This is a genomic window from Paraburkholderia piptadeniae (genome assembly GCF_900007165.1).
Classification (GTDB): Bacteria; Pseudomonadota; Gammaproteobacteria; order Burkholderiales; family Burkholderiaceae; genus Paraburkholderia; species Paraburkholderia piptadeniae.
In genome coordinates, this window is the sequence record NZ_CYGY02000115.1 from 1 (window position 1) to 57671 (window position 57671).

The 57671-nt window shown below is 59.7% G+C and carries 49 protein-coding genes and 2 tRNA genes (1 of these 51 running past the window's edge); 36 read left to right on the plus strand and 15 right to left on the minus strand.

Annotation, left to right across the window (positions count from 1 at the left end; genetic code table 11):
• Nucleotides 1-25: 25 nt before the first annotated feature.
• Together BN2476_RS40630 and BN2476_RS40635 are read right to left on the minus strand one after the other, a co-directional pair.
• Nucleotides 26-1030 (minus strand): ABC transporter substrate-binding protein, encoded by a 1005-nt coding sequence (locus BN2476_RS40630; RefSeq protein ID WP_087739793.1) that lies wholly within the window; start codon nt 1028-1030, stop codon nt 26-28.
• A gap of 113 nt (nt 1031-1143) precedes the next feature.
• Nucleotides 1144-2196: a LacI family DNA-binding transcriptional regulator gene (locus BN2476_RS40635; RefSeq protein WP_087739794.1), complete on the minus strand. Its 1053-nt coding sequence runs from the start codon at nt 2194-2196 to the stop codon at nt 1144-1146.
• 298 nt (nt 2197-2494) lie between these two features.
• On the opposite strand from BN2476_RS40635, the gene BN2476_RS40640 reads away from it, so the two are divergent.
• Nucleotides 2495-3481, plus strand: a complete 987-nt coding sequence (locus BN2476_RS40640) for an aldose 1-epimerase (RefSeq protein WP_173819722.1) — start codon at nt 2495-2497, stop codon at nt 3479-3481.
• 28 nt (nt 3482-3509) lie between these two features.
• On the opposite strand, the gene BN2476_RS40645 is transcribed toward BN2476_RS40640, so the two are convergent.
• Both BN2476_RS40645 and BN2476_RS40650 read right to left on the minus strand, forming a co-directional pair.
• Nucleotides 3510-4307 (minus strand): endonuclease/exonuclease/phosphatase family protein, encoded by a 798-nt coding sequence (locus BN2476_RS40645; RefSeq protein WP_087739795.1) that lies wholly within the window; start codon nt 4305-4307, stop codon nt 3510-3512.
• A gap of 28 nt (nt 4308-4335) precedes the next feature.
• Nucleotides 4336-4842, minus strand: coding sequence for a hypothetical protein (locus tag BN2476_RS40650; protein ID WP_087739796.1), 507 nt, complete (start codon nt 4840-4842; stop codon nt 4336-4338).
• 326 nt (nt 4843-5168) lie between these two features.
• Between BN2476_RS40650 and BN2476_RS40655 the strand changes: the two genes are divergently transcribed.
• The 5 genes from BN2476_RS40655 (at nt 5169) to BN2476_RS40675 (ending at nt 10204) form a co-directional block, all read left to right on the plus strand.
• Nucleotides 5169-6146: an AAA family ATPase gene (locus tag BN2476_RS40655; RefSeq protein ID WP_087739797.1), complete on the plus strand. Its 978-nt coding sequence runs from the start codon at nt 5169-5171 to the stop codon at nt 6144-6146.
• A gap of 224 nt (nt 6147-6370) precedes the next feature.
• Complete coding sequence (locus BN2476_RS40660; RefSeq protein ID WP_087739838.1) at nt 6371-6658, plus strand: DUF4148 domain-containing protein; 288 nt, start codon at nt 6371-6373, stop codon at nt 6656-6658.
• A gap of 291 nt (nt 6659-6949) precedes the next feature.
• Nucleotides 6950-8056: an NAD(P)/FAD-dependent oxidoreductase gene (locus BN2476_RS40665; RefSeq protein WP_087739798.1), complete on the plus strand. Its 1107-nt coding sequence runs from the start codon at nt 6950-6952 to the stop codon at nt 8054-8056.
• A gap of 266 nt (nt 8057-8322) precedes the next feature.
• Complete coding sequence (locus tag BN2476_RS40670) at nt 8323-8634, plus strand: high-potential iron-sulfur protein (RefSeq protein ID WP_087739799.1); 312 nt, start codon at nt 8323-8325, stop codon at nt 8632-8634.
• Nucleotides 8635-8899: 265 nt separating this feature from the next.
• The gene (locus tag BN2476_RS40675) at nt 8900-10204 is read left to right on the plus strand and encodes an MFS transporter (RefSeq protein WP_087739800.1); all 1305 of its coding nucleotides are present in this window, start codon (nt 8900-8902) and stop codon (nt 10202-10204) included.
• 28 nt (nt 10205-10232) lie between these two features.
• Here BN2476_RS40675 and BN2476_RS40680 read toward each other — a convergent pair whose 3' ends face one another.
• Together BN2476_RS40680 and BN2476_RS40685 are read right to left on the minus strand one after the other, a co-directional pair.
• Nucleotides 10233-11747 (minus strand): amidase, encoded by a 1515-nt coding sequence (locus BN2476_RS40680; RefSeq protein WP_173819720.1) that lies wholly within the window; start codon nt 11745-11747, stop codon nt 10233-10235.
• 111 nt (nt 11748-11858) lie between these two features.
• Nucleotides 11859-12557 carry a dienelactone hydrolase family protein gene (locus tag BN2476_RS40685; protein ID WP_087739802.1) on the minus strand — a complete coding sequence of 233 codons (699 nt, stop codon included), beginning with the start codon at nt 12555-12557 and terminating at the stop codon, nt 11859-11861.
• Between the two features lie 940 nt (nt 12558-13497).
• Between BN2476_RS40685 and BN2476_RS40690 the strand changes: the two genes are divergently transcribed.
• Nucleotides 13498-14643, plus strand: a complete 1146-nt coding sequence (locus BN2476_RS40690; protein ID WP_087739803.1) for a branched-chain amino acid ABC transporter substrate-binding protein — start codon at nt 13498-13500, stop codon at nt 14641-14643.
• 228 nt (nt 14644-14871) lie between these two features.
• Entirely contained in the window at nt 14872-15870 is a 999-nt protein-coding gene (locus tag BN2476_RS40695) for a cupin-like domain-containing protein (protein WP_087739839.1), read from the plus strand.
• A 373-nt stretch (nt 15871-16243) separates the two neighbouring features.
• On the opposite strand, the gene BN2476_RS40700 is transcribed toward BN2476_RS40695, so the two are convergent.
• Entirely contained in the window at nt 16244-17455 is a 1212-nt protein-coding gene (locus tag BN2476_RS40700; RefSeq protein WP_087739804.1) for an MFS transporter, read from the minus strand.
• Between the two features lie 198 nt (nt 17456-17653).
• Between BN2476_RS40700 and BN2476_RS40705 the strand changes: the two genes are divergently transcribed.
• From BN2476_RS40705 to BN2476_RS40715, 3 genes are all read left to right on the plus strand, one after another.
• A complete protein-coding gene (locus BN2476_RS40705; protein ID WP_087739805.1) occupies nt 17654-18319 on the plus strand; it encodes a HugZ family pyridoxamine 5'-phosphate oxidase in 666 nt (221 codons plus the stop codon).
• Between the two features lie 357 nt (nt 18320-18676).
• Nucleotides 18677-18979, plus strand: coding sequence for an H-NS histone family protein (locus tag BN2476_RS40710; RefSeq protein WP_087739806.1), 303 nt, complete (start codon nt 18677-18679; stop codon nt 18977-18979).
• A gap of 249 nt (nt 18980-19228) precedes the next feature.
• Nucleotides 19229-20431 carry a cation diffusion facilitator family transporter gene (locus BN2476_RS40715; protein WP_087739807.1) on the plus strand — a complete coding sequence of 401 codons (1203 nt, stop codon included), beginning with the start codon at nt 19229-19231 and terminating at the stop codon, nt 20429-20431.
• Nucleotides 20432-20452: 21 nt separating this feature from the next.
• On the opposite strand, the gene BN2476_RS40720 is transcribed toward BN2476_RS40715, so the two are convergent.
• From BN2476_RS40720 to BN2476_RS40730, 3 genes are all read right to left on the minus strand, one after another.
• Entirely contained in the window at nt 20453-20911 is a 459-nt protein-coding gene (locus BN2476_RS40720) for an Lrp/AsnC family transcriptional regulator (RefSeq protein WP_012399541.1), read from the minus strand.
• 91 nt (nt 20912-21002) lie between these two features.
• Nucleotides 21003-21629, minus strand: coding sequence for a 3'-5' exonuclease family protein (locus tag BN2476_RS40725; protein ID WP_087739808.1), 627 nt, complete (start codon nt 21627-21629; stop codon nt 21003-21005).
• On the minus strand, nt 21626-22270 hold the full coding sequence (locus BN2476_RS40730; RefSeq protein WP_087739809.1) for an MBL fold metallo-hydrolase: 645 nt from the start codon (nt 22268-22270) through the stop codon (nt 21626-21628). Before BN2476_RS40730 ends, BN2476_RS40725 begins: the two co-directional genes overlap by 4 nt.
• A gap of 646 nt (nt 22271-22916) precedes the next feature.
• Between BN2476_RS40730 and BN2476_RS40735 the strand changes: the two genes are divergently transcribed.
• Nucleotides 22917-23516: a septal ring lytic transglycosylase RlpA family protein gene (locus BN2476_RS40735; protein ID WP_143811173.1), complete on the plus strand. Its 600-nt coding sequence runs from the start codon at nt 22917-22919 to the stop codon at nt 23514-23516.
• 94 nt (nt 23517-23610) lie between these two features.
• On the opposite strand, the gene rsmI is transcribed toward BN2476_RS40735, so the two are convergent.
• On the minus strand, nt 23611-24486 hold the full coding sequence (rsmI, locus tag BN2476_RS40740; RefSeq protein ID WP_087739811.1) for a 16S rRNA (cytidine(1402)-2'-O)-methyltransferase: 876 nt from the start codon (nt 24484-24486) through the stop codon (nt 23611-23613).
• On the opposite strand from rsmI, the gene BN2476_RS40745 reads away from it, so the two are divergent.
• The 5 genes from BN2476_RS40745 to BN2476_RS40765 all read left to right on the plus strand — a co-directional run bounded on the left by BN2476_RS40745 (nt 24485) and on the right by BN2476_RS40765 (nt 27038).
• A complete protein-coding gene (locus BN2476_RS40745) occupies nt 24485-24967 on the plus strand; it encodes a YraN family protein (protein ID WP_087739812.1) in 483 nt (160 codons plus the stop codon). The genes rsmI and BN2476_RS40745 overlap by 2 nt on opposite strands.
• 175 nt (nt 24968-25142) lie before the next feature.
• Complete coding sequence (locus BN2476_RS40750; RefSeq protein ID WP_087739813.1) at nt 25143-25730, plus strand: phosphoheptose isomerase; 588 nt, start codon at nt 25143-25145, stop codon at nt 25728-25730.
• A 20-nt stretch (nt 25731-25750) separates the two neighbouring features.
• The gene (locus BN2476_RS40755; RefSeq protein WP_087739840.1) at nt 25751-26554 is read left to right on the plus strand and encodes a BON domain-containing protein; all 804 of its coding nucleotides are present in this window, start codon (nt 25751-25753) and stop codon (nt 26552-26554) included.
• The gene (locus tag BN2476_RS40760; protein ID WP_087739814.1) at nt 26551-26907 is read left to right on the plus strand and encodes a c-type cytochrome; all 357 of its coding nucleotides are present in this window, start codon (nt 26551-26553) and stop codon (nt 26905-26907) included. Before BN2476_RS40755 ends, BN2476_RS40760 begins: the two co-directional genes overlap by 4 nt.
• 55 nt (nt 26908-26962) lie before the next feature.
• Nucleotides 26963-27038: transfer RNA gene (locus BN2476_RS40765), tRNA-Ala, on the plus strand.
• Nucleotides 27039-27233: 195 nt separating this feature from the next.
• Here the strand turns inward: BN2476_RS40765 and BN2476_RS48900 are convergent.
• Nucleotides 27234-28076 (minus strand): DUF4145 domain-containing protein, encoded by an 843-nt coding sequence (locus BN2476_RS48900; protein ID WP_235851190.1) that lies wholly within the window; start codon nt 28074-28076, stop codon nt 27234-27236.
• On the opposite strand from BN2476_RS48900, the gene BN2476_RS40775 reads away from it, so the two are divergent.
• From BN2476_RS40775 to BN2476_RS40800, 6 genes are all read left to right on the plus strand, one after another.
• Nucleotides 28075-33057, plus strand: coding sequence for a DEAD/DEAH box helicase (locus BN2476_RS40775; RefSeq protein ID WP_087739816.1), 4983 nt, complete (start codon nt 28075-28077; stop codon nt 33055-33057). The two genes, BN2476_RS48900 and BN2476_RS40775, sit on opposite strands and share 2 nt — an antisense overlap.
• The gene (locus BN2476_RS40780; protein WP_235851191.1) at nt 33054-33656 is read left to right on the plus strand and encodes a hypothetical protein; all 603 of its coding nucleotides are present in this window, start codon (nt 33054-33056) and stop codon (nt 33654-33656) included. The genes BN2476_RS40775 and BN2476_RS40780 overlap by 4 nt, the downstream gene beginning before the upstream one ends.
• Before the next feature lie 220 nt (nt 33657-33876).
• Nucleotides 33877-34563, plus strand: coding sequence for a GIY-YIG nuclease family protein (locus BN2476_RS40785; protein ID WP_143811174.1), 687 nt, complete (start codon nt 33877-33879; stop codon nt 34561-34563).
• Nucleotides 34560-35483 (plus strand): restriction endonuclease, encoded by a 924-nt coding sequence (locus tag BN2476_RS40790; protein ID WP_087739818.1) that lies wholly within the window; start codon nt 34560-34562, stop codon nt 35481-35483. The genes BN2476_RS40785 and BN2476_RS40790 overlap by 4 nt, the downstream gene beginning before the upstream one ends.
• A 21-nt stretch (nt 35484-35504) precedes the next feature.
• On the plus strand, nt 35505-36206 hold the full coding sequence (locus BN2476_RS40795) for a hypothetical protein (RefSeq protein ID WP_087739819.1): 702 nt from the start codon (nt 35505-35507) through the stop codon (nt 36204-36206).
• An 84-nt stretch (nt 36207-36290) separates the two neighbouring features.
• Nucleotides 36291-36884: a uracil-DNA glycosylase family protein gene (locus BN2476_RS40800; protein WP_087739820.1), complete on the plus strand. Its 594-nt coding sequence runs from the start codon at nt 36291-36293 to the stop codon at nt 36882-36884.
• Nucleotides 36885-37788: 904 nt separating this feature from the next.
• On the opposite strand, the gene BN2476_RS40805 is transcribed toward BN2476_RS40800, so the two are convergent.
• The gene (locus BN2476_RS40805; protein WP_087739821.1) at nt 37789-40698 is read right to left on the minus strand and encodes a DEAD/DEAH box helicase family protein; all 2910 of its coding nucleotides are present in this window, start codon (nt 40696-40698) and stop codon (nt 37789-37791) included.
• A 542-nt stretch (nt 40699-41240) separates the two neighbouring features.
• Here BN2476_RS40805 and BN2476_RS40810 point away from each other — a divergent pair.
• On the plus strand, nt 41241-41906 hold the full coding sequence (locus tag BN2476_RS40810) for a recombinase family protein (RefSeq protein WP_173819721.1): 666 nt from the start codon (nt 41241-41243) through the stop codon (nt 41904-41906).
• Between the two features lie 62 nt (nt 41907-41968).
• Here BN2476_RS40810 and BN2476_RS40815 read toward each other — a convergent pair whose 3' ends face one another.
• Entirely contained in the window at nt 41969-42211 is a 243-nt protein-coding gene (locus BN2476_RS40815; RefSeq protein ID WP_087739822.1) for a helix-turn-helix domain-containing protein, read from the minus strand.
• Between the two features lie 41 nt (nt 42212-42252).
• Between BN2476_RS40815 and BN2476_RS40820 the strand changes: the two genes are divergently transcribed.
• The 6 genes from BN2476_RS40820 to BN2476_RS40850 all read left to right on the plus strand — a co-directional run bounded on the left by BN2476_RS40820 (nt 42253) and on the right by BN2476_RS40850 (nt 47205).
• A complete protein-coding gene (locus tag BN2476_RS40820) occupies nt 42253-43332 on the plus strand; it encodes a lysozyme inhibitor LprI family protein (protein WP_087739823.1) in 1080 nt (359 codons plus the stop codon).
• Nucleotides 43333-43443: 111 nt separating this feature from the next.
• Nucleotides 43444-43935, plus strand: a complete 492-nt coding sequence (locus tag BN2476_RS40825; protein WP_143811175.1) for a YbjN domain-containing protein — start codon at nt 43444-43446, stop codon at nt 43933-43935.
• 70 nt (nt 43936-44005) lie between these two features.
• Nucleotides 44006-44509: a hypothetical protein gene (locus BN2476_RS40830; protein WP_235851192.1), complete on the plus strand. Its 504-nt coding sequence runs from the start codon at nt 44006-44008 to the stop codon at nt 44507-44509.
• Nucleotides 44487-45500 (plus strand): ComEC/Rec2 family competence protein, encoded by a 1014-nt coding sequence (locus tag BN2476_RS40835; protein WP_143811176.1) that lies wholly within the window; start codon nt 44487-44489, stop codon nt 45498-45500. The genes BN2476_RS40830 and BN2476_RS40835 overlap by 23 nt, the downstream gene beginning before the upstream one ends.
• 39 nt (nt 45501-45539) lie before the next feature.
• Nucleotides 45540-46391: a ComEC/Rec2 family competence protein gene (locus tag BN2476_RS40840; RefSeq protein ID WP_143811177.1), complete on the plus strand. Its 852-nt coding sequence runs from the start codon at nt 45540-45542 to the stop codon at nt 46389-46391.
• A 370-nt stretch (nt 46392-46761) separates the two neighbouring features.
• Nucleotides 46762-47205: a hypothetical protein gene (locus BN2476_RS40850; RefSeq protein WP_235851193.1), complete on the plus strand. Its 444-nt coding sequence runs from the start codon at nt 46762-46764 to the stop codon at nt 47203-47205.
• 72 nt (nt 47206-47277) lie between these two features.
• Here the strand turns inward: BN2476_RS40850 and BN2476_RS40855 are convergent, their stop codons facing one another.
• Nucleotides 47278-48258, minus strand: coding sequence for an integrase (locus BN2476_RS40855; protein ID WP_160111849.1), 981 nt, complete (start codon nt 48256-48258; stop codon nt 47278-47280).
• 96 nt (nt 48259-48354) lie between these two features.
• On the opposite strand from BN2476_RS40855, the gene BN2476_RS46845 reads away from it, so the two are divergent.
• The 6 genes from BN2476_RS46845 to BN2476_RS40880 form a co-directional block, all read left to right on the plus strand.
• Nucleotides 48355-48420: transfer RNA gene (locus BN2476_RS46845), tRNA-Ala, on the plus strand.
• Nucleotides 48421-48596: 176 nt separating this feature from the next.
• Complete coding sequence (locus BN2476_RS40860) at nt 48597-49808, plus strand: tyrosine-type recombinase/integrase (RefSeq protein WP_087739843.1); 1212 nt, start codon at nt 48597-48599, stop codon at nt 49806-49808.
• Nucleotides 49809-50130: 322 nt separating this feature from the next.
• Complete coding sequence (locus tag BN2476_RS40865) at nt 50131-53235, plus strand: DUF499 family protein (protein ID WP_160111850.1); 3105 nt, start codon at nt 50131-50133, stop codon at nt 53233-53235.
• 38 nt (nt 53236-53273) lie between these two features.
• Entirely contained in the window at nt 53274-53855 is a 582-nt protein-coding gene (locus tag BN2476_RS40870; RefSeq protein WP_218274596.1) for a DUF3780 domain-containing protein, read from the plus strand.
• Nucleotides 53856-53870: 15 nt separating this feature from the next.
• Nucleotides 53871-56771 carry an anti-phage-associated DUF1156 domain-containing protein gene (locus BN2476_RS40875; RefSeq protein WP_087739832.1) on the plus strand — a complete coding sequence of 967 codons (2901 nt, stop codon included), beginning with the start codon at nt 53871-53873 and terminating at the stop codon, nt 56769-56771.
• Nucleotides 56772-56789: 18 nt separating this feature from the next.
• Nucleotides 56790-57671, plus strand: partial view of a phospholipase D-like domain-containing anti-phage protein gene (locus BN2476_RS40880; protein ID WP_087739833.1) — the 5' end (the start) only. 1866 nt of this gene lie beyond the right edge of the window; 882 of the gene's 2748 nt are visible here — the first part of the coding sequence; the start codon lies at nt 56790-56792; the stop codon falls past the right edge of the window.

A 57671-nucleotide genomic window follows, 5' to 3' on the forward strand; every position in this document is an offset into this window, starting at 1 on the left:
CTACTGGAACTTCGGATTAACCCGCTCAGTAACCGTACTGCATGCTTTCCTGAACGTTGCTCTTGTCGTAGAAGCGGTCCGACACCTTGACCCACGTCGGAATCTTTTCACCCTTCGCGAAGCGCTGCGCGACATCGCACGCGAGCGGGCCGAAGAACGGGCTCGACTGCACGCTCGCGCCGAGTTCGCCCGAGGCGATCGCGTCGAGGCCGCCCTTCGTGCCGTCGATGGTCACGATCTGGATGTCCTTGCCCGGCTGCTTGCCGGCCGCCTTGATCGCGGCGATCGCGCCGAGCGCCATTTCGTCGTTGTGCGCGTAGACGGCCGTCACGTCCGGGTGCGCCTGCAACAGCGTTTCCATCACCTGGCGCCCCTTGTCGCGCGCGAAGTCGCCGCTTTGCGACGCGATGATCGACATGCCCGATTGCTTCGCGATCACTTCATCGAAGCCCTTCTTGCGGTCGTTCGCGGCGGAGGCGCCCGTCGTGCCTTCCAGCTCGATGATCTTCGCCTTGCCGCCCGTCGCCTTGATGAGCCAGTCGGCGGCGCGGTGGCCCTGGTCGATGAAGTCGGAGCCGATGAACGTGATGTAGTCGCGGCCCGCCTTCGCGACCGACTGATCGACGTTGCGGTCGACCAGAATCACGGGAATGCCCGCCTTCTTGGCCTGCAGCACGACGGGTGCGAGCGGCTTTTCTTCGCGCGGCGGGAACACGAGCAAATCGACGTGCTGCGCGATCATGCTCTGAATGTCGGAGACCTGCTTCGAGTTCGACCCGTTTGCATCGGTCATCACGAGTTGCCAGCCACACTTCGCGGCGATTTCCTTGAAGCTTTTCGTTTCGGCGAGACGCCACGGATTGTTGCTCTCCGTCTGCGCGAAGCCGACTTTCAGCGGCGTTTTGGTGACGAGCTTCGGCAGATCGTCGGCCTGTGCCGACGCGACGCCGAAACCCAGAGCGACTGCCACGAGCGATGCGGCGAGCGGCTGAAGCCGTTGCCGGCGCGAATCCCGATTGAGCGACGCCATGTCTTCCTCCAGGTACCAGTTGGGTATGTTGTGCTTTTTGCTTCAACTGCCGCCGGCACTCCGGTGATGACGTGACCGGTCGCGCCGATTATTTCATCGCGAATTATTATCGGTCAATCACTAATAATATTAATTGCTGGCGCTTTTGCCTCGGTAATTACCCTGACCGATCCGCGCTCGATCAACGGACCGTCGAGCTTCACCATCCGATGACGGACGGGCGCGCCCGCCGCCTGGTTCTGCACTTCCTGAAGCAGCGTTTCGACGGCCCAGCGGCCCAGCTCGTAGTTCGGCAACACGACGGTCGAAAGCGGCGGATGTGTGTGGCGCGCGATCTCCTGATCGTCGTAGCCGAGCACGGAGACGTCGTCGGGGACGCGATAGCCGAGTTGCTTCAGCGCCTCGATCGCGCCGAGCGCCATCAGGTCGTTCGCGCAGAAGATCGCGGTAGGCGGATGCGGCTCGCGCATCAGCGAAAGCGTGTGCTCGAAGCCCGTGCCCGAGCTCCAGTCGCCGTCGCGCACCATCTCCGGCGCGAACGGCAGGTCGGCCGTGGCGAGCGCGGTGCGGTAGCCCTTCAGGCGGTCCTTCGCGGCGTCCTGCCAGTGCTCGCCGTTGATGTAGCCAATCCGCCTATGGCCCGCGCGCAGCAGGTATTCCGTCGCGACATGGCCGCCCGCGACCTCGGCGGGCACGATCGACGACTGGCCTCCCTCGCTCGTGTAGCAGTTCAGCAGCACGGTCGGTACGCGCGACAGCGCGCCGGGCAGCGACACCTTGCGCGTGTAGACGGTTGCGTAGATCACGCCGAATACGGTCGGGCTGGCGAGCACGGCATCGAGCACCTGCTGTTCGATGTCCACGTTGCCGTGCGTCGAGTAGACGGCGAGCAGCTTGCCGCTTGCATACGCGGCGTCGCGCGCGCCGTCGACGTTCACCACGGGGTGCGGGCTCGTCGAGATTTCATCGGCGAGATAGATGATCAGGTTGCGTTCGTCGGAAGACCGCGGCAGCGGTTCGCGCGGGGCGAGCCGGTAGCCGAGTTCCTGCGCCGTTTTCAGTACCTTGTTGCGCGTGGCTTCGGAAAACTTCGCGCTGGTCGCGTTGTTGAGGACGAGGGAAACAGTCGATTGCGATACGCCGGTGAGCTTGGCGATATCGGTCATCGTCGGGCGGCGCTGGGTCGATTTTTTCATTGATCTGACCGCGCGAGGCGGCTTGTAGACGGGGGATGCCGCAGGCATCGTCGTGCTGACGGTAACACTAATAATATGCGCCGGACAACACGCGCAAACCCGCTTTTCCCGGCTTGCGTTCGTCGTCTGATGAACCGCCTTTCCGGATAAATTATTACTAATAATATTGACCTGGGCGCTTCTGCATGCGATTCTCGGTCGCGCGAGCCGCTTCGGCATGATGGGACGCCGCCTTGCGCCGCAACCGTCCACGCCAACTCAAACGATCATGCGCGAAGCCTTCTTCAAACCACCTGCGGCCGACGCGGCCACCGATTTGCGCATCGACGATCCTTCGCTCGTCGTGCTGTCGAGCGGCGATACGACGCTCGTGGTCGCGCCGCACGTCGGCGGATCGATAGCCGCGTACTACGAGACGGTGCGTGAACGAGCATCGCAACGCGTGCTGCACTGGCTGCGCCCCGCGACGCATGCGGCCATCGCCGGATGCGATCCCCTGCGGATGGCGAGCTTTCCGCTCTTTCCATACTGCAACCGCATTCGAGACGGGCGATTCGAGTTCGACGGCCGCACGATCGATCTGGTCTCCGATGACGACGCGTTCGGGCACGCGCTGCACGGTCACGCGTGGAAGAGGCCGTGGCGAGTCGGTGCGCGCACGGCGGCATCCGTCGAACTGCAATTCGAGCATGTGCCCGATCCCGCCGTGCGCGGCGACTGGCCGTTCCGTTATCGCGCGAGCCAGCGCATCGAGTTGCTGGGTGACGCGCTGCGCATCACGCTTGCAGCGCGGAATGTGTCGAGCGGTCCGATGCCGTTCGGCATGGGCCATCATCCGTATTACCCGCGCACGGCGAACACCACGATCACCGCGAATGTCGAGCAGATGTGGCACACGAACGAAGACGTGCTGCCGACTCGCCTCGGGCCGCATCCCGCCGTCGACGCGCTGAAGCACGGCATGAGCGCTGATGCGTTCGATCTCGACAACAACTTCAGCGGCTGGTCGCGCGAAGCGACGGTTGCGTGGCGGGACGAGCGTCGCCAGTTGACGTTGACAGCCGACGCGCCGTTCGATCATCTGGTGGTGTTTGCGCCCGCGAACGAGGCGCAGTTGTGCGTCGAGCCCGTCACGAACACGACCGACTGCTTCAACGCGCAAGACATGCAGATGCGCGAGCGCGCGGGCTACCGGGTGCTAAGGCCCGGCGAAACGATCAGCGCGCAACTCGTCTGGACGCCACGGCGCGACTGACCACGAAGTCCGCGTCACAAGTTCGCGTCTATTCGACGCGCAGCCGCGCCATATACGGCAGGTGATCCGACAGCCACGCGGTTTCCTGCGCGGGCTGGATCCATTCGATGGGCTTCATGCCGCGCACGAACATCTTGTCGAGCGCGAGCGCAGGCGAGAACGCGGGGAACGTGCGGCCCGGCTCACCGAGCAGCGTCGCCACTTCTTCGAGGCCGTGTTCACGAAAGAGCGGCACCGAATCGTTGCGCCAGTCGTTGAAGTCGCCCGCGAGCACGAGCGGACCATCCGGCGCTTCCTTCGAGATCCAGTGCGCGATCCAGTGCATCTGTCGCAGCCGGGCCTGGCGCGTGAGGGCGAGGTGCGCGCACAGCAGCGTTACCGAATGCCCGCCGAACGTCGCGCGCGCGACGAGCAGCCCGCGCCGCTCGAAACGGTGCGCGGAGATGTCCCAGCGTCCGCCGAGATCGAGCGGATGCGGCGACAGGATCGCATTGCCATGCCGCCACGACGGCTTGAACACGTTCGGTCCGAGCGCGATCTGCAAATCCAGCGACTCGGCGATTTCGGTTGCCTGGCAATGCCATACGTCGTTGTCGAAATCGCTCATGCGCGCGCCGAACGCGCTGGCCAGCACGGGCGTGGGCATCCGGCGAGCCATTGCTTCCTGCAGGAAATACGCATCGGCATGGACGGACTGCACCCAGCGCTGCATCGCCTGCCATGCCTGGAAGCCGAGCGGCGAACGGCCCTTGTGCAGATTCCAGCTCACGGCGATGAAGTCTTTCGGGTCGATGTTTTCGCGTATCAGTTCTTCGGGGTTTCGCATGCCGCGTTATCCACGTCGTTCGTTGAGTTCACGGATTGTTTGCGACGCTTGCACGCAACCGATAGACGAGATTCGGGTCCTTGTCGACGATCGTCCATGTGGTCCAGTCGCCCGGCGGCACCTTCAGCGCCGGATGATTCGCGCTCACCTGGCGCGGCTGTGGCGGCAGTTTGCAGCCGGTGTCCGTGGTGCGCATGCCCGGCTCTTCGAGCGTTTCCTGCGCGTCGATCGAGAACGTGACGCCGGTCGTATCCACCTGTGTCGGCGAGACGGTCAGCGTGCGCGCGAGATCGATGCTGCCCGCCGGCACGTCCTTGCAGCCGACGCTGTTCTGCACCACGTGATGATGCGTGTCGGTGCGCGCCTGGCCGACAGTCGTCGTGCCGTCGAACGTATCGATCTGCTGGCCGTCGCGGATCACCTGCAATTCCCATTTGACGACGGGCGCCGCGGGGCGCTGTTGCGCTTGAGCCATCGGGGCCTGCGCGATCAGCGCGGTGCCAAGCAGGAAGGCGGCGAAGCTGGTTTTCAACATGAAAAGAGAGTCTCCGGAATCGCTGCGTTTCGCCAAAGCGTGCGGTATCCGCGCGTTCTTTCTCGCGAGCGCCGACCATCTTACGCTTTATCGGGATAACGGTTTTCTGACATCCGATCTGGAACCAAGGTTCAGCTTCCGGCGGTAACCGTGCATTGCAGATAAGGGCGCGGACGTGGCGATTCAAGCAAGCGCCTCGTCCGCTGAGGCGTTAGCAGCACACCCGCGTGGCTGCTGGCTTGCATGGGATTGCGGCGTCGTTACACTGAAACGGGAGCGGCGTCCGGGACGCTGCGGCTGCAAGTCCGGCACGACGGGGTGAAGCGATGACAACGGCAATGGTGAAACAGGAAATCGCGGTTGCGTCGTTCAGCAAGGTCTACGACCTCGATCAGGTGGAGACCGCGCTGAACGAACTGAGCGAAGGCGCCAGCGACGCACTGCGTTCCACGTACGAGAAGATGCTGAAGGTCGGCAATCTGCGGTTTTGCGTGAAGCCGAACCGGATGCCGTCCATCGACGATCTGATCGGCGCGCTGCCCAACTTCACGGAACCGCTCGACGATATCCGCAAGCAGGTCGCGCTGTGCCTCGAAACGGACGACCGGCTGGAGCTGATGCCGATCCTGCTGCTCGGCGATCCCGGCATCGGCAAGACGCACTTCGCGAAGCAGCTCGCGCGCATGCTCGGCACGTCGTATCACTATGTCGCGATGAGTTCGCTGACGGCGGGCTGGATTCTGTCGGGTGCGTCGTCGCAATGGAAGAACGCGAAGCCGGGCAAGGTGTTCGACGCGCTCGTGCACGGCAGCTATGCGAACCCGGTGATCGCCGTCGATGAAATCGACAAGGCCACGGGCGATTCGCAATACGATCCGCTCGGCGCGCTCTACGCATTGCTCGAACACGACACCGCGCAGACGTTCATCGACGAGTTCGCGGAGATCCCGATCAACGCCGGCCATGTGATCTGGATCGCGACCGCAAACGACGAGCGCGCGATTCCCGAACCGATCCTCAACCGGATGAACGTCTACGAGATTCCGCCGCCGGATCATGCGGGCTCGCGGCGCATCGCGCAGTCGATCTACGACGAGATCCGCTCGGCGCATGGCTGGGGGCAGCGCTTTCCGGCGGAAATGGGCGAAGAAGCGCTCGACGCGCTGGCGCAGGCGTCGCCGCGCGAAATGCGGCGCGCGATCCTGAACGGCTTCGGCTCGGCGCGCATCGCGGGTCGCGACCACATAAGCGCCGACGATATCCGCCTCGACTACAACTCGCGCCGCAAACCGATCGGTTTCTAGCGGCGCCGGCGCCAGATATGCGAAAGGGCCGCGTTTGCGCGGCCTTTTTATTGTTCCCAATGGTGCGGGTTTTCCACGCTGTATAAAGGGCGATTCGCGTCGAATCTGGATGAATCCGGCAACAGTCAATTCCATTAATCAGGGTCGGCAACATGATAGGCGAGGACTAGACTGCGTTCATCGAAATGCGAACCGCGTTTCCAACGTCACGTCAGGAACCGATCATGAAAAAGTCTTCGCTTGCAGCGCTGTTGATTTCCGCAGTGGTCGCCGTGCCGGCTTTCGCGAGCGGCTATAGTCCCGCTCCGACGCAAACGCCGTCCGCGCAGAACGGCCCGAAGACGCGCGCCGAAGTGAGGGCGGAACTGGTGCAAGCGCGCGCAAACGGCGAACTGAGCCTGAATCCGAATGCCCCCGCGTACCCGCAGCAGTTCGCGATGGGCGGCTATACGGTGCCCGTCGCGCAAGTGAATCTGCACCATCTTTTCAAACGCACAACTGCCACGGATTGATCAACCCTGTTGTGGCGCGCGCGGAACGCCAGCCCGCGAGAGTGCGCCCGAATTTACCAGGAATGCGCGTCGTCGGCGTACACTGAGTCAAACGCGCCAGCGTTCCCACATATCGATGCCCGCAGCCGGATAAGGTTGCGGGCATTTGTGTCTGTGGCGCGCTGTGCGATTTCGCATTGTGCATGCGAAGCGTTCGACAGCGCGCGGCCCGGTTCACACGGTGCCGCACGCTTTCGATATCCAGGTGGATGACGAGACAGAACGCGGCGCACCGAGCCGCGTCCAACGGACATGGATCAGATCGAATGTGTGGTGATCGGCGCTGGCGTCGTCGGTCTTGCCGTCGCGCGCGCTCTGGCTGCGCGCGGGCGTGAAGTGATCGTGCTCGAAGCGGCCGAAGCCATCGGTGTCGGCACGAGTTCGCGCAATAGCGAAGTCATACACGCGGGCATCTACTATTCGCGTGGCTCGCTCAAGGCGACGCTGTGCGTGCGCGGCCGCGAAATGCTCTACGACTACTGCGCGGAACGCGGCGTGCCGCATCAGCGCTGCGGCAAACTGCTGGTCGCGACCGCGCGCAACCAGATTCCTCAACTCGAAAGCATCATGGCGCGCGGCAAGGAAAACGGCGTGCTCGACCTGATGCGCATCTCCGGCGAGGAAGCGCAGGAACTGGAGCCGTCGCTGCGATGCGTCGAAGCGGTGTTCTCGCCGCAGACGGGCATCGTCGACAGCCATCAGTTGATGCTGGCGCTGCTCGGCGACGCCGAACGCGACGGCGCGATCTGCGCGTTTCATGCGCCCGTCGAAGCGGTCGAAGCGATCAACGGACGCTTTGTCGTGAAGGTCGGCGGCAGTTCGCCGACCACGATCGGCGCCGCGTGCGTGATCAACAGCGCCGGCCTGCATGCGAACGCGCTCGCGCGCAAAATTCGCGGACTCGACGCGCGCCACGTGCCGCCGCTCTATCTCGCGCGCGGCAACTATTTCAGCATTTCAGGCCGCGCGCCGTTTAGCCGCCTGATCTATCCGATGCCGAACGAAGCGGGGCTCGGCGTGCATCTGACGATCGATCTCGGCGGGCAGACGCGTTTCGGGCCCGACGTCGAATGGGTCGATTCGATCGGCTACGACGTCGATCCGCGTCGCGCGGACTCGTTCTATGCGGCGATTCGCGCGTACTGGCCCGGACTTCCCGACGAAGCGCTGCAGCCGGCGTATGCGGGCATCCGTCCGAAGCTGTCGGGGCCCGGCGAGCCAGCCGCCGACTTCCTGATTCAAGGCCCCGCCGCGCATGGCGTGCGCGGGCTCGTGAACCTGTTCGGCATCGAGTCGCCGGGGCTGACGGCATCGCTTGCGATCGCGCAGCGCGTATGCGAAGTGAGCGGTCGCGCGTAGCTGCGAGCGGTTCGCAAAGACCAACGGCGGGTTCGCAAAAGCCAACGGCGCGAACGCGCAAGCGCCGACATGTAGCGAGAGGGCGACGACGCCGTGACACGCATCGGATCTCCATAAGCCGACCTTGCGATTCAGCGTTCACGCTACGGATTTGCTTATGACGGGCATTTCGAGCATCACGCGCGTCGGCTTCATTGCTATGCTTGGGGACGGCTGTCGTCAGAACGGCTTGATCAATACCCACAAGAGAAATGGAGTGAGTCCCCATGAAGAATTCCCGTCGTACGTTTTTGATCACGAGCATCGGCGTTGCATCTTCGCTCGCGCTGTCCCGCCAGGCATTCGCCGATGCGCCGAAGGTCGCCGAATCCGATCCGACCGCGCAGGCACTCGGCTACAAAGAAGACGCGACGAAAGTCGACAAGGCCAAGTACGCGAAATACGCCGCTGGCCAGGACTGCGGCAACTGCAGTTTCTTCCAGGGCAAGCCCACCGACGCCTATGCGCCGTGCCCGATGTTCGCCGGCAAGCAGGTGGCGAACAAAGGCTGGTGCAGCGCATATAACAAGAAGGCCTGAGCGAAGTTCCACGGGGCGCGTGATGGGCGATGCATCGCAGCATCGCTCGACGCGCCTTTCCCGGCAGCCGAAGAGAGCGCCCGCCGCGCAATGCGGCGTGGCGCTCTCTTGTCTTGTGAACGCGCTTTTGCCTTATGAATGTGGTTGAAACGGGATGTCGTGCTCTTATACACTCGCAAGGCGTGCGCGCGGGGCCTCGCCGCCCCCCATTCGAATCAACTTCAATCCAACGCACCCGACGCCTTGACGAAGGCGGGAGACACCGATGTCGACAGCATCGAGGAGCGCATCCAGGAGCCTCAATACCCGTGCGGTCACGGCGGCCGTCATCGGTAACGCGCTCGAATGGTATGACTTCACCGTCTTCGGTTTTCTCACCGTCGTCATCGCGGAACTCTTCTTTCCCACCCGCAGCGACTACTCATCGATTCTCCTCACGACAGCGAGCCTCGGCGTTGCGTTCGTGATGCGGCCTGTCGGCGGCATCGTGCTCGGCCTGTATGCGGACCGCGCGGGACGCAAGGCCGCGCTCTCGCTCGTGATCGCGCTGATGACGCTCGGCATTCTGCTGCTCGCGATCGCACCGCCGTACTCGGCGATCGGCATCGGCGCGCCGATCGTCATCGTGATCGGCCGTTTGCTGCAAGGCTTCTCCGCGGGCGGCGAGTTCGGCAGTTCGACCGCGCTGCTGATCGAAGCGGCGCCGTTCTCGAAACGCGGCTTCTACGGCAGTTGGCAGATGGCGAGCCAGGCGGCGGCGCTGCTGCTCGGCGCCGTCGTCGGCGCGCTGGTGACGCGCGGGTTGTCGCCGGACGCGCTCAAGTCCTGGGGCTGGCGCGTGCCGTTCATCATCGGGCTCGTGATCGGGCCGACTGGCTACTACATCCGCCGGCATCTCGGGGATTCCGAAGCATTTCTGCACGCGAAGCAGACCGCGCGCCGCGCGACGCTCCGTGAGCTTTTCACCCACCATAGCCGCGACGTGCTGTGCGGACTCGGCTCGGTGATTGCGCTCACGGTTTCGATCTACGTGTTGATCAGCTATCTGCCGACCTTCGCGGTCACGCAACTGAAGCTGCCCTACGCCGATTCGTTCACGGCGGTGATAGTCGGCAATCTGCTGCTCGTGGTGCTGTCGCCCGTGATGGGCGCCTGGTCGGACCGCATGGGGCGCAAGGGCATTTCCCTGTGGTCGCTGATCCTCACGCTGGTGCTGATCTATCCGCTCTTCGCGTGGCTCGAAGCGGCGCCGAGCGTATCGAAGCTGATTCTCGTGCAGGCGATCCTGTCGGTCACGCTTTCCGGCTACTACGGCCCGTTCGGCGCGCTGATGGCCGAACTCTTTCCCGCGAACGTGCGCTCGATCGGCCTTTCGCTCGCGTACAACCTCGCGGTGATGCTGTTCGGCGGCTTCGGCCAGTTCATCGTCGCGTGGCTCATCAAGACGACGGGTTCTCCGCTCGCGCCGACGTACTACGTGATGTGCGGGCTCGCGCTGTCGATCGTCGCCGTCGCGTGCGTGCCCGCCCAGCGTCACGCCGATCTCGACGCGATGCGCAAGCCCGCCTGAGTGTTTTCGTCGCGCTCTTCGCGACGGCCTAGATTCGCGCGGGCATCAGCGGCGGCCGCCTGTCGAACCACGGACGCGCCGTCTCCAGTTGAGCCGCGAGCCGCAGCAACGTCGCCTCGCCGCCTTCGCGCGTCGCGAACTGCACGCCGATCGGCAGGCCGCGCGCATTCCAGTAGAGCGGCACGGACATCGCCGGCTGTCCCGTCAGATTGAAAAGCTCCGTGCAGCCGGCCCACGCGAACGCCTTGTTCGAGACATCCGTCAGCAGCTTGCGCATCAGCGGTTCGACGGGGACGGTCGTGATCGCGCGCATCTGCATTTTCTCGGCGGCAGTCGGCTGCATCTCGCCGATCTTGATCGGTGCGGACGCAAGCGTCGCGCACAGGATCACGTCGTAACGCGTCATCAGATCGGCGAGTTTCGCGCTGACGCCGCGCTGCACCTCGAGCGCCTCGGGCAGCTCGCGCTCGCCGAGCTTGCGGCCAATGTGGCCCATCGTCCACGTCGCGATTTCGAATTCGTCGCGGTTTGGCTTGCGGCCCGTGATCTGATCGGCCTTTAGCACGAGATTCTCGGCGCTGATCGACCAGATCATCAGAAACGCTTCGCGAAGACTCGCGAAGTCGATGCCGAGCGAGACGGGTTCGATGCGATGGCCCAGCGACGCCGCGAGCTGCGCGGCATCGTCGAGCGCGGCGCGGGCGTCGGGGGACAGCGCGGGCGCGAACATCGGGTCCGTCACGAATGCGATGTGCAGCGGCTTGCACGGTTCGCGCGTCGCGGCGAGGAAAGTGCCGGGCGCGCCCATTGGCTGCTCCGCGTTGCCGGAGGTGAGATCGAGCAGCAACGCGCTGTCGCGCACGCTGCGCGAGACGGCGTGATCGATGCCGAGGTCGCCGGGCGCTGGCACGGCATTCGTCGGCTGGCGTCCGCGCGACGGCTTGAGTCCGAAGAGTCCGCAGCACGACGCGGGAATGCGGATCGAACCGCCGCCGTCCGACGCATGCGCGAGCGGCACGATGCCCGCCGCGACGGCCGAGGCCGAACCGCCGCTCGAGCCGCCCGGCGTGTGATCGAGACTCCACGGATTGCGGCACGGGCCAAAAAGTTCGGGCTCCGTAAAAGGCATCTGGCCCATCTCCGACGTGCTCGTCTTGCCGAAAATGTTGAGGCCGGCGGCGCGGGTCAATGTGACGAGCGGGGCGTCTTCGGTGGGAACGTAGTGCCGGTAGTGGCGGCTGCCCATCGACATGCGCAGCCCTTTAACGGGTAGCCCCAGGTCCTTGATCAGATACGGCACACCTGCAAGCGGTCCGTCGCCGAGATCGTCGGCGCCCGAAGCAAACGCGCTGCCGTTCACGCGCTCGCGCGACGCGCGCTGGCGAGCGGCGTCGTAATCCTTCAGAACGATCGCGTTGATTGCGGGATTGGCGGCCTCGGCGCGCGCGATCGCTGTTTCGAGCAGCTCGCGCGCGCTCACCTTGCGTTTGCGCACGAGATCGGCGAGGCCGATCGCATCATGGTCGAGATAATCGGCTTGCACGACGAAGGCCCCCGCCCGGATTGGTATGTTGTTGACGACACGCGCGGGCTGCCGGTGACGTGACGTACAGAGGTCAGGAGCGACGCAGCCACGTCACGCCTCTAGCGTAACTTACGCGTGGGTGGCGAGGAAAGTCAGCGTGCGGCCGTGCGCGAGCGCTGCCGAGTGCTGGTGATAGCTCGCGCGCTCGGAGCAGTTGAAGCCGTGATCGGCGTTCGGGTAGATGTACAGCTCGGCGTCGTCGCGGCCCGCGAAGCGCTCCTTCACTTCGCCGACGGCCGACAGCGGAATGCCGTGGTCCAGCTCGCCGTAGTGGAACTGCATCGGCACCTTGATCTGCGGCGCCTTGTCGAGCTGGTTCTGGATGCCGCCGCCGTAATACGACACGGCGATATCGAGCGTACCTTCCGCTGCTGCCAGGTACGCGAGACGTCCGCCGAAGCAGTAGCCGATGCCCGCGACCTTGCCCGTCACTTCGGGCATCGCGCGCAGCGCGGCCGCCGTTGCGCCGATGTCCGCGACAGCGAGCTCGACGTTGGTCTTTTGCAGAATCTCGATGCCCTTGTCGCGATCCGCGCCCACGTACGCGAGTTCGACGCGCGGCTGCGTGCGCCAGAAAATGTCCGGTGCGATTGCGATATAGCCGTCCTGCGCATATTGATCGACGACGTCGCGAATGTGGCCGTTCACGCCGAAGATCTCCTGAATGATGATGACGGCGGGACCCTTGCCGCTTTTCGGCGTCGACATGTACGCGCCAAACGAGTCATTGCCGGTCGGAATGTCGATCCATCGGGAAGTCACGCTCACGTTGTTTCTCCTTGCATAAACGGGGATGCCGCGGTCGGCTGCTGCTGTTTGCTGTTTGCTGTTTGCTGTTTGCTGTTTGCTGTTTGCTGTTGCACTGCTGTGGGCAGACAATCGTTTGCGCGCGCCTCGCCCGCGGCGGGCGCTCAGTGTGCCATCAAAAGAAAGCGGCTGCAGCGGGCGCTCGCGCGCGCTGACGGCTGACTGACGCGCTTCGCTGGCGGCGTCGCCCCGTAAGCGGATTGAAACGATCGCGATGGTTCGCCGGTCCTGCTGCACAGGCTTCGCAGAAGTCGGCGCATGAGTTGCGCGCGTGTCCACGCACTCGTCTGAGGAACGCAATCCCGAATGCGCCGAATCGACGCAAGCGCTGAGAGAGCGTGAGTGCAGTGATACTGATCGGGGCGCTCTACTGGGAGTTTCGTGTGGGAGCCATGGGCATGCGCGTGCGTCGAAAACAGAAGGTGGCGCTTTCACCTACTCCCATATATGCGAGTGGCGTATCAGAAAAGTCGAGAGCGTTCTCAGTGCGGCGTTATCACCTTTGCGTTTACGCGTTATGACGGGATCGGCGCATATCCGCCTCATTAACGGACGATGCCGGCAAAGCTTGAGGCACGCGCTATAGAAGAAAGCTTCGTGTTCCCGAGAGCCGCATGGATGGCGCTTCCGGGACACCGTTGTGGCCCGATTCACGACTAAATGGGACAAACGCTATTGGTAGTGTTCCCACTTACTCAAAAAAACCCCACAAATTAATTTGATGGCCTACACTTGCGCGCAAGCGCGGGGCGCCACCTGCCACAAACAGGCTGGTACGCGTGCTTGCCAAGTGCATGAACGATGCATCCGGCGGAGTCGTCCACGGGATTTGAGCGACACGTGAAGGAAGCGGGGCACAAGGGCGATTACGTTGTTTTTGGGACCGAAATCGGAGACTTACATGAACATCAAAATTCAAAAGCTGTTGCCGATCAGCGCTGCGGCGATGCTGTTTGCAACGATGGCGACGACGGCTTCGGCCGACACCGTTGTCAAGATCGGCCATGTTGCACCCTTGACTGGGGGCATCGCTCACCTGGGCAAGGACAACGAGAACGGCGCACGTCTCGCAGTCGAGGAAATCAACGCGAAGGGCCTGATGGTCGGCGGCCAGAAGGTCACGCTGCAACTGGACGCACAGGACGACGCAGCCGACCCGCGTACGGCTACGCAGGTCGCGCAGAAGCTGGTCGACGACAAGGTTGTCGCCGTGGTCGGCCACCTGAACTCGGGCACGTCGATCCCGGCTTCGAAGATCTATAGCGATGCAGGCATCGTCCAGATCTCGCCGTCGGCAACGAACCCGGCATACACGCAACAGGGCTTCAAGACGACGTACCGCGTCGTGGCGACCGACGCGCAGCAAGGTCCGGCACTGGCTAACTACGCAGGCAAGGTCCTGAAGGTGAAGAGCGTTGCGATCGTCGACGACTCGACGGCTTACGGCCAGGGTCTCGCGAACGAATTCGAGAAGACGGCCAAGTCGCTGGGTCTGAACGTGCTGTCGCATGACGCGACGAACGACAAGGCCGTCGACTTCCGCGCCATTCTGACGAAGATCAAGGGCGAAAACCCGGACGCGATCATGTACGGCGGCATGGACGCAACGGGCGGCCCGTTCGCGAAGCAGGCGAAGCAGCTTGGCCTGCGCGCGAAGGTGCTGGCTGGCGACGGCGTGTGTACCGACAAACTGTCTGACCTGGCAGGCGACGCAACCGACAATATCGTCTGCTCGGAAGCCGGCATGGCGCTCGAGAAGATGGAAGGCGGCGCGGCGTTCCAGGCGAAGTATCAGAAGCGCTTCGGCCAGCCGATCCAGATCTACGCTCCGTTCACGTATGACGCTGTGTACATCGTCGTCGACGCAATGAAGCGTTCGAACTCGACCGATCCGGCGAAGATTCTCGCAGCGATGCCGAACACCGACTACAAGGGTGTGATCGGCGAAACCACGTTCGACTCGAAGGGCGACCTGAAGCACGGCGTGATCTCGCTGTACAACTACAAGGCAGGCAAGAAGACGCTGCTCGACGTCGTCAAGATGTAAGAGCGGTTGTCGCGGGCGGATGAGCGGCTCGCCGCTTTCCGTCTGACGCGAACCGGCCGGAAGGCCATAAGGAGGCACGCGGGTTTCGACCCGCGTGCCTTTTGTTTTTCATGCGTGTCGGGCTTGCTTCGCGGGCGCGCGCCTTGCGCATCGCGTTGCACGTTCGCGCGCAATGCCGGAGATACCGTCGAACGGGACATCAACGTTTTGGGGGCTGTCGTGACACGTCTGATCGATGACGAATGGCGTCGCTGGATCGCCGAAAACCTGTTGCTCGACGCAGCGCCCGAAACCGTGCATGCCGTACTCGTTCAACACGGGTTCGAGCACGATCACGCGATATGCGAAATCGATAGCACGCTGAGAAGCCCTTATTTTCGAGCCGGTTCGCGCTTGCGCAATCGTTTGCGAAAGCGCGAATGGATGCTTTCCGTGTACGGCGACCTGAATCGCATGCGCGCCGGAGCGGATTCCATCGAACGATGCGCGCGTTTGCCGCGCGATGCGTTTTACGAGCAGTTCTATTTCCAGAACCGGCCTGTGATCATCACGGGCATGTTCGATTCGTGGCCCGCGCGCGAGCGATGGAATTTCGACTACTTCCGCGCGCGCTGCGGCGACGCCGTAGTCGAGGTGCAGTTTGGGCGCGATGCGGATGCGGACTATGAGATCAACCAGCCCGCGTTGAAGCACACGATGCGTTTTCGCGACTACGTCGATCTCGTCGAGCAGAGCGGCGTGACGAACGACTTCTACATGACGGCGAATAACGCATCGCGCAACCGTGGGGCGCTCGCGGCGTTATGGGCCGATGCGCCGCCGATTCGCGAGTATCTGGATGCGAGCGCCGTCGACGCGGGCTTTTTCTGGTTCGGACCGGCCGGCACGAAGACGCCGTTCCACCACGATCTGACCAACAACGTGATGGCGCAGGTGGTCGGACGCAAGCGCGTGCTGCTCGTGCCGTTCACCGATACCGTGCACATGTACAACCATCTGCATTGCTACTCGCTGATCGACGGCGGCGCGATCGACGTCAAGCACTTTCCTTCCGTCCGGCAGACGCGAATGATCGAGTGCACGCTCGAACCGGGCGAACTGCTGTTTCTGCCGATCGGCTGGTGGCATTACGTCGAAGCGCTCGACGCGTCGGTGACGATGACCTACACGAATTTTCTCGAACGCAACGATTTCGGGCAGACGTACAGCACGTTTCAAGAGCTTTGACCGATCGAGACGACGCGGCTTATGCGACGCCAGACAACGACGCGGCGATAAATACGGCGGACCGATGTTCCGGTCCGCCGTCCTCCCTGACGCTTCAATTGCCGTCGTTATGTGTTCGGTGGGGCGCTGAGCATGTCAGCGTTGTGCATTGTCTGATGTTTGAGCAAAGCCTATGCCATTGCGCGCACGGCCTTTGCCATCACTTGGCATCGTCTGGAACCCTAACAAAATCAATGGGTTCAGTGCGATCGGCGGAATGCGTGGAGATTTGGCAGGGGGTGACGCGCGGTGAAATGTCCGCGCACGTCACGTAGCACGTTACGTGACGTAGCGCCGCGCGATGCGCCGGCGAGTCCGATGCGAGCGGAAGTGCTCAGATGCCGAGCCGGCGCAACACCCTCGGCCCGATGAACGCGACGAGCGCCGCGCACAGCGCGACGACGGACAGGCCGATCGGCAGATTCGTCACCTGCGCGACGCCGCCGATGATGACGGGCCCGAGCAGCAGGCCGAAGTACGCGAGGCCCGCGACATGCGCGAGACCCTCGGCGGCGTGAATGCCTTTCACGCGCGCGGCTGCCGCGAACAGCACGGGCATCATGTTGGCGAGGCCGAGGCCCATCATCGTGAAGCCCGTCAGCGCGGCGACGGCGTTCGGCAGGAGCAGCGCGCCGATCATGCCCGCGCACGCGAGCGACGCGCTCGCGGCGGTCAGCTGCGGCGCGCCGAAGCGCGCGCGCACGGCGTCGCCGGCGAAGCGCGCGGCCGCCATTCCGCCGGAGAAGGCCGCATAGGCGGCGCTGGCGACGGCGGGCGTCGACGCGACGACGTCGCGCATATAGACGGTCGCCCAGTCGTACATCGCGCCTTCGGCGATCAGCGCAATCAGCGCGATCGCGCCGAGCGCCCACAGCGCCGGCGAGCGCCAGCGGTTCGCGCGCGGCGTGTGCGCATCGGGATGCTCGGCGTGCGGCACGTGCGGCAACACGGAGGGACACGCGGCGACCAGCACGCCCGCGCTGACGAGCGATGCGAGCAGCAGATGCAGCGCGGGCGCCATGCCGTGCGCGAGCGCCGCGCCGCCGACGGCCGCGCCCGCCATCCCGCCGGCGCTGAACATCCCGTGCAGCGACGACATGATGGGCCGGCCCAGCGCCTCTTCGACGGCGCTGGCCTCGGCGTTCATCGCGACGTCGAGTGTCGCCATGCCGGCGCCGAAGAACGCGAGCACGACGAGCAGCATCCAGTACCACGGGACGACGAGAATCAACGCGCCGCAAGCCGACATCGCGAGTCCGCCCGCGAGACACGCGCGGCGCGTGCCGACGCGCGCAATCCACGGCGCATTCGTCACCATCGCGCCGATCGAGCCGCCCGCGACCGCGAAAAGCGCGAGTGACAGCATCGCGGGATTCAGATGGAAGCGGTCGCGCACCGTCGGCACATGGACGCCCCACGACGCATACATCATCCCCGCGATGAGAAAGAGCGCCATCGTTGCGTAGCGGGCGCGGTTGCGCGCGCCGACAGGCAGATTGCGGTGCGCGGCGGGCAGGGAGGCGGAATCGGACGGACGATCGGACACGGAGATCTCGGCGAATGGGAAGACAGCAGGAGGGAAGGCGCGCTGAAAGCGATTTTGGATTCTAGCGAAGCATCCCGCGTCGTGCCGGCAAGCCCTTGAACTAATATTGACTTTCCACGCGCGGCGCGTCTGCATCGCATCGGCTCACCCATTGGATTTTTCGCCCGCCGCGGCACCCATTCCACCGAGGACGCGCACTTGAACATCCCTGCTCACGCTCCGCTGCATCTGCTGCATCAGGCTTCGATTGGCACGCTCGCGACGCACGCGCGTCAGCCGCAAGGCTTTCCGTATCCGACCGTGCTGCCGTTCGCGCCCGATGCGCGCCACCGCCCGACCATACTCGTGAGCCGGCTTGCCGAACACACGCGCAATCTGCATTCCGACCCGCGCGCCGGCTTCCTGATCGTCCATGCGCCCGACGGCGATGTGCTCAACGGCCAGCGGATCACGCTGATCGGCACGTTCGAGCACGTCGAACCGTCGCCGCCCGTGATCCACCGCTACCTCCGCTATCACCCGGACGCCGAACGCTATCTCGTGCTGGGCGATTTCTCGTTCTGGGTGATGTCGGTCGAACGCATGCGCTACATCGGCGGCTTTGGCGCGATGGGCTGGCTGACGGCGGATGAACTCGATCCGCTCGGCCCGGTTTCGTTCGACGAAGAAGAGGCGCTGGTCGAATTCTTCGTGCGCCATCCGCGCCGGCCGCCACATGCGCGATTGGCGGGAGTGGACCGCTACGGCGTCGACCTCGAACTGGCGGGCGCACGCAGCCGTGTTCCGTTCGAGACGCCTGCACCCGATGAGAATGCCCTGCGCGCTGCTTTGGAGGATTGCATTGAGCGGCTGACGGGTGCGTGAATCCCGTTCGATCGTCGGGTTTTAACCTCGCTGTAAAAGATGATTTTGCATTTCATGGTCCAAGTTCGCATGGCATGAAATGTTCCCGAGTAAATTAACTTTTGTGTTTCATGTTTTGCCAGTTAAATAGAGCTTTATTACCTCGGCCGAGTTTTTCAGGGAAAGAGTAATAGAGCGGTGAGAGCTGACAATTGCGACCGTGGTGAAAGTTTATGAAATTGAGATTAATTAATTTCGCTTGGAGTCTTTTCTACGGTTTCTATTTTGTGTTAATCTCGCCAGCAAAATCCGAGGCATGATCACTTTCCGGACTAATCGGCGCAGACCGTCGTCCATTTATCGAACCACAAGGGAACTATGTCCTCCTACAGGGAACTGCTCGCGCAGCGCGAAAAGCTCGAAAAGCAGATTGAAGAGGCGAAAGCGCGCGAATATGCGGAAGTGCTAAACGAAATCAAGCAGAAAATGGCTGATTACGGCATTACTTTGGCTGAACTCGGCGGTAGCCGCGCAAAGGCGGTAAAGGCGGCATCTCGTCCGCGCGCCGGAGTTGCGCCGAAATATCGCGATCCCGCCAGTGGAAGCACGTGGTCGGGCCGCGGTAAACCGCCGCGTTGGATCGCAGGTCAGGATCGTGAAAAATTTCTCATCGAGAAATAATATGACTTAATGCTCCTCTCGCGAGCAATGTATTAAACAAAACCGCAGCGCTTTTCAGACTGCGGTTTTTTTTATTGGCCTATGATTGCCCGACCGCGCTATTGAACTTCATACACAACCCATCTGCGCACAATGAGAATGCTTCGCGTTTTGATAAGCATATGATTTGAAAGATGTTTTTTCATCGCTTAACAGCGGTTTCATCAAGCAACGCGTAGAATTAAAAGTATCCAACCTGCTTTCTTTCACATGCCTTCCAACGTGGCCGAGCAATCGGCGGAAAAACAACGCGTCGCGCGCAAAAGCACTTACGTCAGCATCGGACTCAATACGGTGTTGATGTCGGTGCAGATTGTCGTTGGAGTAATTGCGCATTCCCAGGCGCTCGTAGCGGACGGCGTGCATTCGCTTGCCGATCTTATTTCGGATTTTGTCGTATTGGTCGCCAATCGCCATAGCGGCGCGGAACCGGACGCCGATCACAATTACGGACATAGTCGCTACGAAACAGTCGCTTCGCTTTTTCTGGGCGGACTGCTGATCTCGGTCGGCGTCGGCATGTTGTGGCGCGCGGGCACGCGGCTCACCGATCTCCAACACATCCCGGCCGTGCATATGAGTGCGCTGGGCGTGGCCGCGGTCGTGCTGCTGTCGAAGGAAGGGCTCTTTCGCTACATGCTGCACGAGGCGCAGCGCGTGCGTTCCGCAATGCTGATCGCGAACGCGTGGCATGCGCGGTCGGACGCGGCGTCATCGCTGGTGGTTGCGCTCGGCATTCTCGGGAGCCTTGCCGGCGTGAGGCTGCTCGATCCCATCGCCGCGGCAATCGTCGGCTTCATGGTCGCGCGCATGGGCTGGATGTTCGGCTGGGACGCGCTACAGGATCTTTCCGATCGCGCGCTCGACGAATCGGCCACGGCCGATCTGCGCACGCGGCTGATGTCGACGCCCGGAGTGCGCGACGTGCACGAGCTGCGTACGCGCAAGATGGGCGACTTCGCGCTCGTCGACGCGCACATTCTGGTCGATCCGATGATCTCGGTTTCCGAAGGCCACTACATCGCGGAGACGGCGCGCTCGCGCGTGCTGGCCGACAGCCGCGTGCTCGACGCGCTGATTCACGTGGACCCGGAAAACGACGCAATCGCGCGGCCGCCCGTCAATTTGCCGCCGCGTGCAAAGATCGCCGCCGAAGTCGAATCCGCGCTCGCCGCGCAAGGGCTCACGGCGGCCACGGTGAACCTGCACTATCTCAGCACGGGCCTCGACGTCGAGGTCACGTTGCAGCCGTCGAGGCTCGGCGCGCTGGAAAGCGAAGCGCAGCAACTGGCGCGGGTCGATCTCGATGCGCTCAAGCGCAAGCTGGGCGCGCGCAAGCTGAGCGTCACGCACGCGGTCGATGTGTCGACGGCAGGCGAGGAACTCGCGCGCGAGCCGCACGGCGACGCGTGAGCCGTCGTCTGCGCGGCGGCGTCAGAGCGGCAACTGCGTATCGAACTTGATCTCGCGCAGCACGACGCTCGTGCGCACCTGTGCGACGGCGGGAATCTTGAAGATGCGGTCGTGCAGGAATGTGTCGTACGCCTTGATGTCGGGCGCGACGATCTTCAGGATGTAATCCGATTCGCCCGTCGTGCTGTAGCACTCGGTCACTTCCGGGCAAGTGGCGATTTCCCGCTCGAACTGTTCGACGCCGCCTTCCGTGTGACGCGTGAGGTGAATATGCGCAAGCGCGCAGACGTGGAGGCCGAGTTTTTCGCGGTCGAGCAGCGCCGTGTAGCGCTGGATGATGCCCGATTGCTCCATGTCCTTGATGCGGCGCCAGCACGGCGTGCTGGAGAGCCCGACCTGATCGGATATTTCCTGCACCGAACGGCGCGCGTCGAGCTGCAAAAGACGCAGGATCTTTTGAGAGAACGTATCGAGTGTCAACTGCGCCTCCGTTTTCGCGTCGCCTTTTCGTCAATGTTAGAGGCACGGAAAACGAAACGCAACCGAAGCTGCCCTTGGTGAGGGAGATTCCCTAATTTCGCGCCGGGTCGTTGGCGTTTTCTGCTGAGTCGTCCCCTTCTGCATCGGACAAAATCAAGCTCTGACGCGCCCGCAGGTCGGCGAGCATGTTGCAAAAGAGCGCGCCTTGCTCGATGGCGTCGTCGAGCGCGACGTGCGTGTGCGGATGATCGTCGAACCAGTGCTTCGGAAAACGCGGCTTGATGCACTTGCGATATGGCAGCCCCGTCATCGCGAACGCGAGCGTCTTGATGTCGAGCGCGGACCACGAGAACGGGCAGCGGCCGGCAAAACGCATCATGTACCAGAACATGAACGTGAAATCGAAGCCTGCCGGCATCGCCACGAACACCGGCTTGCCCGGCAACGCCTCGACCCACTCGACATACGCGACGAGCGCCGCTTCCGGCTGCTGCAAATCCTTGCGGCACGCGGCCCATGCTTCGGGCTGCGTCTTCCACCACGCTTCCTGGACGGGATGCGGCGCCGCGCCTTCGAGCAATTCGAGATTCGCCGAGAACGTGCCGATCAGCTGCTTGTCCGCCGTATAAGCCGCCGATGCGAAGCTCAACATCGAATGTGGGCCGGGAATCGGGCCGTCCGCTTCGACGTCGGTGCTCACATAGATTTCCACAGTCATGCGCCCACTCCGTCCGCGACGTACGAATTTGTGCGCCGCTCGTCACCGAATGTCGAGGTCGGGCCGTGGCCCGGGACGAAGGTGACGTCGTCGCCGAGCGGCCAGAGCTTTTCGCGGATCGAGCGGATCAGGTCGTCGTGATTGCCGCGCGGAAAGTCCGTGCGTCCGATCGAGCCCGCGAACAGCACGTCGCCGACCAGCGCGAGACGATGCGCGCGGCTGAAGAAGATCACGTGACCCGGCGTGTGGCCCGGGCAGTGATAGGCCTCGAGCGTTTCGTTGCCGAACGTCACTGTGTCGTGGTCGTCGAGCCAGCGGTCCGGCTCGAACGCATCGGCAGCGGGAAAGCCGAAGCGCGTGCTTTGCTCGGGCAGCTTGTCGAGCCAGAAACGCTCGTCGACATGCGGACCTTCGATTGACACGCCGTAGTGCGCGGCGAGCGTCTTCGCGCCGGCGCAGTGATCGATGTGGCCGTGCGTCAGCAGCACCTTTTCGACCGACACTTTCTGGCGCTCCACCTCACCCTTGATGATCTCGAGATCGCCGCCCGGATCGACGACGGCCGCGCGCCCGGTCTGCTCGCAGACGAGCAGCGAACTGTTCTGCTGGAAAGGCGTGACGGGGATCAGAGTGACTTTCATGAGTGGCGGCGCGATGCGTGAAAAGCTCGATTGTACCGACCGTCACGCGACGTGCCATTGGCCGGAAAGCCGAGTGGCGAATGCCCATTTTTACAGTAATAGTGAGAATTCATCGATGGAATCGAGAGGTAGGGAACACGGAATTGTGTTTTTGCTATAATGCGCGTAGTGAGCGTGGGAGACCGCACTGTCTTTTGGGTGAGCAGCTGCCGTTTCATCATATGAAACGGGAATGAGCGGTGCTGATTCACCATCAAGCAAGTGCTGTCGGATGTATCCGATGGCAAATCCAGCATCGATCGCTTTTATCGATGCGCACGTCCTGTCCAGCCAGGTGCCACGCGCCTGCCACGGCCTCGCTGCCGTAACGCCGGATGGGGCCTACGCCGCCTTCCTGAGCGCTGTGTGTTTCCGGCGCTGAGCGTGTGAACGTTCGATGGCGGCTTGTGGGGTCTGGCGAATCTGCGGGGACAGGTTGCGTCAGACGTGAAAACTAACCGTGCGGTTGCGGCTGAATGTGCCGCGTCCGGGCTTTTGTCGTTCTGCGCCAGCGTTGCGCAGCGCGCGCTGGACCCTTGCCGCCGGAGTCGCAAGCAAACACGCAGCCATTCGCGTGATGCGGCTCGCATTTGTATCAATTCGTATTATGAAAACTCGGTTACCCCGACGCGTTGGGAGCGTTTTTGCCTTTTTGGCACTCGCCGGTTGTGCGGTGCCTCCGGGCGCGAACACCCAGGTCAGCGGTGTGTCCGCGGCAACGAAGGACGCGCAGACCGCGCTCGCCCCGCTGTCGTATGGTTCAGGTTTGAAAGAACTGCCGGATGCGGCAGGTCAGAAGGGCAAGCTCGCGGACGCTGAGCCGCTGACCGACGGTCCCAATATTGCCGACTTCCATCAACTGGGTCGCGCGTCCTGGTACGGGCGCGGCTTCCACGGACGCAAGACGGCGAACGGCGAGCGCTTCGACATGCACGCGCTGACGGCGGCTCATCGCACGCTGCCGCTCGGCTCGTACGTGCGCGTGACCAATCCGGCGACCAACGACGCCGTCGTCGTGCGGATCAACGACCGCGGCCCGTATGCGCGCGGCCGGGTGATCGATCTGTCGTATGCGGCTGCGAAAGTCCTGCACCTTGCTCGCATTGGCACGGCGCGCGTGAAGATCGAAGGGCTGACGCAGCGTGAGGCGAAGGCCGAGATGAACCAGATCCTGGCTTCGAACCAGAGCAATTCGACCGACAAATAAGGTCGTCTGGTCATCGACAGGATGGCTGCGGAGGCGCGATCTCCGCAAAGAGAAGGGCTGCAAAAAGGGCTGCGTCAGGCAGCCCTTTTTGCTTTCAGACGTCCTTTTTCAGCGCGAGCGCGCGTGTGTACAACGCGTTGCGCGATGCGCCCGTGAGCGCCGCCGCGATCCTCGCCGTGCTGCTCACCGACAACTCCTCCAGCAACAAACCGAGCATCGCGTCATGATCGTGCTCGCCTTCGGCGTCGACGTGCGCGCCTTCTACGACCAGCACGAATTCTCCACGCTGCCGGTTCGCATCTTCTTCGAGCCACTTAGGCCCTTCGGCCAGGGTGCAGCGATGCAGTCCCTCATGTAATTTCGTCAACTCGCGGCCAATCAGCAGACGCCGTTCGCCGCCAAAGGCATCGGCGAGCGCCTGCACCGTTTCGACGATGCGATGCGGCGCTTCGTAGAACACCATCGCGTGCGGATGCTTCGCGAGCGGCGCGAGAGCTGCGGCGCGCTGTTTGGCTTTGGGCGGCAAAAAGCCGATAAACGTGAACGTCGCGACCCAGTCACCCGACACGCTGAGCGCGGTCGCAAGCGCACTTGCGCCGGGCAGCGGCACGACGGCGAAGCCGGCTTCGCGTACGGCATCGACGAGTTTTGCGCCCGGATCGGAAATGCCGGGCGTGCCCGCATCGGAGACATATGCGATGCGCTCGCCTGCTTGCAGATAGTCGACGATGCGCTGCGCGGCCTCGCGTTCATTGTGCTGATGCACGGCGACGAGCGGCTTCGCGATGCCGTAGCGCGACAGCAGTTGCCCTGTGTTGCGCGTGTCCTCGGCGGCGATGCGATCGACGAGGCCGAGCACGTGCAGCGCGCGCAACGTGATGTCGGCGATGTTGCCGATCGGCGTGGCCACGACATAGAGCGCGGAAGCGGGATAGTGCTGCCCTTGCGCGAGTTCGGAAAGAGGAGTCATGACACGGAAGACGCAGACACACAAAACAAGGCCGACATTGTGCCACGCAGCCGTGCGTGCGCGAGAGCGCAGGCGTGATGGCGCGAGCCGCGCGAACAACTTTTCCGATGGTGCCTGGTCCAAAACCGTCGGAGCAGCATTCGAAACGCGCGCGATGACATTCCTTCAGCGGCAACGCTTGCGGTTCGTCGCGCGCAATGTCGTTTGCCGTGGCGGCGAAATCGATCTCGTGATGAAGGAGCCGGACGGCGTGCTGGTGTTCGTCGAAGTGCGGGCGCGTTCGCAAAGCCGATATGGCGGCGCGGCGGCCAGCGTCGCGTGGCGCAAGCAGCAACGCATCGTGCGCGCCGCGCAGCATTTTTTGTCCGCGCATGATGGCGCGATGCCCGCGTGCCGCTTCGATGTGATCGCGTTCGAGCGCGGACGTCTGCTGTGGCTGCGCGATGCTTTTCGCGCGGACGACTGCGCTGGCGACTGTTGATGCGCCGGATTCGCAGCGTGAGTACGATAAACTTGCGGACGCGCACGGGGCGGCGCGCTATCGTATCTGAGCGCGCCGATTGGAGCGGCCGTATGCAGTCGCGCAGGGAAGGACAACACGTCTTATGAACCAGCGTCGCCGGCGGGTGGCGCATGCAGTACACGATAGAGAGTCGATGTCAGTCGAACGCATTCAACAACACTTCCGCGACAGCGCGGCAGTCACACTCGCAGCATTAGAAAGCCTGTCGATGCCGATCGCGGCGGCCGTCGACACGATGTTTGCCGCGCTCGCGAACGGCAACAAGATTCTGGCGTGCGGCAACGGCGGGTCCGCTGCCGGCGCGCAATACTTCGCCGCTGAACTGATCGGCGGCTTCGAGCGCGAACGGCCGGCGTTGCCCGCCATTGCGCTGACGACGAATTCGTCGGTCCTCACCGGCATTGCCAACGACGCCTCGCTCGATCAGATCTTCGCGACGCAGATTCGCGCGCTCGGACAGCCGGGCGACGTGCTGTTCGCCATCTCGACATCCGGCAATCCTGCGAATATCCTCGCCGCCATCGAAGACGCGCACGACCGCGAGATGATCGTCGTCGCGCTGTCGGGCAAGGGCGGCGGCAAGATCAATGAAGTGCTGCACGATACCGACATCCATCTTTGCGCGCCGTCCGATCGGACGGCACGCGTGCAGGAAGTGCATCTGTTGACGATCCATAGTCTGTGCGACGGCATCGATGCCATGTTGCTCGGCGAAGAATGATTCCGAAGGAGAGCGAGTTGATGAGCGCATATCGCGTGAAGAGTACGTTTGTGAGGACCACGCTGGTGGTTGGGCTCGTCGCCGGATTGGCCGCGACGCTGCAGGGGTGCGTGCTGGCTCTCGGCGCGGCGGCGGGCGGCAGCGCGCTCGTCGCGACCGATCGGCGCACGCTCGGCGCGCAGACGGAAGACCGCGAGATCCAGGTCAAGGCGATGTCGCTGATCAGCCAGAACCTGCCGGACAATGCGCACGTCAACGTGACGGTATTCAACCGGCGCGTGCTGCTGACGGGCGAAGTGGCCGGCGAGGTGTCGAAGGCGCGCGCGGAAAGCGTCGTGCGCAGCCTCAACAATGTGAATGCGATCGTCAACGAGCTGGTTATTGCGCCGGCGAGTGATTTCTCATCGCGCAGCAACGACACGTATCTCGAGGGACGCGTGAAGACGGCGCTGATCGCCGAGAAGAACATTTCGGCGAACAACTACAAGGTGGTTTGCGAGCGTGGGACGCTGTATCTGATGGGCCTAGTGACCGCCGATGAAGGCAATCGGGGCGCGGATGTCGCGAGCCGGGTGCCGGGCGTCGTGCAGGTTGTGAAGGTGTTCCAGTACATCCAGCCACAGGAGGCTGTGGCGACATCAGCGGCGGCTGCTTCGGCTGCTTCCGGTGCGCCGGCAGCCGCCGCGCAACCGGAATCCGCGGATGTGACGTCGGGGGCGGTGCCGGATTCGTCGGTGACTTCGCGCCCGTTGGAACAGCAGTCGCCTGCGCCTGTCAGCAATTCGACGGCGGTCCATCCGGGGAGTCCTAAGGCGGTGCAATGAGATTGGGATTCTTTGTCGGGCGCGTGCTGGGCGGAGTGCTGCTTGGTTTGGCTGCGGGGGCGTTTGCGTTGCCCGCTTCCGCTGCCGATACGCCGCGCGGGCTCGCGATTGCGCGAAGCAACGCGTGCATGGGATGTCATGCTGTCGATCGGAAACTCGTTGGACCTTCGTTCCAGCAGGTGGCGGAGAAGTACAAGGGCAATGCCGGGGCTCCGGCGATGCTTGCGCGCAAGGTGAAGGATGGCGGGTCGGGCGTGTGGGGCGCGATTCCGATGCCTGCCCATCCGGCTATGAGCGATGCGGATATCCGCATCGTCGTCGATTGGGTGCTGGCTGGGGCGCCGGCTAAATGACGCGGGTTGCTCGCTGGTGCATTAAGAATGCGCTGTGCTAGAATCGCGTGATCGTGGGGCGGTAGCTCAGCTGGGAGAGCGTCGCGTTCGCAATGCGAAGGTCGTGGGTTCGATCCCCATTCGCTCCACCAAGAAATCCCTTTAAAAACCGGCACTTATGCCGGTTTTTTCTTTTGTGCGTTGCGTCCGTTGTCGTTGGCTCGACACCCCGCAGGGTGACATCAGGGTGACAGACAGTTGTCTGTCGGCGGACAGGATGGCATGCGCTCGGATACAAGGTCAACAGTCACGATAGGGGCGTAACCGCTGGCGACCGGGCTTGTCCGTCATTGCTCATCGTCTGATGTGCGGTCTTCGTCAGCGATGCGGTTCTTCTCTCGAAGCAATCCCAGCACCGTTTCACGATCATCGTAGAAGTCGTGCAACAGGTAGGCCGCGTATTCCTTGGCTACCTTCACTTCCGATGGCGTCACTTGTCGCCATTCTTCGTGCAGCACGTAGTTTCCCAAGGTGCGAATCTCGTCATGGGCGCGTTTCCGACGTGACGCGGTGATAACGCCATCTGCCGCTGCCAGATCAATCTGCTGTTCGAGTGACGTACCCTTCTTTAGTTTGTAGCCGTTGGCGCGAAGCGTCTTGTCCAGCACGGACCGAAACAAGGCGGCAGCCGCCCGGTAGCACCCGGCTTCCGCGCACACTTCGCCTTCCCGGAACTCCTTGACGATTCCTTCAGGAACCGCTTCGGGCAAGACTTGACGAACTTCTGCTTCCGGGTAAAAGTCGGTCAATTCCATCTGACCACCGCCGTTCGCGTTGGTCACCAAGAGCGTAATCAACGCACCTGCGCCGCAGCCCGTGCACCGAGCCAGTCGGTATATCTCGGTCTGACTCGGGTCGATTGGTCGATATACCTGTCCGTACTGCCCCTGTTGCGGGTCGCCGAGAAGAAATGAAGTCAGTGCGCCGCTACAGGTGGGGCAGTTCGCAAAGACGTGCCCGTGTTCATTCATTGTCGCCATGGCTAGTTTTGATCTGAATCGAGTCAACCGGCATTCTGCGGGTATTTCCTGCATTGTGGAAAGTCGAAAAGAAGCCGATGTACCGGACCGGGGCGGCATAATGTCGTCCTTGCGGCCAGCTTGGCCTGATTCCTGAATTACAAAGAACATGACCGCTCTCGAAAAGCTGCTCGATACCTTCCGCCACGCCGCCGTTACTGAACGAGAGAAGGGGACCTACTTCGAAGAGTTGATCGTCTGCTATCTGCGGAACGAAGCCGACTATCGCGACCGGTACAGCGATGTGTGGACCTATGCGGAATGGGCCGACCTGCAAGGGGTGGACAAGCGGGACACGGGCATCGACCTTGTGGCGAAGACACAGGGCACCGGCGAGTACCACGCGATCCAGTGCAAGCTATTTGCGCCTGACCATAAGGTCCAGAAGGGCGACATCGACAGCTTCTTCACGGCATCGGGCAAGAAGCCGTTCACGCGCCGGATCATCGTCGCCACGACGAACCATTGGAGCGAACACGCCGAAGACGCCCTGCTGGATCAGCAGCCGCCAGTCAGCAAGATCGACCTGACCGCCCTTGAAGAGAGCCAGATCGATTGGGGCCAGTACCAGCCGAAGGCTGCGCCGGTCATCAAGGCGAAGAAGGAACTGCGCCCGCACCAGACCAATGCACTGAACGCCGTTGTTCATGGACTGGCGGAAGCCGACCGTGGCAAGCTGATTATGGCTTGCGGGACCGGGAAGACGTTCACCAGCTTGAAGCTCGCCGAAACGTTGGCCGGTGCGGGCAAGCGGGTTCTGTTCCTTGTACCGAGTTTGTCGCTGTTGAGCCAGACTTTGACGGAGTGGTCGCAGGAGAGTGAGACGCCACTTCATAGCTTCGCGGTTTGCTCGGACAGCGACGTTGGCAAGAAGCGCAAGAAAGAAGACGACATGGTTCAGACCTTCGTCCATGAACTGCGCTATCCAGCCACGACGGATTCGGCCCGATTGGCGGCAGAGATGGCGAAGCGGCACGACGCGTCGCACATGAGCGTCGTCTTCTCGACATATCACTCCATCGACGTAATCAGCCGTGCGCAGAAGCAGTTCGCGCTGGCCGACTTCGACCTGATCGTTTGCGACGAAGCACACCGCACGACCGGCGCGACCTTCGGCGACGATGACGAAAGCACCTTCGTTAGGGTCCACGACGCCGATTACATCAGCGCCGCCAAGCGCCTGTACATGACGGCGACGCCACGTATCTATGGGGATTCAGCCAAGGCCACGGCTGAACGGGACAACGTGGCGCTTTGCTCGATGGACGACAAGGCCCTGTACGGTGATGAACTTTTCGTCATCACGTTCTCGGAAGCCGTTAAGCGCGGGCTGCTGGTCGATTACAAGGTGATCGTGCTGGCGGTCGAAGAGACGCACGTCAACCGGCGTCTGCAAGACCTGTTGAAGGACGAGAACAACCAGTTGAAGGTGGACGACGCGGCCAAGATTGTTGGCTGCTGGAAGGCCCTGTCGAAGCAGGGATTGACTGACGACTTGGTTGGCGATGGCGATCCCATGAGTCGTGCGGTGGCCTTCTGTCAGGTCATCGAAGTCTCGAAAGGGGCCAAGACCCACAAGGTCAGTTCGAAACAGATCGCCGGAATGTTCCAAGCGGTCGTCGAAGCCTATCAGGAATCTGAAGAGACGGAAGAGTTCGAACAGGCGGCCCGACTCCACTGCGAAGCCGAACACGTTGACGGTGGCATGAACGCTAGTGAGAAGGAAGCGAAGCTGGCTTGGCTGAAAGCTGAGACGCCAGAGAACACCTGCCGCATTCTCAGCAACGTCCGCTGCCTGTCTGAAGGTGTGGACGTTCCGGCACTGGATGCCGTGCTGTTCCTGACGCCGCGTAACTCACAGGTAGACGTGGTTCAGTCGGTCGGTCGTGTCATGCGCAACGCACCGGGCAAGAAGCGCGGTTATGTGGTCTTGCCGGTGGTGATCCCTGCTGGCGTTGAACCGCACGAAGCCCTGAACGACAACAAGACCTATGCCGTGGTCTGGCAAGTGCTGCAAGCACTGCGTTCCCACGATGACCGCTTCGATGCGATGGTGAACAAGCTCGAACTGAACGGGCCGAACACCAGCAAGATGGAAGTCATCGCGATCACCGACAAAATCGAGAAAAAGCAGCAGAAAGGCAAGGGGCCGAAGAACAAGGACGCCGGTAAGGGCGGGTTCACCATCGGCGAAGCGGTCCAGAAGCGCACGACGCAAGAACAGCACGAACTACAGTTCGAGATCGGCGAGATCGAGAAGGCCATCTACGCCAAGTTGGTCCAGAAGGTCGGCAACCGACACCATTGGGAAGATTGGGCGAACGACATCGCGAAGATCGCCCGGACGCACATCGACCGCATCACCGGCATCGTCGAGAACCCAGCGAACGTAAAGGAACGGCAAGCGTTTCATGCGTTCGCAGCCGAACTGCGTGATGACCTGAACGGCAGCATCACGGATGGCGAAATCATCGAGATGCTGGCACAGCATCTCATCACGAAGCCGGTGTTCGATGCGTTGTTCGCAGACTATAGTTTCGCGAAGCACAACCCGATGTCGCTCGCGATGCAGCACGTATTGGACGTGCTGGAAGAGCACCGACTAGACAAGGAAGCCGACACGCTCGAAAGGTTCTATGAGAGCGTGAAGCTGCGGGCCGAAGGCATCGACAACGCTGCGGGCAAGCAGAAGATCGTCGTCGAACTTTACGATAAGTTCTTCCGCAACGCCTTCCCGAAGATGACCGAGCGGTTGGGAATCGTCTATACGCCGGTTGAAGTCGTGGACTTCATCATCCATAGCGTCGCGCATGTGTTGCAGACCGAGTTCGGCCAGACTTTGGGAAGCAAGGGTGTTCACATCATCGATCCGTTCGTGGGCACCGGCACGTTCGTGACGCGTCTGTTGCAAAGTGGTCTTATCAAGCCCGAAGAACTGCCGCACAAGTACAAGCACGAAATTCATGCGAACGAGATCGTGCTACTTGCTTACTATATCAGCGCCGTGAATATTGAAGCGGTGTATCACAACATCGTCGGTGGTAAATACCAGCCGTTCGAAGGCATCTGTCTTGCAGATACCTTTCAGCTTTACGAGAAGGAAGACTTGGTTGACGCGGTGATGGCGCAGAACAGCGCACGTCGCAAGCGTCAGAAGAAGCTGGACATCCGCGTCATCATGGCGAATCCGCCCTATTCAGTCGGACAGGAGACGGCCAACGACAATAACCAGAACGTCGAATATCCACATTTGGATGACCGCGTCCGTAATACCTACGCGGAACGCTCCAAGGCTACAAATAAGAACGCGTTGTATGACAGCTATATTCGTGCGATCCGGTGGGCCAGCGACCGGATTGGGAAGAGCGGCGTGATCGGTTTTGTCACCAACGCGAACTTCTTGGAGACGGGCACCTTCGGCGGTCTACGCCAGTGTCTGGCTGACGAGTTCAGCAGCATCTATGTGTTCCACCTACGTGGCAATGCACGCACGTCGGGTGAATTGCGCCGCAAAGAGAAAGATAATGTGTTTGGTATCGGAAGTCGCGCTCCTGTCGCAATTTCGATACTTGTGAAAAACCCGGTTGCCGCGCAGCACGGTCAGATTTATTTTCACGACATCGGTGACTACCTGACCCGAGAAGAGAAACTGAACAAGGTCGGTGCGTTTGGCAGCATCGCAGGAATCGCGCAAGGCGGTGGCTGGCAAGTCATCACCCCTGATACGCATGGCGACTGGCTTAAACAACGGGATGATCGCTTTGGCGATTACATAGTGCTCGGCGACAAGGGGGATGGCGACGAAAAGACTCTGTTCGAGAACTATTCGAGCGGCGTCAAGACGCAGCGCGATGCGTGGTGCTACAACGCGTCGCGGGCCGGGGCCGAATCGAATATGGCGCGGATGATCGATTTTTATAACAACGAAGTCAAACGGTTCAACAAGGCGCATGTCGGACTCGACAAGAAGGCCCGAGAAGCTAAGGTAGACGGATTTATTAACACGGACCCGTCGAAGATCAGTTGGACGCGAGCCTTGAAACAGGAATTGGCGAAGGACCGGAGCTTTAAGTTCGACACGGACCGGCTTACTCCGAGCATGTACCGACCCTTCACGAAGCAGTGGCTGTATTTCGACCGTCGATTCAACGAAATGGTCTATCAAATGCCACGCATGTTCCCAGATGTGATGGCGCAGAATCGCGTCATCTGCATTAATGGCGTTGGGGCGCAGAAGGAATTTTCGGCCTTGATGACGGATTACCTTCCTGACCTTCACTTGCTACAGACCGGTCAGTGTTTTCCGCTGTACCTATATGATGTCGCCAGACTCGATAACGACGATGAAGGACCGCAAACCGGGCTGTTTGCTGCTGATGGTCATGAGAAGGCAAGTCACCGATATGCTCTGACCGACGTAGGGCTGGTGCACTTCCGGGCAGCTTATCCCAGCGAACAGATCAGCAAGGAAGACATCTTTTACTACGTCTACGGCTTGCTGCATTCGCCGGACTACCGTGAACGCTATGCCGACAATCTCAGCAAGGAACTGCCGCGCATTCCGTGTGTGAAGACTGCGGCTGACTTCCGGGCGTTCTCGAAGGCTGGCCGTAAGCTGGCCGACTTGCATATCAACTACGAGACGGTCGAGATGTACCCCTTGCAGATTGAAGGCGGCGGACTGTTGCTGACCGATGCGGAATACCGCGTCGAGAAGATGCGGTATGGCAAGAACGGCAAGGACAAGGACCTTACCACGCTGATCTATAACGACAAAATCACGATCAAGGGTATCCCGCTGGGAGCCTACGAATATGTGATCAACGGTAAGCCCGCGCTGGATTGGGTGGTCGAGCGCCAGTGCGTGAAGACCGAAAAGGATAGTGGCATTGTCAACGACGCGAACGACTATGCGGTCGAGACGATGAGCAATCCGCGCTACCCCTTGGAACTGTTCCAGCGGGTCATAACGGTCAGTCTCGAAACGATGAAGATCGTGAAATCATTGCCGCGTCTCGACATTCAGCAGCCGGGACCGACAGTCGGACAGTTGTTGGAAGCGAAGGACACGCCGGACGCGTTGGCAATATGAATCAGTCGCAGCGATCAGCCGTGCCGGATCAGGTCCAGTCCGAACTATTGTCCACCGTCAAGGACGTAGACGTTTTCCGCGTCTTGCTTGCGGACCTGCACGACGATCTGGCGGGCAAGGTCGCTCGGTTCCGGCAGCTTGCCGACCTTTCCGCAGCACTCGGTTCGTCAGGAACAATGATGCCGGGTGGCGAGACGGCCTTGGCTGCGTGGACGGAAGCGCGTTCCAGTTTCGTTCACGGCAATTTCGTGGCGACGGTGTTGCTATGCCAAGGTCTTGCTGAACATATGCTCGCGGCACACCTGACCCTTGGGCTTGATGCCGACAAGTTGCCGGATCGAGTGTCCTTCAGCGAGACGTTGCAGCGATGCGTCTCGCGTGATGTCATCACGCAGCGGGACGCAGACGATCTACGTCGTCTCATGAACCTGCGTAATCCGCTCACGCACTACCGTTCCATCGATGACCCTTCGAATCTCTCTCGTCGCGTCGTGGATACCCGGCTTCCAGCAGAGACTCATCTGCTTACCGATGCCACTTTCGCGATGAGTATGGCGATTCGGTTATTCGTGCTACCGGTATTCCGACTAGGAGACTAACCGGAGCACTGCTCGGGACATTGTCGTGGGCGGATGGGCCAAAGCCGGTGCGCGATCAAGGTTTGATGCCATGACGGTACGTTCGTGCGGCAACAAGTGTAATCGACCCACCATGCGAGAGCATAATACCGATCCAGCAGGCTACCGGAAACGATCTCACGCCAAAAGCTAAATGCCGGATGCCGACGCCTGACACTAGGATTTCATAACGGGGACGCACGTGGAGATTCCTTTCGAACCTACAAGATCGTTTTGCTATCACTTCTCGCGTTATCAGGCGCTCCCCGAGATTCTTGGCAGCCCAGAAGTGTTAAGTGGATCACCGTTCCGGCTTATTGACGTATTGAAACCCATCATCGACAAGCACCTGACGCCCGAACAGCAATCGGTTACGGTAAGGCGGGCGGAATCCGAGCAACAAGAACCAGTGCGTCGGATTATCAAGGGCTTCATTCGCATCTTGGCGGTGAGAACCGGGCAATTGATGCCTTTGGGCGACGGCATGTTTCGACTGCCGACCGTAGATGACATCAGCGAAGAAGAACTAGAAGACGCGGCGTTCAGGGATGAATCGATGGACGCAACCGACACTGACGGGAGCATCTATGCTTACAGCTTCCCTTCATTAGTGAACGATAGCGGGCCCTTTCCCATCAAGGTTGGCAGGACGGGAAGTGATGTTGCGGCTCGGATTCAACAGCAGTGCAGGAACGCGGCCACATTTGACAACCCAGTCACCTTGGGGCACTGGCAAGTCAAGCGGGTTCGCTTCGTCGAATCGGCAGTTCACGGCGTGCTACGGTCGCGCGGCAAGTGGCGCGAGAACGTGCCGGGGAACGAGTGGTTCGACACGACTATGCGTGAAATTGAATCGATCATTACCTTCATCGTGAATTCGCCGTCATGAAGCGATCCAAACCTGCGGGTGACCAACCGGGAATCAACTTCGAAAAGGTGGTTGCCGCGATCCAGTCGCAAATCGATCCACAAGCCACGGTGACGCACAGCGAATTTCTGATCGACCGTCTCGGTCAAAGGCGGCAGTTTGATGTGGTTGTGCGGGGAACGTTCGCTGGTCAGCTAATGTTGGGGATCATCGAGTGCAAGGACTTGGGCGGAAAGGTCGGAACACCGGAAGTTGACGCATTCGTCACCAAGGCGCAGGACATCAATGCCAACTTCAAGGTGCTGGTGTCGCGTCGGGGCTTTACCAAACCCGCGCTTGCAAAATGTGCACATTATGGCGTGCAGGCGCTTTCGCTGATTGACAACGATCCCGCAAACAGAAATTTCTTTATCGGTACCCGGTGGGAAGCAGATGTCATTCGATGGGGACGGATCGCGGTAACGCTCCACTACGTTAGCGAGCCAATGCAACCAGTCCACTTCGATGCGGGAGAGATCACAATTTCTGGCAAGAAGGTGATCGACTGGTTCACGAACTATCTCCTTGACAACACGGCAGACGTTACGGGCTTAGGGTGGGTGGTGAACTTTCGGGGAGTGTTCAATGAACCCCAAACCGTCAGGGTGCGAGAAGGCGAAGAATATCAATGTTCCGCGATCTCGTTTGCGGCGGAGCGCGTTTGCCAACAGCTTGAACGATACGTTGGCATTAGCGGAACCGGCTTCTATAGCTGGCTTGAACAAAAGGCTACGTTTCCGCCCGGTACGCAAATTCTGATGGATGCTGTCCCGATGGATTTCGCGCAGTGGCAACCGCGTGGTAGTGAGCAAAGGCCAACGACCGGGTTCTTGGAAGTTAAACTGGAAGCCCATTCCATGTTTGATCGCGTTGCTGACGTGATTCAACTGGATGCGCTATAGACGCGCGTTAAGGATCGAATTATGGCCGCAGGCAAGCTTCGGCACTTCGTCTGGCAGTGGTTCCAGTACACGATCCGTGATACTTCTGCGCAGGCATTCGGATGGCCGACCTTGTTCGGCGGGTGGGTCGGTGGCTTCTTTCTCGTAAAGTTTGGAGTCAAGGCGATTTCCGGTCAGGTTGCGAACAACATCGTCTCAGCGGTGGGTGGCTTGGTCATTGGCTTTGCAGTCTATTTGGTGGCGGGCTTCTTTAAGGCCCGTCGCCATATGGACCCGCTTACCCTGTCGATCACGGACGACGTGCGGTCGCCAGACTTCACCTTCAACGATCAGTTTCGTGGCTACAGTGTGGCGACTATCGTGCAGAACCGTTCGGACGTGCACTGGAAGGACTGCACCGCCCACGTGATGAACGCCCCGCTCTACGATGGATCGACCGGCCCGCGTTTCGTGGAGAAGTTCGATCTTCCGCCGAAGTCGAAGAAGACGGTCTTCATCGCCTATTGGTTCTCGCGCGAACCGCCTAACCCCGATGACCAAGACATCGGATTAACGGGTCCCATTGCCGCTTGTTGGGGCGGCAACGTATGCCGGGTTCCGGGTACTGGGGCGAATCTTCACATTCGGATTCGTCCACAAGACGCGGACAGCAAGGACGTGCACTGCCGCGTGTGGATCGACACGGTTGCCCGCAGACTCAGGGCAGAACAGGTATCGGACTGATGTTGCGCAAGCATCAGGGCAAAGCGTCATCCCTAAGTTTCGTGTTTTTTGGGGTGTCGCTGTCCCGTTGGCAAGGAACCCACCATGTCGTCTTCTCCACCGCCGACCATTGGCAACCGCGTGACAATGACTGTCGGCGGGCAGGACGTTCAAACGCTTCGCGACATTCTTCCGACGCGTCCCGGACTTGAAGTTCTGTTCGTCGCCAAGACGCCAGCGCCCGTAAGCGTTGCCACGGGCCACTACTTTCAAGGCGCTCAGGGCAAGATGTTCTGGAATCGATTGAAGGAGTACGGCCTTTTCAAACCTACTACCCAGTTCGAAGATGATTCACTGCTTGACCACAGCTTTGGTATCACTGACATCGTCAAGGTTCCGAGAGCATATGGAAACGAACCATCGCCAGACGAGTATGCAGCAGGCATGGATCGCATTCTCGAACTGATACGCGTGCATCATCCGCGTGTGGTTGTCTTCGTTTATAAGCGCGTTCTCGACAACTTGCTTCGGTGCCGGTTTGGGGTGCGAGAGAAGTCGGTATACGGTTTCAACGCAGGTCTTACCGTCCATTTTTCCGGTGCAGGAGTGTTCGCCTTTCCACTTCCCGGAACGCCATGCAACGCGGCGCAGGCCGTTGTAGCGATGCGTGCACTTGCCGAAGCCGTGGGACGCCGATGATTGCGTATTCATCCCGCACCGTCCGGTATGCGTTCGGCAACGTGATCGACGTTGCCCGCGACTGTTCGCAACGGTGCATGGGTGGGGCCTACACTCGCAACGGTCCGTTCAGTGATGCAGGGCAACGGTGAGAACAGTGATCGGACCTGTACCACTGGTTGTTACAGTCGATCAACGGTCGTGCCAATGGTGCGGTGTCAGCACCATTGAGCGTGAAGCACTGTTGCCGCCAATGGTGGCGATGTTGCACTGTCGCCGCCGAGTGTTGCACTGGACTGTTGCAGGGGATCGGACCGATGCAACAGTGTTACAGTGGCTGCGCAATGGTACGCCGTATTGATTGCGTCACTGGCCCGCGATGGTCCACCATCACCATTGCGGACGGTGGCCGTTGTACAGCGGTACGTAGCATCGGTGTCGTCGTCACCATCGGGATTGATGGACGGATGGTAGTCGGAATCCAGTGTCACCACTGACGATGGTGTTACCAGCCATGCCGATGGGTGTTGCACCTACAACCGGTGTTCGACGTTGCTGGTACGACCGTGGCATTCGCCGTGATGGTCGGCAACACCCCATTCGTGGTGACACCCGTCTACCATGTCAGTACCGTCACCGTCACGTTGCACCACTGACACTGGTACTGCCCGATCCAGTGTAGCTGGTTGTATGGTGCCGGACGATGAGTATGGTGTACGGTTGCTGTCGCGGGCGACCATCAATGGTGGTGCTGCGACATGGTAGCTGATGTTGTGCCTACTACCACTGTCGTGCACTGGGCCATCTGTTCGTCCGGTGTGCGGGTGACGGTGTGCATGTCGGGTACAACTGAACCACTGGTTGCGGCAGTCAGCAGTAACGGATCGGCACCACGACGTTGCGCCGACCGTCTCGATGATGACCGTCAATCGGTCTCACATTCACGGGAAGCAACGGTGTGCCATTCGATCAGTTGTGCGCTCTTTTCGGCGAAATGGTGTTCCAGTGCGGGCATATTGAAGACCAAAAAAGTTTGCTTCCCGACTTTGCCCTTCTTATGTTTGATCGTCACATCGACCCTGTCCGCGCTATTGCTGACCAGTTCGTCCGCGATCCGGTCCTGCTTCTCGGAACCCTTTACTTGATGGTCGCTCAGTCCCAACTGTTCCATCAGGTCCTTCGGCATCAACTGTACGAAGCCGCGTTTGCGGGCACGTTCAAGGGCTTCGTCCGTGACGAGTGATACCGATTGCTTGAAATACTGTTCGAACGGGAAGAATCCGGCTACTTCGGTATTAATTGAAAGATTCTCATTCGCAAATACGTAAATGTCTTTCTTCGGCCCATGTACCGGTCGCGCTCGACCAATTGCCTGAAGAGTCTCGGACAGTGACGTGTGTTCATACGCGACCTGATGCCAAGGGTCCTTGGGAATCATGCTATTCAAGCGGAACGTCCTGCCGTCCTTCATGCGAACCGGCAGGTCGGCATACATCGGCTTCTCCGAATCTATCTCGCGGCCAAACAGTGCGCGGGTATAGTCCCGTATGTCCTTCGGTGCGAGTGTATGTCGGCCAACGACCAATAGGCAGTCCACGTTCTTCATCACGTCGATGCCGCGAAGATCGCCGAAGTGGGCGTGATGTGATGCCCCGATCTTCCTTGCCAGTGTCCGCGCGAACTTGTCGTTGTCGCCGATCTGCTTATAGGTAATCAAGCCGACGTTCGTATATGGTTTCGCGATTTCGATCAGACCATCAACAAGGTTCGTGATGTTCTCGGGCTTTTCTTCCAGCCACCGCTTCGTGATCGTCGTGTTCGATAGCTGGAACAGACGAACGTCGTCATGCTGGCGGACGGCGATGGCGTGAAACTGGACGCCGGGAAGCAGACGCTGAACGACAGCAGGGTGTGCCGTCGCGTCGAGATACAGTGTTGGAATGCCTTCGTACCGTTCAGCCGGTGCAGGTAACGGCAACCACCTGATGGCATTGTCTTCGACCCACATGCCGTCAAGCAGCGTTGGATCGTCGGATCGGACGTAGCTGTCAAGTCGTGCAATGATCTCGGAGTGCTGGCTATCGTCTTGGTTTTTCAGGTAGGCGTCGCGGTACTTCCTGAGCGGAAGATTCAGTGACGGTGCCGCTGGCTTCGTGTTCTTCCCGGCATCAAGGATGACCTGTTCGCGGTGGTTCCAGATGGCATCCGGCAAGGACTTTCCGTTAGCTACGTCCAGAACGATCCGGGCTATCGATGGAAACCGGTTCGATGTGGATTCTTTCTGCACCGTGCCAAGTCTCAGGATGTCTTCGTCAATGACGATGTAGTCTGGCACCCAAGGGAAGCGATTGCCGTTGGGTTCGATCTCGCCGTTATCGGTCATCCGGCTTCCGTTGAACCATGCCGAGCGCTCGTTGATCCACTCGTTGTGCGTCATCACGCGGATGTTGACGGTCGTGTTGAACTGCGTGGTGTACTCACAGACGCCTTGGTGCGGGCACTGCGACAGGCAGTATTGAAGCGGGATGCTGATGCCGAAGTCTTCAAGGTTCTCGCGTGCTTCCCTGTTCTCGCAAAGGGCTTTGCGCGAGTAAAATTTGACGATGTTCGGACGTTGCAGCTTGCCACGCAGGGTGTCGGCACTGGCAATATCGGCAGCGCGGATTTCGTTGTACGTCTCGATGATCTGGTTGGCAAGATCGTGTGTCGGAACGAGAAACAGAACCTTTGCGTTGTGGTCCACTTCGCGCGACAGTGCTTCAAGCACGGTGCGGGTCTTCCCGGCACCAGTCGTGACCTTGACGAAGTGCGATGCCTTGCCGTTCACGAACTCACGGATGATTTCCTGTAGACCGGACGTGGCTTCGGCGGGCGTCGAAAGCGGACGAAGGGCGTAGTCATAGGGTTCAGGCTGGATGTATCGCCGTGCCGCACCGCCGTTGGACGGCTTGTAGTTACCGTACTCTTTCGCATACGACTGCAACATATAGATGCTTCCGTACTTCGCGCCACGCAGGGCTTCTTCCAGTTGCCGTTCAAGTTCGACCCGCTCTTTCTTCTGCCAGTGGTTCATCAATAGCGTAATGCCCGCACGGCCAAGCATCTTCAGGATGCATACGTTCACCTTGAAGCGGTCGTGGTAGGACAGGTCGCGCGGGATGTAGTCCAGCAGAATCTGGACGGACGCGATGTCGGCTTCCGTGGCAGTGAGCGGTGCGGGTGGTGGTACATGGCACTGATCGTTCACGGCCAGCACGATGCAGTCGGCACGGAAGAACGCGTCGGGATCGTGGGACAGGAAACATGACTGACGAAGCGATGATCCCATAGGGTCATCGTGAAACCGGGTGCGGCAATGTTGCTGGATAAGTTGCAGGCACAAGCGGTACGCGATCTTGAATCGCTGCTTTGTGATGTCGATGGCTTCGCCGGATGCGTGGGCGAAATCGGTCAACAGGCCGAATTTCAACCCGCCCGATGGTGACTTGAAGGCATAGATGCACGCAGGGTGCTTCATCACGGCTGCGTACAACGCGTCCATGTCCAAGCCGGGGTTGTCCTTCTTGTCGATGTCGAACTGGACGATGCCGGTTGGTTCGCTGTCTTCGCCGAGACAGGTATCAGCACTCGGCAGCACGGTCGGATAGAAGACCGGCAGGGTGTCGCGTTTCAGTGCCTTGCGTTCGTCGGCGTCGTTCGTGTCGCGGATGCGGCGGATTCTGTCTTCATAGGTGCCGCTTCGGACGGACGCGATGATTTCTTCAATGGTTCGCAGTGTCGTATCCGATGTTGCATACATGGACGGTGCGACACGCGTATAAATAGTTACGCTCATGGGGTTGGTAGCTTCGTGGGTATCGTGGCCCCACTGGATGCGTGTTCAGTGGGGTCTTTTCTTTTGTGCTGCCGTTTACTTATGCGTCGTCGGAAAACATCGGCGGCGCACCCCGTGGACGGGAGAAAGGGGTGGACTGGTTCCCACAAATGGGGGTCTTTTCTATTAATTATATATAGAAATCACTCCCATTTGTGGGTGACAAGTGCCGATCTGGGGAAAGATATGTGTTCGCGAAGCGATGCGACCGCAGGGAGCATTACATGATGTTCAACTGGTGCCCTTCAGATACGTCTCTTCGAGAACCGGTGTTCAGGTGGTTCAACAAGTGACCGGACGAGACGTATGTCGAACCGGTGTGCCCGAAGAACACATCTTGAACGGGCCATCCATGTCAGTAGTCATGGTCAGCGGATCGGCATCCCATGTCCGAAATCGAGCACTCGCGGACACCTACCTACCGTATGTCCGAAAATTAGCTTGTATACGTTACGTACACCTGATATGATTCGTACACCCAATACGGACATATCAAGGTGCTAATGACAAGAATATTTGCGTACTGCCGTGTATCGACCGCCGACCAGACGACGGACAATCAAGTACAAGAAATCGAAGCAGCCGGATTCTCAGTAGCGAAGCAGCGCGTCATTACCGAGACAGTCAGCGGATCGGTCCCGGCCTTCGAGCGGAAAGGGTTCGCGAAACTGGTGGACCGGCTGGAAGACTCTGACGTACTCATCGTGACAAAGCTCGACAGGCTCGGCAGAAATGCGATGGATGTGCGGGCCACGGTCGAACGGCTGGCATCCATCGGGGTCCGCGTTCACTGTCTTGCCCTTGGCGGCGTGGACCTGACCAGTGCAGCGGGGAAGATGACGATGGGTGTGATTAGCGCCGTGGCCGAATTCGAACGCGATCTTCTCATCGAACGTACACAATCTGGGCTTCGCCGTGCCAAGGCAGAAGGGAAGGCCTTTGGTCGCCCGTCAGCACTCACGGAAGCGCAACGTGCGACCGTCATCGATCAACTGAATGCCGGTGTGCCCGTCGCTCAGATCGCCCGCGAGATGAAAACGAGTAGGCAGACCGTCATGCGGGTACGGGAGTCGATGCTATCGACGCCGCCTGAACTGACGGGAGTCGGTCCAAGTGGAGTTCCATGTGCCTTGATCGATTGGGATCGTCGTAAGTCGCGCAGCGCATGAAGATCAGCCATCAAGCCGTCATGCGGGAACAGGAGTCGGCAACCGCGCAAGCGGCGACTGTCTCATAACCCCGCTTCGGCTATCAACTCGGCGAGCGTCATGTCGAGTGCGTTCGCCAGCCTTTTGAGCGTCAACGTGGCGGCATTGTTGGTGCCGCGTTCAACACGACCGACATAGCTTCGATCAACGTCAGCGAGCAACGCCAACTGCTCTTGCGATAGTTCTTTGGCTTCGCGGTGGCGGCGAATTGCTTCGCCGAGCGCGATTAAGGATGGGTCCTTGCTTTGACGGGTGCTAATTGGCATCCCGTCATCGTGTGGGGTAACATCGCCCAGTTCGACGGACCATGGTCACCTTTGCGGTGAAACCAGAAACATTCGGGGGATTCACAATGAAGAAATGCCACTTTTGTTACGAAGACATTCAGGACTCGGCGATCCGATGCAAGCACTGCGGGGCCGACATCGCCGCTGCGGAAGCAGCGGCTAAGGAAGCAAAGTTCGAACAGTCATACAGCAACGGCTTCGGGAAGTTCTGGGCCGTGATTGGTGCCCTGATCTTCGGGGCGCTTGCCTTCGGCGCGTACACCGAACGGCTATACATGGACATAGCGATCTGCGTTGCATTCGGGCTGGCCTTCCTGTTCGTGGCCCCAAAGGCATGGCAGGTTGGGTTTCTCGCTCGAAATGCGGGGCAACCCGACATCATCATTGCGAGCAGTGCGGGCGAGTTGGCGAAGCAACGCTTTTACTACGAATACGGTGCGCGGGTCTTCCTGACGGGCGGGCTGTTCGTTGTCCTTCTGGCCGTCCTATATTTCGTCGTGCCGCTCGACCGCATCGTCTTCGGACCGGGGACTCAGGTCGCTGCGTCGTCGGAAGCGAAGCCGTCATCGGGAAGTGTCGCGGCAGACGCACAAGCAGCCGCTAGTTCGGCGTCCAGTGATGAAGCAGCAAAGGCCGTCGCGGATGGTCAGTCGGCGGGTAGTGATGTTGCGACTTCGGCTGCCCCGGTGCAGGCGTCGTCGGACACTGCAACGCAAACGGCGCAGCAACCAATGGAACCGGAGAAGTCCGTCAACGCATCGCTTGCATCATCGACACCGACAGCCAGTGCAGTACAGCAGTCGGCATCGACGACGACACTGAAGCAGGATGCAAATGGCACGAAGAGCGTTCATGCCAGCTTTGACTGCGCCAAGGCGTCGTCGCCCATCGAACATCTGATCTGTTCGACGCCGCAAGCCGCAGATGCAGACCTTCGCCTAGCGTCGGCGTATTCAGCCGCCCGCGCCAAGACGGGTGATCCGGCTGCCCTGAAGGCCGATCAGCGGAAGTGGATAAAGGACGAGCGTAATGCTTGTTCCGACGCGGAGTGTCTGGTCAAAGTCACCGAAGCCCGGATTGAGAAGCTTGCAGCCATGTAGCTTGCGCGGTTTGCGACGTATGCAGAGAACACGTAACCGCCGTTCATCGGCGGTTTTTCTTGTGGGGTCACGGTAAGACAGCCGCGCCTTACTTCCTATCGGGAGCGCCTATTGAAGAAAATCTTTGAAGAATCCGCAGTTACCATCGAAACGCTTGACGCCCATCTTCGCGATAGCGGTGTGGTGCCCTATGACGTACAGCCTGATGTCATCCGCTTGCGTACCGAACAAGGCATCGCCTACCGTGTGTTCTTGATCCCGGACCGGAAATTCATCAGGTTCGCCACATACCTTCCCCTGAACCGGCAAGCGCCCGTCGAACAGAAACATGAACTGGCGCGGCGGCTGAACGAAGACGTGTTCCTGCCGGTCTTCACCATCGACTTCGACGGGGACCTTGCTGTCTCCTACGTCTTGCCCTTTGGTGGCGGCGGACTAATCGCTGGAAACTTCATGTCCATCGTGAACAGGTTCGCGTCGCTGCTGGAATTCGTGGTGGAGACGTACAACAGCGATGGCCTGATCGATTTCGGTGCGCCGACAACGGTGCCCGCCGTGGCTGACGCTGAATCAGCGCCGACCAGCGGCGAACTGCTGCACTGATTCTATCTTCACCGAACTGGCGTCCGCGTAGCCGTCCAACGGTGATTCCTGCGACAATAAGAAGAATTAGGTGAAAGCAGGGGGTACGGTGTTCTATCTCATTGTTTTGTATCTTCTTGTCGTGTGTGCAGCCTGCGGCGTAGGCGTCGCAGAAATGTTCCTTGGTGCATTGCCTTCTCACTACGAACCCCTGCGGATCGCATTGTCGTGCTGTGCAACCGCTGGCATCGGCGGATGCCTGTATTGCCTTCGCGCTGTATATCTCAATCGATGTGTCCGTAAAAGTTGGGATACCGACTGGCATACATGGTATTTCCTGCGCCCTATCGCCAGTTTTATATGCGGCGGGGCCAGCTTCCTTTTTCTGAAGGCCGGTCTGTTAGTTTTGGAGTCGAATACGAAGGAAAACGCCAGCGAAATCGGATTTTATGCATTAGCTTTCATTGCTGGTTTGAACGTTGACAAGTTCGTTGCCAAGATTGAAGGCGTTGCATACGCCGTCTGGGGAATAGAAAAATCACGATCCGCGTCTGCGGCTACAGGGGTAAACGATGGCGAAGGTTCACATAATTAATGTCTCGCCGGGCGATTGCACGGTTATAGAACATAATACTGGTCGAGTGACGGGGATTGACATCTGTTGCGGAAATCTAGAAGTGAGACAAAGGGCGGTCGAACTTGAGACGCGGGCGACAGGTTTATTGGGGTTGTTGAAGGAAGGTGGCGGTGGAAACTACAGGATGTGTGAGCGACCGTCCAATCCCATCAACTACATTCAGACGCACGGTATTGGGAAACTCTGGCGTTTTATCGTCACTCACCCAGACATGGACCACATGGACGGGCTGGCGAATCTTAAGGAAAAGGTTGGGTTTACGTGCTTCTGGGACACGGGTGCCCGTCGAGACAAGCCGGATTTCGAAAACTTCTTTCGTTACAGTGAAGATGATTGGAACCTATACGACGATCTAATAAACGGGCGGGTCAAAGATGTGACTGTTCTGGAAAAAATCGCGGGTGCAAGGTTCCCGTATGCGAATAAAGAAGGCACTAATGGCGGTGGGACAGATGGGTTGTACATTCTTGCGCCCAACAAGGAGCTTCTCTGCGATCCGAATGAAAATGACGATATAAACGAAGCGTCATACGTGTTGCAGTACAAGAGTGGTGCGGGGAATATGGTGTTTCCCGGCGATGCACATGACGCATCATGGGAATTCGTGATGAACACGAATGCGAACGCCGATCTTAAAGAAAACTGCTCGTTTCTGCTTGCCCCGCATCACGGACGCCATTCTGACCGATCCTACGAGTTTCTCGATTTTTTAAAACCTAAGCTGACTGTGCTCGGCTGCTCGCCAAGTAAATATATCGAATACGATCAGTGGTATAGGCGAGATCTTGAAATTCTTACCAGTAATCAAGCCGGGAACATCGTGCTTGAAACAGGTGATGGATATTACGACGTTTATATCGAGAATGACGATTTTTCACGTGACCGTGGTGGCCTTCTATCTGTACGGAATTCGCAAGGATTCAGTTTCTACAAAAGGGTGATTGTTTAAGCGGGGGCAGGGTAAATAGCTTGCAGAGACGGGGGAGAAATGAGCCTTGATGCGTTCCTTCAAATATTCGATGTGGACCATGGTCAGTGCGGTTTGCTCACCGTCTATCACTATACAGGTGCGCGTAGGGTGTTAATCGACTGCGGTCATTCCGTCGATTTCAAAGGTGGTCCGTGGTATCCGGGCCGACATCTTCGCAATTTGGGTGTGGACTATATCGATTTGTTGGTGTGCACCAACTACGACGAAGACCACGCGTCTGGCTTCCCCGATCTAGAACGTCAGGGCATTACGGTCGGCTGCATTCTGGGTAATCCGACCGTAGCACCGGAAACGATCGTCCATCTGAAAACAGCGGACGGCATGGGTAACGGCATACGGGCAATCGCCAACACGCTCGCGGTGCGTAGACAGATAGGATGGGCGCAAACCCCGCCGATCATACCCGGCGTGAACCTGACGTGGGCGTGGAATCCGTACCCCCACTTTGACGACGAGAACAACCTGAGCTTGGTGGCGACCTTCAACATCATGGGGTTCAATTTCATGTTTCCGGGGGACATGGAGACCAAAGGATTCAACCACTTGTTGAATACGTGCCCGCCATTTCGCCAGACTGTCGCAGGAGTCCATGTGCTGGTAGCGGCGCACCATGGCAGGTCGAACGGCATTTGCACTGCGATGTTCGACACGCACGGCTGCAATCCGCAACTGGTTGTGATTTCCGACGACTATAAACAGTACGATACGCAGGAAACGACGAGCTACTACGCGCAGAAGGCGCGGGGTATACCTTGGTTCCGAGAACAGGGGCGGCGGTACGTTCTGACGACGCGTAGTGATAGTGAGATCAGGTTTTCCTTCCAAAACGGTCAGTGCACCGCATGGTGATGCAGGATGCGTAGACGTGTCCGGCAGCGACACTGTCCGCGTCCGCTGGACGTGGTCTGTTCACTCACACTTTCACGCTGACAAGTGGGCCGAAGATGACGCCTTGCTATGCCTGCACCGCGTTGATTGACACGGACTGCCATAAAGGCCCGCACCGGGACCTGAACGCGTTCAAAGGCGACCTGCCGTTGATAATCTATGCGCGGTTGGTCGGATGGGAGAGTTCGACGTACAAGTGCCGTGGGTGCAGTACGGTGCTGATCCGACCCAACTACAAGCACACGCCGAACGAAACATGGCGTCGCTATCAATGACCCTAGCGCCGTGACACCATCGATCCTATTGCAGAGAGTGGACTTGGGTGCTGTGTATGGACAAGCCGAAGCATCGACACCACCGCCGCGAACTCCTTAGTCGGTACGGGCGCGTTACAAACTGGCACGCGAGTGTAACGGAGCGCGTGGACCGGCCACGCGGTTGTCCACCGGAGCGCGAAAGTCACTCATCGATTCTGTTGGAAGGGGAGTTCACCGAACCGGTGCGTGATGTGACCCGGTTCTTGATCCAAGTCTCCCCGACAGCCAAGCCGGACATCGGCAATGCCAACGTGCCTAACGTCGGCGCGTTCATATCGATCAAACCCGAGTTACAGGGTGTCGTTGACATGACGGAGAGTCATTTTCAGGAGTTGTTAACGCTCGCCGCATCTGGTCGCTTGGCGTGGTGCCACGTCGCATTCACGGTGCCGTTTCGGCGGTCCGCGTTGATCGTCAGTATTGATTTCACGTCACGCCCGCCCGATGAAGAAGCGTAAGGGTTGAGCGGACTAATCGATCCACCGCGCGGGCGGGCGATGGACCGATAACCAATGCGGTTCCTGCTACGGTCAGCCGAGCTTCATTGCCAATTCGCCAGCGTCAATTGACACGTATCGTTGAAGCATGTTGGCGGTTGTGTGACCGGATATGGCGCGAAGTTCCAGAATCGACAGGCCCTGCTTTGCCAGCCTTGTCAGCGCATCGTGTCTGAGATCGTGGAACGTGAAGTTGGCGATGCCCGCCCGCGCAACCGCTCGTTCGTATGCCTGTTTAACCGCTTCCATGGAAACAGGGAAGACCCGTCCGTCAAGACTGCGCGGCAGTGCTTCCAGCATCGCGATGCAAGACCCGGACAACGGAATCCTTCGCGGCTGCCCGGCCTTTGTTACCTGTAGGGTCGCTGTTCGCCGTGGCAAGTCAACGTCCTTCCATGACAGTGCAAGGATTTCGCCGCGTCGTGCAGCGGTTTCGAGCGCGAAGATGACGACGGGCTTGATCCATGGGTTATGGCATTCGCCGCAAGCCGAGATCAGCGCGGTCCTTTCTGCTGCGGTCAACACGCGGTCACGGGCCTTGCCAGATCGTGGCTTTCTGATAAGGCTAACGGGATTGCTGGGAAGGTGAACGCCCCACTCGCGGATCGCTATGCTGAAAACGTGTCCAAGAAGCTGAAGTTCCCGCAGTGCGGTGCCGGATGAAACTTCTCCAAGTCGCGCATCCCGCCACGCCGCGACCATCTGCGGCGTTATAGAAGACAGTGCGTGCTTCGCAAGGCTGAGTTTCTTGAAACTTTCGATTCTGTAGGATTCGGCGCGGGTTCCGCGCTTGCCGGTGCTGACTTCCTTTGCGTATCGGTCAAGAAGTTCGCCCAAGGTCGTTTGGCGATCTTGGGGGCTGTCGATCCATTGCCCGGCATCGATGAGACGTTCTTGCTGTCTAGCCCACTTCTCCGCATCTTTCTTCAGGGTGAATGTCTTCGATTGGACCGGGTAGCCTTGCCGTTTGACGATTGCTTGCCAGCGGTCGTTACGTTGTCGAATGGTTGCCATCACTTCTCCAAGGGTGACAGCAGGGTGACAAGCCAGTCCAACGAACGGGGGCATGTAATGCTAACCCCTTGAATTACAAGATCGTTTGCACGGTTAGGAAGCTGGGAGAGCGTCGCGTTCGCAATGCGAAGGTCGGGAGTTCGATCCTCCTCCGCTCCACCAACGAATTATCCTGACGATTCCTTTGTTATCCGCAAACCCCGCAGCCAGCAAGGCTCGCGGGGTTTTTTATCGCCTATACTATCCTGTAGTCTACCGAACAAATCCGGGGGCAAGTGGGGGCAATAATTGGGATAACTCACGCGCTTCCGCAGACACTTGCCCCCAGGAGGCACGCCATGCCCCTTACCGATGCCGCTGTCCGGAATGCCAAGCCCGGCGAGAAGCCGACCCGCCTGTTTGACGGCGGCGGCCTGTACTTGGAAATCTCGACCGCCGGGGGCAAGTGGTGGCGGTTGAAGTACCGATTCAACGGAAAGGAAAAGCGCATCTCCCTCGGCGTCTACCCGGCAATCGGTCTGAAAGACGCCCGCGAGCGGCGGGACAAGGCCAAAAAGGAGCTGGCAAAGGGCGTTGATCCGGGCGAAGCGAGGAAAGCCCAAAAGGCGGCGACCCTCGACCGGGCCGCCAACTCGTTCGAAGTCATCGCGCGCGAGTGGTTTGCTCGGCAAAAGCCCGGCTGGGCTTCCGGCCATGCCGACAAGATTATTCAACGGCTCGAGAAAGATGTTTTCCCCTGGCTCGGCGGACGCCCCGTTGCCGAAATCGCTGCCCCCGAATTGTTGACCGTGCTGCGCCGCATCGAGGAGCGCGGCGCACACGACACGGCCCACCGGGCGCTGCAGAACTGCGGGCAGGTATTCCGGTATGCCGTAGCGACGGGCCGCGCCGAACGCGATCCTTCCGGTGACCTCCGGGGCGCGCTCCCCCCGGTCAAACACGAACACTATGCCGCCATCACCGATCCGGTGAAGATGGGGGAATTGCTGCGCGCGATCGACGGGTTCCAGGGGACCTTCATCGTCAAGTGCGCCTTATTGCTGGCCCCAATGCTGTTCGTCAGGCCCGGCGAACTGCGCCTCGCAGAATGGTCGGGGTTCAACCTCGAAAAAGCTGAATGGCGCTACCTCGTGACCAAGACCAAGACGGAGCACCTGGTTCCGCTTCCCACGCAGGCGGTAGCCATCCTGCGCGAACTGCATGCGCTGACGGGGCAGCGGCAACACGTCTTTCCCGGGCGCGATCCCCACAAGCCCATGAGTGGCGCTGCAATCAACGCCGCGCTGCGGCGCATGGGGTACGACACCAGGACAGAAATCACCGGCCACGGTTTTCGGGCAATGGCACGGACCATCCTGCATGAAGAACTGCAGGTCAAGCCCGAAGTAATCGAGCATCAGTTGGCCCACCGGGTACCCGACACCCTGGGCACCGCCTATAACCGAACGAAGTTCCTCAAAGAACGCCGGACTATGATGCAGCAATGGGCGGATTATCTCGTCTGCATGAAACAAGGGGCGCAGGTCATCCCTCTCCCCGCCCAAGGGTGATCCGTCGGCGCTGGAGAACATTGAGGGGCACTTTTTTGATTACGGGGATCATCGCGCGCGGAGGCTCCGCTCGCTCGAGTAGTTATATGCACACCGTTTAGCAAAACGCCGTTGCGAGCACCATCGCTTGCTACGCTGAGCTTGACGACCACAGATTGGCCGATCGCACAGCAGATCAGTGCGCCCTCTATCAAACGAGTCGCCGAGTTATTCGGCGACGACCGGCAAGTTTGCGGCAGCGTTGATGTCCTTGAAAATGCTTCCGCTAGTCTGGGATATGGAGGAAAATCCGGCAGCAATATTAAGACAATATAGACCGACCATGACCCTCAATGCCCAATGCATACCCCGTCAGAGCGTTTTCGATCGCAATCGGCGCGACATCGTCTTGGATTTGTCCGATTTTCTGGAAGGTAAGATCGATGGCGAAAAGTTCTTTGAGGAGAATTTCATCACCGGGGGGATGAAAACGCTGTTCGAGAAAACTTTCGCCCGATTGGAGAATCATGGCGATCAGGCCAGCACCTTCCTTCTGACTCAGTCGATGGGCGGCGGTAAGACACATAACATGATTGCCCTCGGCCTACTCGCCAAGTACCCGGCCTTGCGGCAGAAGGTGCTTGGTAAGAGTGCTATCGGCCAGAAAGTGGGGGGCGTTAGGGTCATCGGCTTTCACGGTCGGCAGACCGATGCCCGTTTTGGCATCTGGGGTGAACTGGCCGAGCAGCTCGGTAAGAAGGACGCTCTCAAAGATTACTACCAGCCGCTTCAGGCTCCCGGTCAAAGTGCTTGGATTAATTTGCTAAAGGGCGAGCCGACGCTGATTTTCCTCGATGAATTGCCGCCCTATCTTGAAGCGGTGCAGGCCAAGTCGATTGGCTCGACAACGCTATCCACGGTGACCGCAACCGCGATCTCTAACCTTCTGGTAGCCGTCAACAAAGCTGAACTGTCGAACGTTTGCGTGGTTATCGCCGACCTCACTGCCTCTTGGCAGGCCGGTGGAGCGATGCTAAACGCTGCGCTGGACAATCTAAGGAACGAGACCAGCCGTTCTGCGTTGCGCATCGAACCGGTATCGTCGCAGGGCGAAGAGCTGTACCACATCCTTCGCACCCGCCTGTTTCAAACCCTGCCCGACGAATCCATCCGCAGCAAGGTGGCCAACGACTACGCTGCCGCCGTCAAGGCGGCGCGGGAAATGGATGTCACGAATCACTCACCTGATTCCTTTGCGGCGCAGTTGGCGGAGTCGTATCCCTTTCACTTCGGGCTGCGTGACCTCTATGCGCGTTTCAAGGAAAACCCCGGTTTCCAACAGACCCGGGGACTGATTCGGCTCATGCGCATGGTCGTCTCCAATTTGTGGGAGACGGGGCGGGCCGACAAGCTGCATCTGATCCACCCCTACGATCTCGATCTCAACGACGACGAAATCGTCTCGGAAATTCGCTCGATCAACCCCACGCTTACCGAGGCGATCAGTCACGACATCGCGAATCACGGGCATTCCGTCGCCGAAGAAATCGATTCGAAATACGGCGGCACTGATGCGCAAGATGTGTCCAAACTCTTGCTTGTTGCCAGCTTGGCCAGCGTGCCCAACGCGACGCACGGTCTGCGCCAGAACGACATTATGGCGTTCCTTTGTGCGCCTGGACGTGACATTTCCAAAATCAAAAAGGAGATCGTCGATTACCTGCCCACACAAGCATGGTACTTGCATCCGAGCAACGATGGGCGGCTGTTCTACAAGGACATCCAGAACCTTGCCGCCAAGCTGCACTCCACGGCCAAGCAGTACAACCAGCAGACCTGCCTCAAGGAACTCCGCGCCTACTTGGAGGGATTGTTCCAACCAAGCGTACGCGACTGTTACCAGCGTACAGAAATGCTTGCCGCGATCGACGAAGTTCGCCTGGAATCCGACAAAACGACATTACTGCTGGTCCAGCCCGCAAGTGACGTCGACGTCACCTCCAGGCTACCCAAGGAGTGGGTCAAGTTTCACGCCGATCAGGAGTTCAAGAACCGTGCGCTATATCTCACCGGATCGCAGGAAACGCTCATCCATGTTCTGGAGCAAGCGGCTCAGTATAAAGCTATCAACAGCATTCTTACCGAAATGACCGATGAAGGGGTGGCTACGCGCGACCCACAGCGGCAGCAGGCCGACCAGAATCTCGACCAGATCACACTGCGTCTGCGCTCCGCGATTCAGGAAACGTTCACCACGCTCGTTTATCCGAGCATGGGCCAACTTCGAAGCACCGATTGCCGCATCCATTTTCAGAACAACCAGTTTGACGGCGAAAAACTGGTTCGCGACACGCTGACCAACGCGAGGAAGTTTGAAACCGACACTGGCACCGACGCCTTCCGGCGCAAGTGCGAAGACCGTCTATTTCAGGGGCAAAAGACAGCGAAGTGGAGTGAAATTAAGCGCCGTGCAGCGATGAACGACGCTTGGCCGCTGCACCGGCCTGACGCCCTCGACGCACTTAAGGCGAAGGCCATTAACGAGGGCCACTGGCACGACCTGGGCGACTCCGTCGAAAAGGGGCCCTTCCCGCCGCCCAAGACGGAAGTGCAAGTGCGGCTCCTCTCTCGTGACGACAAGACAGGGGAAGCCTTCCTTAAGATTACTCCGCTCCATGGCGACGTCGTCCATTACGAAATCGGCAACGCCCAGCCTACCACCGGATCGCTCAAGGTGGGCGAGGCCGAAGGCGGCTACAACAACTTCCGCACACGCGAACTGAAGCTTACTTTCCTTTGCGTCGATTCTGCGGGCAAGCACGAGACCGGCGATTCCGTTGTTTGGAAAAACACGCTGGCGACCAAGTATCGCGTCTTCCAGCAGAGCGAAGACTGGCAGGTGGAGTTGCACGCCGTGCCGCGTGGCCATTTGCGCTATACCACCAACGGTGCTGATCCACTCACCAGCGGCGGCGCATATGACGCCCCCTTCACACTGCCTGCCGAATGCCGTTTTGTATTAGCCGTGGCGGAAGATGGCGACATTCGCTCGGCGGTGGAAAAGATTGATGTCAACGAATACCGGACCAAGAAAGTCGCGGTCGACGCCGCCAAGCCGGTTCTGTGGTCGCGTCCACACCGGAATCTCACGGCCGCCGCAGCGTTCAGCTTTCTCGATCTGCTCGAAAAGCATCAAGGGGAAGGGAGGGAGGTAGTAGTCGATGTCGCTAGTAACGACACTGACATCAGTCTCTCGTTCATCGCTGGAGAAAACGAGCCGGTCGCAGGCACCCGCTTGCGGGAGGTCGTAGCAAAAATGCAGGAGATCGTTGGTGGTAGCCAGGTTACAGTCAGCGTTACCGGCATTCGGTTCGAGCGTGGACAGCACCTGCTCGACTGGATAGCCGCCATCCGCAGCAGCCTGAACCCGGGTGAGGTCGGCCAATAATGGCCCGGGCCAGAAATCCGTCAATCAGAAAGCCAGCCGTGCTGGGCTTCGGCTTTCAGCCCGCGCTTTCGGAGCATTACTTCCTACTGACCCTGCCACGCAGCAAGGCCGAAAGTGCAGACGTCACGCTCTCCGAACATTTTGAATGGTTCGAGCCTACTGAGGAAGTGCCGATCCCCGTGCCACTCAATGCTACTAATGCACACTTACGCGTCCTCCTGCGCCGGGGGGTTTGGAACTTGATCGCCGAGGATGTGAAGGCCGAGTTCAACCGCCGTTTGCGTATCTATGGGCACAAGACAGCCAAGTGGCCTCAGGAGGGGCAGATACCCATCGACCGAACCCTTGGCAAGGAGCTTTGCGTGCTGGCGTGGGCAGTGGAGGAATGCGACCCAGCACTGATTCCGGTCGCTATTCGCAACTGGCTGGGACTGGTACCTGAAGAGCGCTGGTGGTTGTACACCATGACGAACGCCGCTACCGGTCACGCTCTGACCGGACGAGGTAAGGGCTGGCGCAAGGCGCTGCGTTACGCGCTCACTGAGAATCCGGTGTCAGAAGGCTTGATTCAGCGCCGCCTGGCGGAATTCGAGCTGACGCCCAGTGCTAAAAAAAGTTAAGCGAACAGAACGACCATGAGCACCCCAAGCTTCATCGAACAACAATTTCCCGTCGCCCGTGTTTCCGCCGAATCCTACAAGGAGCGTATGGCCGGCGCGGGGTCCAGTCAGACGCTGACCGGCGTCGGTAAGTGGTGGGGGCGCAAGCCCCTGGTGCTCGTGCGCGCTTGCCTGATTGGGCTATTGATGCCAGTGTCGGCTGACCCCAAGCGGGACCGCGAAATCTTTCTCAAAATCATGACCATGGACGAAGCCGGTCTGTGGCAGCGCAAGAACAAAGCTATCGACCAAGAGACACTGGAAGCCCTGCTCACTGAAGACGAAATCAAGACCTGGCTGCGCGATGAAAACGGTCATCCTAAGCCGCGCTGGGGGGCAGGGCTGACCCTCCAAGATCGAGAACTCGTGCAGCGGCGTGCCTTCGACCGCCTAAACTACGATGAAAAATTGGACTATTGTCTGCGGCCAGAGCAGATCGAAGGACCCTCTCCGGAAGCTTGGGAAGAAATCAACACGCACCTGGGGACGACAGCGAAAAACCTGGTACAACTGGTTCAGCAACTGGGTGTGCGTCGTTTCGGCCACATTGCCCGCATCGGGGATCCTGTGTGCGGTGGCGGTTCCATTCCGTTCGAAGCCGCGCGTATTGGCTGTGCATCCTATGCCTCCGACCTGAGCCCCGTGGCGGCGTTGCTCACTTGGGGCGCATTGCACCTGGTCGGTGGTGATGTGAAGACCCGCAAGCGTGTACGCGAAATCCAGCAAGCTGCCTATGACGCGACGCGCAAGGAAATTGACGGTCTTGGCCTGGAATCCAACGACAAGGGTTGGCGACACGAGCAGCTTTACTACGTGGTCGAGGCCAAATCACCGGCCACTGGTCTTTGGGTGCCGCTTGCACCTTCGTGGGTGATTTCCGAGAAATACAAGGTCTGTGCTGTTATCAGGAAGAACGTTGACAAAGGCAATTACGACATTGACATCGTCACCGACGCCGATGCGACGACAATGACCAACGCCAAGAAAGGCACGGTTCAACGCGGCCGCCTCGTTTGCCCGGAAACCGGCAACAGCTATGCAATTGCCGACCTGCGCGGGGACCGTCGGGTAAATGGTGAAACAGTCTACGGTCTCCGTCTTTGGGAAAGCTCCGACCTCGTGCCACGACCTGATGATGTATTTCAAGAACGGCTCTATTGCGTCCGTTGGGCCGTACCGGATGGAGATCGTATCTATTCCGCGCCCGATGCGGCCGACCTCGCTCGCGAGGCAAAGGCGCTTGCGCTGATGAAGCACTACATCGCGGACTGGCAGGTGAAGGGATACATCCCGAGCCGTTCGATTCCACGCGGCGGAGACAAGACTGAGGAACCCGTCCGAACGCGCGGGTGGACTCACTGGCACCATCTGTTTACGCCGCGCCAGTTGTTCATGCTCGGCAGCTTTGTCAAAAACGCCGTCGAACCGGACCCGACGGATGCGCTGCGAGTGGGAGCGGCCGCGGTAGCGGTGGGTGCGGCATTGGAGCGACTCTCTCGCCTTTGTGGAATCGACTCGCATATCTCCAAGGGGCCTGGTTCGACGATGAACGTCTTTTTCAACCAAGCGCTCAATACCCAAATGACATTTGGTTCCCGGAGACTGGGCGGGATCAAACGCTGCTTGTGCGGCGAACTGACAGAAGCGCCTATAGCCAATGCCGGAAGCTTAGTTAAGCTGATGGACGCGCGCGAAGTTTCCACGGAATCTGATATTTGGTTCACCGATCCGCCCTATGCTGACGCGATTAACTATCACGAGCTGACTGACTACTTTCTTGCGTGGTACGAACACCTCTTGCCTACGGCTTTCACAGACTGGCGTTTTCAGAATGTGGTCGTGTTGTCGGTACAGGGCTCAGGTGACGATTTCAAACGCTCGATGGTGGATATTTACGCTCGGCTGGCCCGGCAAATGCCGGACAATGGCTTGCAACTCGTGCAATTCACCCACCAGAACCCCGCGGTGTGGGGTGATCTCGGCATGATACTTTGGGCCAGCGGCCTCAAGGTCACCGCCGCCTGGACGATCAGTACCGAAACGGCTACAGGTGGCATCAAGAGGGGCAACTATGTGCAGGGGACTGTAAATCTGGTGCTGCGCAAACGCACTGAACAGCGTTCGGCGTGGCTGGACGAGATTTACCCGCTGATTGAAGACGAGGTCAAGCTACAACTAGACAGCATGACAACGCTGGATGATCAGTCGGAGCCCAACTTCGGCGATACGGACTACCAGCTCGCGGCCTATGCTGCCGCCCTGCGAGTGCTAACTCAATTTGCCGACATCGAGGGCATGGATATTCGTCATGAACTCTTCCGCGAACGTACAGGTACTGAGAAATCCGAATTCGAGAAAGTTATCGATCGTGCGGTGGAGATTGCAGCCAATTACTTGATTCCCCGTGGCTTCGACGAATTTCACTGGAAGAGCTTGAGCGCCGCCGAGCGGCTCTATCTCAAGGGTTTGGAGCTGGAACGTCACCGCGAGGCACGCGCCGGTGCATATATGGAGTTGGCCAAGGGGTTTGGCGTGCGTGAATACACACACTTTTACGAACGATCGGAGGCTAATGCTGTGAGGTTCAAAACGGCCAGTGAATTCAAGCGCCAGCAATTGGAAGGCGAAGATTTTGCCAGCAGCCTCACCCGTCATGTGCTATTTGGCATTTACGAAACCGTACGCGAGGAAAATGCCCGTGCTGGCCTTGACTATCTCAAGACCGATGGTGCCGTGGATTACTGGGGCAAGCGAAAAACGATACTTGCTCTCCTCGCGTATCTGAAGCCCTTGGCCCATATCGGCCACATGCCACATTGGCACGAGGATGCTGAGGCGGCCGAGCGGCTGGCTGGGGCGGTGGAGAACGATCATTGATCGCACGGAAGTTTTCTCATGACCGTGAACCGCCATTCCTCCCGCCAGGAGAAGCTCGATGCCTCTCTCTTGCAAGCTCGACTAGTAGGGGCCGCGAGTTATGACCGTATTGCTGGTTATTTTCGCTCCTCCCTTTTGGAGGTGGCGGGCGAGGCAATCGAAAATGTAACAGGCAAGGTCCGCGTGGTTTGCAACTCTGATCTGGAACCCGCCGACGTCGAAACGGCCAAGGCAGCCCAGCAAGCGATGCGGCAATCCTGGTGCGCTTCGTCCCCAGAGAAACTCGCCACCAACGACGCTGGACGTGGACGCTTCGCTCGCCTCTTTGGCCTGCTCGTTTCGGGAAAGCTGGAAGTTCGTGTATTGCCAGATGCGGCTTTTGGTTTGGTGCATGGCAAAGCTGGCGTCATCCGTTATGACGATGGCCGGACAACCAGTTTTCTGGGCAGCGTCAATGAGACCCTCTCTGCCTGGCGGTTTAACTACGAGTTGATGTGGGAGGACGACAGCGCAGAGGCGGCGCGTTGGGTTCAAACGGAATTCGACACGCTATGGAATCACGTCCAGGCTGTCCCTCTGGCTGACTTCATCGTGCAGGACGTCAAGCGTCTGGCCGATCGTCAAGAGACTCCTCTAGACGACTGGCGGCGCGACACACGAGCCAGCCCAGCTTCCGCGGCGGTGGAATCGCCCGTTTACCGGCAGGAATTCGGTCTGTGGGCGCACCAAAAGTATTTTGTGAAACTGGCTTTCGACGCCCATCGACGCGGTACTGCGCGCTTTGTTCTGGCTGACCAAGTGGGGCTGGGGAAGACGGTGCAGCTGGCTCTCGCTGCGCTGTTAATGGCGCTTACTGGTAAGAAGCCGGTGCTGATTCTCGTGCCGAAACCCTTATTGAAT

Coding starts and splice junctions, on each gene's coding strand:
- BN2476_RS40715 (WP_087739807.1), top strand. CDS start 19,229: ATGCCTTCCAACGTGGCCGAGCAATCGGCGGAAAAACAACGCGTCGCG.
- BN2476_RS40855 (WP_160111849.1), bottom strand. CDS start 48,258: ATGGCAACCATTCGACAACGTAACGACCGCTGGCAAGCAATCGTCAAA.
- BN2476_RS40810 (WP_173819721.1), top strand. CDS start 41,241: ATGACAAGAATATTTGCGTACTGCCGTGTATCGACCGCCGACCAGACG.
- BN2476_RS40630 (WP_087739793.1), bottom strand. CDS start 1,030: ATGGCGTCGCTCAATCGGGATTCGCGCCGGCAACGGCTTCAGCCGCTC.
- BN2476_RS40775 (WP_087739816.1), top strand. CDS start 28,075: ATGACCGCTCTCGAAAAGCTGCTCGATACCTTCCGCCACGCCGCCGTT.
- BN2476_RS40760 (WP_087739814.1), top strand. CDS start 26,551: ATGAGATTGGGATTCTTTGTCGGGCGCGTGCTGGGCGGAGTGCTGCTT.
- BN2476_RS48900 (WP_235851190.1), bottom strand. CDS start 28,076: ATGTTCTTTGTAATTCAGGAATCAGGCCAAGCTGGCCGCAAGGACGAC.
- BN2476_RS40665 (WP_087739798.1), top strand. CDS start 6,950: ATGGATCAGATCGAATGTGTGGTGATCGGCGCTGGCGTCGTCGGTCTT.
- BN2476_RS40660 (WP_087739838.1), top strand. CDS start 6,371: ATGAAAAAGTCTTCGCTTGCAGCGCTGTTGATTTCCGCAGTGGTCGCC.
- BN2476_RS40750 (WP_087739813.1), top strand. CDS start 25,143: ATGTCAGTCGAACGCATTCAACAACACTTCCGCGACAGCGCGGCAGTC.
- BN2476_RS40645 (WP_087739795.1), bottom strand. CDS start 4,307: ATGCGAAACCCCGAAGAACTGATACGCGAAAACATCGACCCGAAAGAC.
- rsmI (WP_087739811.1), bottom strand. CDS start 24,486: ATGACTCCTCTTTCCGAACTCGCGCAAGGGCAGCACTATCCCGCTTCC.
- BN2476_RS40790 (WP_087739818.1), top strand. CDS start 34,560: ATGAAGCGATCCAAACCTGCGGGTGACCAACCGGGAATCAACTTCGAA.
- BN2476_RS40745 (WP_087739812.1), top strand. CDS start 24,485: ATGACACGGAAGACGCAGACACACAAAACAAGGCCGACATTGTGCCAC.
- BN2476_RS40635 (WP_087739794.1), bottom strand. CDS start 2,196: ATGACCGATATCGCCAAGCTCACCGGCGTATCGCAATCGACTGTTTCC.
- BN2476_RS40800 (WP_087739820.1), top strand. CDS start 36,291: ATGTCGTCTTCTCCACCGCCGACCATTGGCAACCGCGTGACAATGACT.
- BN2476_RS40805 (WP_087739821.1), bottom strand. CDS start 40,698: ATGAGCGTAACTATTTATACGCGTGTCGCACCGTCCATGTATGCAACA.
- BN2476_RS40690 (WP_087739803.1), top strand. CDS start 13,498: ATGAACATCAAAATTCAAAAGCTGTTGCCGATCAGCGCTGCGGCGATG.
- BN2476_RS40755 (WP_087739840.1), top strand. CDS start 25,751: ATGAGCGCATATCGCGTGAAGAGTACGTTTGTGAGGACCACGCTGGTG.
- BN2476_RS40860 (WP_087739843.1), top strand. CDS start 48,597: ATGCCCCTTACCGATGCCGCTGTCCGGAATGCCAAGCCCGGCGAGAAG.
- BN2476_RS40735 (WP_143811173.1), top strand. CDS start 22,917: ATGAAAACTCGGTTACCCCGACGCGTTGGGAGCGTTTTTGCCTTTTTG.
- BN2476_RS40835 (WP_143811176.1), top strand. CDS start 44,487: ATGGCGAAGGTTCACATAATTAATGTCTCGCCGGGCGATTGCACGGTT.
- BN2476_RS40655 (WP_087739797.1), top strand. CDS start 5,169: ATGACAACGGCAATGGTGAAACAGGAAATCGCGGTTGCGTCGTTCAGC.
- BN2476_RS40730 (WP_087739809.1), bottom strand. CDS start 22,270: ATGAAAGTCACTCTGATCCCCGTCACGCCTTTCCAGCAGAACAGTTCG.
- BN2476_RS40675 (WP_087739800.1), top strand. CDS start 8,900: ATGTCGACAGCATCGAGGAGCGCATCCAGGAGCCTCAATACCCGTGCG.
- BN2476_RS40875 (WP_087739832.1), top strand. CDS start 53,871: ATGAGCACCCCAAGCTTCATCGAACAACAATTTCCCGTCGCCCGTGTT.
- BN2476_RS40820 (WP_087739823.1), top strand. CDS start 42,253: ATGGTCACCTTTGCGGTGAAACCAGAAACATTCGGGGGATTCACAATG.
- BN2476_RS40670 (WP_087739799.1), top strand. CDS start 8,323: ATGAAGAATTCCCGTCGTACGTTTTTGATCACGAGCATCGGCGTTGCA.
- BN2476_RS40640 (WP_173819722.1), top strand. CDS start 2,495: ATGCGCGAAGCCTTCTTCAAACCACCTGCGGCCGACGCGGCCACCGAT.
- BN2476_RS40840 (WP_143811177.1), top strand. CDS start 45,540: ATGAGCCTTGATGCGTTCCTTCAAATATTCGATGTGGACCATGGTCAG.
- BN2476_RS40815 (WP_087739822.1), bottom strand. CDS start 42,211: ATGCCAATTAGCACCCGTCAAAGCAAGGACCCATCCTTAATCGCGCTC.
- BN2476_RS40865 (WP_160111850.1), top strand. CDS start 50,131: ATGACCCTCAATGCCCAATGCATACCCCGTCAGAGCGTTTTCGATCGC.
- BN2476_RS40725 (WP_087739808.1), bottom strand. CDS start 21,629: ATGACTGTGGAAATCTATGTGAGCACCGACGTCGAAGCGGACGGCCCG.
- BN2476_RS40710 (WP_087739806.1), top strand. CDS start 18,677: ATGTCCTCCTACAGGGAACTGCTCGCGCAGCGCGAAAAGCTCGAAAAG.
- BN2476_RS40850 (WP_235851193.1), top strand. CDS start 46,762: ATGGACAAGCCGAAGCATCGACACCACCGCCGCGAACTCCTTAGTCGG.
- BN2476_RS40650 (WP_087739796.1), bottom strand. CDS start 4,842: ATGTTGAAAACCAGCTTCGCCGCCTTCCTGCTTGGCACCGCGCTGATC.
- BN2476_RS40795 (WP_087739819.1), top strand. CDS start 35,505: ATGGCCGCAGGCAAGCTTCGGCACTTCGTCTGGCAGTGGTTCCAGTAC.
- BN2476_RS40780 (WP_235851191.1), top strand. CDS start 33,054: ATGAATCAGTCGCAGCGATCAGCCGTGCCGGATCAGGTCCAGTCCGAA.